Consider the following 44,476-nt stretch of genomic DNA (forward strand, 5'->3'; position numbering starts at 1 on the left):
CGTTCGAAGGCCGGCCGGGAGGCCGGATCGGCCATCAGCGCACCGGCCTGCGGGTTCCAGGCGAGCAGGTCGAAGCGGGGGCCGGTGACGAAGGCGGGCGTCCGGTCCAGGGTCGCGAGCAGCGCCCGGGTCGCCGCGCCCACACCGTCGGGGCCGGTGAGCGGTTGCGACGGTCGCTGCCGGTGGGCGAGCCGGTGGAGGTAGGCCCGCTCGGACTCCGCGAGCAGCAGGGCGCGGGCGATCCCGTCCAGCACCGGGACGGTCGGCAGCCGCTGGCGCCCTTGCTCCAGCCGGGCGTAGTAGTCGGCCGAGATGCCCGCGCGGACGGCCACCTCCTCCCGGCGCAGGCCCGGCGTGCGGCGGCGCGGACCGGCGGGCAGCCCCACCTCGGCGGGGGCCAGGCTCCGGCGGCGGGCGCGCAGGAACGCGCTCAGCGGGGTGTCGGGCATGCGCCCACGCTGGCACAGTCCGCGCCGCGGATCCAGGACCTGGCAGACCCAGGCTCCCGGACCGGGGACGATCCGGCCCCTGGTATCCGCCGCCCGGCCGGTGGACGCTCGGCGTATGGGACTCCTCGACGACAAGGTCACGATCATCACCGGCGCGGGCCGGGGCATCGGCGCGGCGGCCGCCGAACTGTTCGCGGCGGAGGGCGCGTTGCTCGTGCTGGCCGCCCGCACCGGGCACCAGGTGGAGGCGGTGGCGGCCGGCGTGCGGGCGCGCGGCGGCCGGGCGGTGGCCGTCGCCGCGGACATCGCCACCGCGGAGGGCGCCGACCGGGTGGTGCGGACCGCGCTGGACACCTACGGGCGGCTGGACGCGGCCTTCGACAACGCGGGCTCGGGCCCCCTGCCGCTCCCGCTCGCCGAGCGGACCGAGGCCGACTGGGACGCCGTGCACGCCGTGAACCTCCGCGGCACCTGGCTCTGCCTGCGGGCCCAGCTCCGGGCGATGCTCACCGGCGGCCGCGGCGGCGCGATCGTGCTGTGCAGCAGCGTCGGCGGACTGGTCGGGGGCTTCGGTGACGGCACCCAGCAGGCGGCCAAGCACGGACTCGCCGGTCTGGTGAAGGCGGCCACCGCCGACTACGCCCGCCACGGCATCCGGACCAACGCGATCGCCCCCGGGGTCGTCCGGACGCCGTCCGTCGAGCCGCTCTTCGCGGCCGGGCCCGCCTTCGCGGCGGCCGTCGCCCGCTTCACCCCGCTCGGCCGCCCCGCGGGCGCCGTCGAGATCGCGCAGGCGGCGGCCTGGCTGCTCAGCGACCGGTCCTCCTACATCACCGGGGTGACGTTGCCGGTGGACGGCGGCATCACGGCGACCCGCTCCTTCGGCTGACCCGCTACGACGGCCCGCGGGCTCCCGGCTCCCGGCTCCTTCGCCTCACCCGCGCTTCTCGCGCTTCTCGCGCTTCTCGCGAACTACGTCAACCACGAGAAGGTGGCCGGCCTCGTCTACCTCGCGGCGTTCGCCCCCGACAGGGGGGAGTCGGTGAGCACCCTCATCGCCGACCCCCCGCCCGGTGCGCCGGTGCCGCCCATCCTCCCGCCCCGGGACGGCTTCCTGTTCCTGGACCGCGACAGGTTCGCGGCTTCGTTCGCCGCGGACGTCCCCGCGGGCCAGGCGGCGTTCGTGGCCGACTCCCAGGTCCCCTGGGGCTTCGACACCCTCAACGGCGCCGTGTCCCGGCCGGCTTGGCGCACCAAGCCGGCCTGGCACCTGGTCGCGGCCGACGACCGGATGATCCCCCGCCCGCGCAGCGGGCCATGGCCGGGCGGATCGGCGCCCGGACCGTCGAGGTGCCCGGCAGCCACTCCGTCCACGTCTCCCGGCCCGAGGCGGTGGCCGACCTCGTCAAGCAGGCCGTCGGCCGCTGACCGCAGGGCGGCGGGCCCGGGTGCCGGCCCGCCCCGCGCGTCCCCGCGGGGGCGCCGGGTGCCGGGCCCGGCACGTGTCCTGGGTCTCATCGGAGGCCGAGGCCAGTTCGTTCGCGTCCCAATGTGGTGAGATGTGCCGTCACCAGGTGATGGCCACGACGGGGGTGCGTGTTGAGGAGTAGTGGACGGCTGTTCGGGCTCGGGTCGGACGCGGATGCGGCGGATCTCGCCGCCGTGGGTCTGATCAGGCTGGCGGCGGGAGAGCGTCTGGGCGAGGCGGCCGGGGACCCGCCGTGGCTGTGGCAGGTGCGGGCGGCCTCGTTCGCGGACACCTGGCTGGCCTTCGCCGACCCGGCGGCGACCGGGCTCCGGGTGCCGGCGGAAGCGGTCCTGCGGGCGGCCGTGCACCGGGCGGCGGAGCTGGCCCTGCGGGTCTGCGACGGGGACGGCCCGGCCGCGCTGGACCGGCTGGGCCGGCAGTCGGCCGAGGCCCATGAGCGGTCGCGGCGGGCCGACACGGCCCACCCGGCCGAACCCGTCGCGCTCGCCCTGGTCTGGCACGGGGTGCAGGCGGCCACCGCCGGCGGCGAGCAGGCTGCCGAGACGGAGCGGGAGTCCCACGGCAGCCGCATCGCCGACCGGTGCGAGGCGTACGTCCGCCACCACCACCGTCGCCAGGACCTGCTCGCCCTGACGCTCTCCTGCGCCCGGTCCGCCGCCACCGCGCTGGTGGAACTCGGCGGCGGCGACCCGGGCCGGGCGGCCGCCTGCCTGGAGGAGTACGCGACGAGGTCCATGCCGCACGCCGGTCCGGTGCCGCTCTGGGTACCGGGCCGGCCCGGCCAGCTCACCTCCTGAGCCGTCGGCCGGGCGGTGGCCTGCCGCCCGGCCGACGGTGAGGACGGGGCCGCCGACCGACCGGACGCCGGTCCGTATGCTGGCCCGATGCCTTTGCGAAGCCTGCACGACCGAGCCGTCCTCGAAGCCCGCTTCCGCCGGGACCCGGCGCTGCACCTGATGGAACTCGGCGACCTCGACGACCTGTTGTGGCCGCACACCTCATGGTTCGGCCTCGCCCCGGACGGCCCGGTCGCGCTGCTGTACGCGGTCGGCGACATCCCGACCGTGCTGGCCTTCGGCGGGGCCGCCGAGGCGTCGGCGGTGGAGGAGCTCGTGCGGGAGATGCTGCCGGTCCTGCCGCGCCGCTTCTTCGGCCACCTCACCGGGGACGCGGCCAAGGCACTGGAGGAGGCGTACGAGGTGCGCCGCCACGGCACGCTGCTGCGGATGGTGCTGACCGACCCCGGGCGCGCGGCGGCCCACCCCGTCGGTCCGTGGGCGCCCGCCCCGCTGGGCCGTGCGGACCTGCCCGAGTTGCTGGCGCTGTTCGCCGCGGCCTACCCGGGCAACTGGTTCGACGACCGGATGCTCGACACCGGCCAGTACCTCGGTGCCCGGCGTGACGGCCGGCTGGTCGCGGTCGCGGGCGTGCACGCCTGGTCGGCCACCCAGCGGGTGGGCGTCATCGGCAACGTCACGACGCACCCCGAGGTGCGCCGGCAGGGCGCCGCCGGGGCCTGCGTGGCCGCGCTCTGCCGGCAGCTCGCGGAGAGCACCGACCACATCGGGCTGAACGTCCGCGCGGACAACACGGCCGCCGTGGACCTGTACCGGCGGCTGGGCTTCAGCGAGGTCACCACGTTCACCGAGGCGACGTTCACCGCACTCCCGGTGGGCCGCGCCGGCTGACCGGCCGGTGACCTCGGGCCGTCGCGGCGCGCCGTGCGGGGGCGGCGGCCGGCAGGCTGGTGGGGCCTTCGGGCGCGGCATAGCCTGACGGGATGGTGCGCAGCGAGGCGAAGGACGTGGCCGGTTACCTGGCCGAGGCGCCCGAGGACCGCCGGGAGGCCCTGACCGGGCTGCGCCGGCTGTGCCGCGCGGAGCTGGACGGCTTCGAGGAGGTCATGGCGTACGGGATGCCCGCCTACGAGCGGGACGGGACCGCCGAGATCGCCTTCGCCGGCCAGAAGCGGTACATCTCCTTCTACGTCATGCGCGGCGACGTCCGCGCGGCGTTCGAGGAGCGGTTGGCCGGCCAGGACATGGGCAAGGGCTGTCTGCGCTTCCGCCGGCCGGCGGACATCGACTTCGAGCTGGTGCGGGAGCTGCTCCGGGCCACGGCGGCGCGACCGGGCACGGTCTGCTGACGGCCGGGGCGCCGGGGGCTCAGCGGGATGCTGCGCGGTCGTTCGTGACCGTGACCGTGGCCGGGGCCGGGGGCGCCGGGCAGGCTCAGCCGGACGCTGCCGCGTTCCCGCGGGCCCGGGCCCGCTCCCACGACCACGCACCCGCACCCACCAGCAGGGCCGCCCCCAGGGCGTACACCGGCAGCCAGCGCGTCGTCGTCGCCGCCAGGCAGTCGTCGACGGCCTGGCGGCTCTGCTCCCGCTGCGCGTACGCCAGCGCGTCACCGGCGCCACCGGCCAGGCCCCCCAGCGCGGCCCGCGTCTGCAGGCCCTGGTAGCGGCCCGACTCCACGCAACCGTGCCGGGCGCCCGGCACGGGGAACAGCCAGTCCCAGCGCTGCAGCGCCGGAGCCAGCGTCAGCGCCACGCACAGGCCCACGACCAGCGCGTACGCCGCCAGGCTCCAGCCGTAGGCAGCGCGCCGGCCCGGTGTGCGCACCGGCACGCGGCCGAAGGACAGGACCACCGCGAGCAGCGTCACACCGAGGTAGGTGGAGAACTACTGCCAGGAACCCTGCGCGAGCGAGAACGCCAGCACCACGGCGAGCGCCGTCCCCAGCACGCCGGGATCACCGGCCACCCGCGCCCCGTCAGCGGCCGTGCCGCTACCGGTACCCCGACGGCTGCGCTCGCTCACGCGCTCTCTCCTGCCTGCCTGGCTGCCTGCCCCGGAGCGCCAGCCTCCCGCCCCCACCCGCGATCACCCCCGGGTACCACACCGGTACCCCGCCGACCCCACCCGCTCGGCCCAGTCAGCCGACGCCGGTTCCGGTCGTGGGGCGGCCGGCGGCGTCAGCCGAGCGCGGCCGCCTTGCGCAGCAGCACGGACCGCTCGCGGGTGTTGCGGCACAGCCGCGCGGCGAGCTCCAGCTCCGCCCGCGCCTCGGCGGTACGGCCGAGCCGGGCGAGCAGTTCGCCGCGCACGCCCGGCAGCAGGTGGGAGCCCGCCAGGCGGCCGTCGGCGGCCAGCCCGTCGACGAGGGACAGCGCGTCCTGCGGCCCGGTCGCCATGGCGACGGCGACCGCCCGGTTGAGCTCGACGACGGGGGAGGGCGCGATGCGGCCGAGCGCCTCGTAGAGCAGCACGATCCGCTCCCAGTCGGTCTCCGGGACGGACGGCGCCGTGGCGTGGCAGGCGGCGATCGCCGCTTGCAGGCCGTACGGCCCGAGCCCGCGCCCGGCGGCCGCGGCCCGGTCGATCGCGGCCAGGCCGCGTCGGACGGCGGAGCGGTCCCACAGCCGGCGGTCCTGGTCCTCCAGCAGGACGGCCTCGCCGTCGGGCCCGGTGCGCGCGGGGAAGCGGGCGGCGGTGAGTTCGAACAGCGCGAGCTGTCCGAACGCCTCCGGCTCGTCGGGCAGCAGGGCGGTCAGCGTCCGGGCCAGCCGGATCGCCTCGTAGGCGAGGTCGGGGCGGAGCAACTGGTCACCGGCGGTGGCCGTGGAGCCCTCGGTGAAGATCACGTACAGCACGCTCAGGACGCCGCCGAGCCGCTCGCGCCACTCGGCCGCCGGCGGCGGTTCGAAGGGCACCCCGGCCGCCGCGATCGTCTTCTTCGCCCGGGTGATCCGGGCCTGGACGGTCGGCACCGGCACCAGGAACGCCCGGGCGATCTCCTCGCTGGACAGGCCGGCGACCACGCGCAGGGTCAGAGCCGTGCGGGCCTCGGGCGAGAGCACGGGGTGGCAGGCCACGAAGACCAGCGCGAGGACGTCGTCCTCGATCCGGTCCGGGTCCCAGGGCAGGTCGTCCGCCCGCTCCGGCGGCGGCTCGGCACCGGAGCTCGCCCCGCCCTCGGCGAGCCGGCCGGCCAGTGCGGCGTAGCGGTCGTCGAGGGCGGAGCGGCGGCGGAAGTGGTCGATGGCGCGCCGCCGGGCGGTGGCCAGCAGCCACCCCACCGGGCTGGCCGGCTCGCCGTCGCGCGCCCAGACCACGAGCGCCTGCGCGAGGGCCTCCTGCGCGACGTCCTCGGCGAGGTCGAAGTCCCCCGTGTACCGGGTGAGGGCGCCGACGATCCGCGCCGACTCGATCCGCCAGAGCGCCTCGACGGCCCGCCGGGCTGCTGCGCCGCCCGGCGGGTCGTCCGTCGTGACTGGGGTCAGAGCTGGCCGGTCCGGTCGCGCCATGCCCGTTCCTTGATGATCCACTCGTTGTCCTGCGGGAACTCGTCGATCCCCGGCACGCGCCGGATCTCGATCTTGGTGCCGGGGAAGGCCGGCAGTCGCTTGGCCCATTCGACCGCCTCCTGCTTCGACGCCACGTCGAGGAGGTAGAAGCCGCCGAACAGTTCCTTGGTCTCACCGTACGGGCCGTCGGTGACAACCGGGGCGGGCCCGCTGATGTCGACGACCACGCCCTGCGAGGCGTCGTCCAGTCCCTCGGCCGCGACGAGCACGCCGGCCCGGATCAGCTCCTCGTTGTAGCGGCCCATCTTCTCGAGCATCTCGTCGAACGGTGTCTCCGTCATCTTCGCGACCGACTCGTCGTTGCCCCGCATGATCAACATGTACTTCGCCATGGCTGTGCTCCTTCGTCCGGGGACCGATCTGCGGTCCTCTCTATCCCAGGTCGAACGGGACGGCCGCGGATCGACACGGCGGGGAAGGAATGTCGGAACCGATTGCCGGGCGGTCCCGGGCCGCGGACGGTCGGGCGGCCCGCGCGGGCGGTCCCGGGGCGCCGGCCGGCACCCCGGGACCGCCCGCCGGCCTATCCGGCGGTGCGGCCGGCCGTCGCCGTCCGGCGGGCGGGCGGCGCCGGGGCGTCCCGGCCGTCGGCGTCGAGGGCGCGCAGGATGTCCTCCACGCTCTGCTTGGCGTCGCCGAAGAGCATGGCGCTGTTCTCGCGGAAGAACAGCGGGTTCTGCACCCCCGCGTAGCCGGAGGCCATGGACCGCTTGAACACGATCACCTGCTCCGCCTCCCACACCCGCAGCACCGGCATGCCGGCGATGGGGCTCGACGGGTCGTCCATGGCGGCGGGATTGACGGTGTCGTTGGCGCCGATGACGAGGACGACGGAGGTGTCGGCGAAGTCGTCGTTGATCTCGTCCATCTCCAGGACGATGTCGTAGGGCACCTTCGCCTCGGCCAGCAGCACGTTCATATGACCGGGCAGGCGTCCGGCGACGGGGTGCACGCCGAAGCGGACCTCGACGCCGCGCTCGCGCAGCCGGCGGGTGAGCTCCGCGACCGGGTGCTGCGCCTGCGCCACCGCCATGCCGTAACCGGGGGTGATGACGACCGTCCGGGCCTGTGCGAGCTGCGCCGCCGCCTCCTCGGCGCGCACCTCGCGGTGCTCACCCTGCTCCTCCGCCCCGCCGGAGGGGGCTTCGATGCCGAAGCCGCCCGCGATGACGGAGAGGAAGGAACGGTTCATCGCCTTGCACATGATGTACGACAGGTAGGCGCCCGAGGAGCCGACCAGTGCGCCGGTGACGATGAGCAGGTTGTTGTCGAGCAGGAACCCGGCGGCCGCCGCCGCCCAGCCGGAGTAGCTGTTGAGCATGGAGACGACGACGGGCATGTCGCCGCCGCCGATCGAGGCGACCAGGTGCCAGCCCAGCGCGAGGGCGAGCACGGTCACCGCGATCACCAGGCCGAGGCCCGGGCCCGCGGTGAACCAGACCGTCAGCGCGACGAACGCGGCGAGCGCGCCGAGGTTCAGCGCGTTCTTGCCGGGCAGCATCAGCGGCCGTGAGGCGATCCGGCCGGACAGCTTGAGGAAGGCGACGACGGAGCCGGTGAAGGTGACCGCTCCGATGAAGATGCCGATGACGACCTCGGCGTGGTGGATCCGCAGCAGGTCGGCGGCGACGGCGGTCTGGGCCGCGCCCCGCGACTCGACCTCCAGGTAGCTGTTCCAGCCGACCAGCACCGCGGCGAGACCGACGAAACTGTGCAGGACGGCGATCAGTTCCGGCATCTGCGTCATCTCGACCTGCCGGGCCCGCCACAGGCCGATCACGCCGCCCAGCGCCATCGCGACGAGGATCAGGGCGACCGCGCCGGCGCTGATGCTGCGGGCCGCCAGCACCACGGTGGCGACCAGGGCGAGGGCCATGCCGGCGATGCCGTAGACGACGCCGGCACGGGAGGTCCGGTGCTGGGACAGCCCGGCCAGACTGAGGATGAACAGCAGGGCGGCGACCAGGTCCGCGGCGTGGGCGGCCGTCGTGGATGTCATCGGGGCTCAGCCTTTCGAGAACATGGACAGCATGCGGCGGGTGACGGCGAAGCCGCCGAAGATGTTCACGCTCGTCAGCAGGACGGCCACGAAGGCCAGCACGGTGACGAGTACGCCCCCGTGCCCGATCTGCAGCAGGGCGCCGACCACGACGATCCCGGAGATCGCGTTGGTCACCGACATCAGCGGGGTGTGCAGGGCGTGGTGGACCTTCCCGATGACGTAGTAGCCGATGACCACGGCCAGCGCGAACACCGTGAAGTTCTCCGCGAGCTGGGCCGGGGCGACGGCGACCAGCAGGAACATCGCCAGCATGCCGAGGCCGATCAGGCCGAAGCGGGCCGCCGGGGTGAGCCGGGGCGGCTTCGGTTCCAGGGCCGCCGGGGCGGCCGCGGGCTGCGCGGCGGGCGCGGCCGAGACGGCCACGGGCGGCGGCGGCCAGGTGATCTCGCCCGCCCGGACCACGGTAACCGCGCGCTGCACCACGTCGTCGAAGTCGACGACCAGGCGCCCGTCCTTGCCCGGCGTCAGCAGGGTGAGCAGGTTGACCAGGTTGGTCCCGAACAGCTGCGACGCCTGGGCGGGCAGCCGGGACGCGAGGTCGGTGTAGCCGATCAGGGTGACGCCGTTGGCGGTGACCACCGTGCGGCCCGCCACCGTCCCCTCGACGTTGCCGCCCTGGGCGGCGGCCATGTCGACGACGACGCTCCCGGGCTTCATCGCCGCCACGTCCTCGGCGGTGAGCAGCCGCGGGGCGGGCCGCCCGGGGATCAGCGCGGTGGTGATGACGATGTCCACGTCCTCGGCCTGCTCGTGGTAGAGCTCGGCCGCGGCCCGGTCGTAGTCGGCGGAGGTGGCCTTGGCGTAGCCGTCGGTGCCGGCCTCCTGGGCGACCTGCACAGCGAGGTACTCGCCGCCCAACGACTTCACCTGGTCGGCGACTTCCGGCCGCGGGTCGGTCGCGCGGACGATCGCCCCCAGGCTGGAGGCGGCACCGATCGCGGCGAGCCCGGCCACCCCGGCACCGGCCACCAGGACCTTCGCCGGCGGGACCTTGCCCGCGGCCGTCACCTGGCCGGTGAAGAAGCGGCCGAACACGTGGGCGGCCTCGATCACGGCCCGGTACCCGGCGATGTTCGCCATCGAGCTGAGCACGTCCATCGACTGCGCGCGGGAGATCCGCGGCACCGCGTCCAGCGCGAGCGCGGTGACCGGGCGCGAGGACAGCGCCTCCAGCAGTTCGGGCCGCTGGGCCGGAGCGAGCAGACCGACCAGGGTCGCGCCGTCACTCAGCCGGGCGATCTCCGCGGTCGACGGCGCGTTGACCTTCAGGACGATCTCGGCCGTCCACGCCTCCCCGAGGTGTGCGCCGGCCTCGGTGTAGGCCTCGTCGGTGAACCCGGAGGCCGCGCCGGCCCCGGATTCGACGGCGACCTCGTAGCCGAGGGCGAGCAGTCCGCGCACCGTCGCCGGTGTCGCGGCGACGCGGGTCTCCCCGGCGGTGGACTCGGCCACCACACCGATGCGCAGCGGGGGGTGGTGCGTGGCGTCCTGTGCAGACATCACTCGTGCCTCTCTCGTCGGAGGAACTCTTGACGGCGGGCCATGCGTCCAAGGGGGAGTCTCCTCCCCTTGGACGCAGGAACCTACCCGCCCGGGCCCCGCCGGGGGACGGGGCGGAGCCGTGACATGCTTCACCCGTTCGCGGCCTGTCGGGCGGGTCGGGGAGCGTGCTCGCCGGTGCCGCCCCGCATCATCCCCCGCGACCTGCGCTCCTACCGTGCGTCGCCCCCGTCGGCGGGTCGCCGGCCCCCGGTGCTTCCGGACGCCCGCGCCGCCGGCGGTGGAGCGCCTCGATGGCCGGTTGGGTCGGGTTCGGCCGGTTCGGCCGGTTGCCGGCCCCGCGACCGGTCGACTGCCGCTCCCCGCGCGTCGGCACGCCTCCGCCTCCGCCTCCGTCGACGGGGGCGGGTCGGCCGGGCTGCCCGGATGCTGATGGAAACAAAGGTTGTCGTACGTTCCACCGGGAACTATGGTTGTCGCATGACTTCGACCGAGATCACCCTCGAAGAGCAGGCCGAGCTGGACAAGGCGCTCCTCGAAGCCCTCGACCCGCTCGCCTCGGCCATTCGCTCCCGCACGTCGGGGCTGTCCGACGGGCGGATGTGGGAGGCGGACCCGGTCGAGGTGGCCCTGTCCGTCCTCGCCGCCTGGAAGGTGGTGGACGCGGAGGTCAAGCGGCTGACGGCGATCGCGGCCGGTACCGCCGGTTCCTACGGCGCGAGCTACGAGCAACTGGGCGCCGTCTGGGGCATCACCCGGCAGGGCGCGCGCAAGAAGTGGCCCGATGCCGTCACCCGCCCCGCGGCGGCGCGGCCGGGTGCGGCGCTGAAGCTGTTCGGCGGGGCGGCCGAACTGGTGCAGGGCCCGGAGTCCGGCGGCTGGAGCTGGACGGGCGAAGGCGCGGACGGCACGCGCGGCGCCGCCGGGGGCGACACCTGGTACCCGACCAGGGAGGAGGCCGCCGCTCACGCCGGCGCCTTCCTGGCGGAGCACGCCGCGGCCCGGTCCTAGCCCCTGGCCGGGCCCGGTCCGGCCGTCCGACGCGGGCCGGCCCGTGGCGAGCGCTCGGCGCCCGCCACGGGCCGGTGGCGTCGGAGGGGTCGTCGGCGGGTCAGGCCGAAGCGGCCACCACCTCGGCGGACTTGATGACGATCTGCTCCCGGGGCACGTCCTGCGCCCCGGTCGGGACCTGCGCGATCAGGTCCACCACGCCGTGCCCCTCCACGACCTCGCCGAAGACCGCGTAGCCCCAGCCGTCCTGGCCCGGGTAGTCGAGGAAGCCGTTGTCGGCCGTGTTGATGAAGAACTGCGCGCTGGCCGAGTGCGGGGCGGACGTCCGGGCCATGGCCACGCTGTACCTGACGTTCTTCAGCCCGTTGCGCGCCTCGTTCTCCACCGTGCGCGGAGCGGGCTTGATGCGCATGTCGGTGTCGACGCCGCCGCACTGGATCATGAAGCCGCTGATCACCCGGTGGAACACCGTCCCCGCGTAGTGCCCCTCGTCGAGGTAGGTCAGGAAGTTCGCGACCGACTTCGGCGCCTTGGCCTCGTCAAGGGAAAGGACGATGTCGCCCATCGTCGTCGAAAGGCGGACGTTGGTCATGACTTCTCCACTCGGCGTGCGGATCGATTCCGTTCGGCAGCGGGGTACGGAAGGCGTCCCGGCGCCGGACACCGTGCGCGGGCCACGCGTTCGGGACGGAAATCCGGCCCCGCTGAGTGACGCCAGTCTCTCACAGCGTCACGGTCACCATCCGGCCAAAGGCCTACTTGGCGGCGCCGCACGGCAGTTGACCCGGCCGCCGATCCGGGTGGTGACGGTCCGTCAAGCTGTCGCCGCCGCCGGCTGCCGGCGCCGGCCGGGTCGGGCGGCTCACCTCGGTGTACTGACGGTGCCCGGCCGGCGGGGTCGGGGCCTGGCCCGGGCGACGGGCTCGGCGGTGGTGGCGCACGCGCTCGCCGCCGGGCTGCTGCCGCACTGGCGGGCCAGGGTGCCGGCATCCCGGCGGGTTGTGGCCGCCCTGGGCTTCCGGGAGTTGGGGGAGCAGTTCGGTGTCGAGCTCGCACCGCCGGGCGAGGGCCACCCTGACGTCCGGTCGTGAGCCCGCCCGGTCCGGGGGCGCGGCTCTTGCCCGGCGGCCGCGCGGCTGTTGCCCGCCGGTGGCGTGAGCCGGGCGAGGCGGTGGTCCCGGGCGTTCGCGCGATCCGGGTGGTGAACGGGCGAACGGGGTACGGACGGCCGGGTTCTGCGACATGATCGGCACGTGCCGACCGAGAACCCGCCGCCCCGCGCGGCCGCCTCCACCGTCTACTGGGCGGGGCGCTGCGACGCCCACGCCCGTTCCCTCGAACTGGAGTTGGCCTCCTGGGGGCACTGCTTCCCCGACGGTCCGCCGGACGCCGAGGACGCGCTGATCCTCCTCCGCCGCACGGTGGGCGAGGTCAGGGCCGCCGGCCCCGGCCCCCACGCCCGCACCGCCGCCCTCCTCGAACGCGCCGTCGCGCCGCTGGAGGCGGCGAGACTGCTCACGGCGCGCACGCTCACCCCGGCCGTCCTGCCGCTGGTCTCCCATCACCTGCGCACCGCGGCTTCCGCCCTGGCCGCGGCCCGCGCCCACCTGGCCGCCACCGGGGCGGCGCCGACGGCGTCGGCGGGGGTCGCTCCGACGGTGTGACGGGGGCCTGAGCGCCCCTTTCCGATGACCGTGCGCCATGCCGTGCGGTCCGCCCGGCATTCAAGTGGGGAGTGTCCCCCGTTTTCTGGTACGGTCTGACCAAGAAACGGGGACCACTGCCCGTTTATCCGCTGGGAGGGAACTGCCGTGAGCGCTCCAACACTTCAGGACCTGGCACCCGAGGGCCTCGACGTCACCGTCGACCCCTACCCGGTCTACGCGGCGCTGCGCGCCAAGGGGCCGGTGCACCGCATCCTCGTCCCCGAATCCGGCGAGGCGTGGCTGGTCGTGGCCCGCGACGAGGCCCGCGCCGCCCTGACCGACCCCCGGCTGCGCAACGACATCCGCTTCTCCTCCTCCTGGACCGACGACGGCGGCCACGCCATCGGCCTCAACATGCTCCAGACCGACGCGCCCCAGCACACCCGCCTGCGGCGGCTCGTCGCCCGCGAGTTCACCTCCGGCCGGATCGCGGCGCTGGGCCCCCGGATCGAGAAGCTCGCCGACGGCCTGCTCGACGGCCTGCTCGACACGGTGGCCCGCGCGGGATCCGCCGATCTGGTGAGCTCGTTCGCGCTGCCGCTGCCCCTGACCGTCATCTGCGAGCTGCTCGGAGTGCCGTCGGCCGACCACGGCGACTTCCACGAATGGTCCGGCGAGATCGTGGCACCCACCTCGGCGGAGGCGGCCGGCGCCGCGGTCGCCGGCATGACCGCCTACTTCGCCGCTCTCATCGAGGACAAGCGGGCCAGCCCCGGCAACGACCTGCTCAGCGCCCTCGTCGCCGCCTCGGCACCCGGTGGCGGGGCGGCCGACGAGGGGTCGGTGCCGCTGTCGCCCGAGGAACTCCTCGGCATGGCCTTCCTGTTGCTTGTCGCGGGCCACGAAACAACGGTCAACCTCATCTCGGGCGGTGTGCTCGCGCTGCTCACCCACCCCGACCAGCTCGCCGCCCTGCGTGCCGACCCGGCCCTCGTCGACGGCGCGATCGAGGAGATGCTCCGCTACGACGGCCCGGTCGGCGCCGCCGCCTTCCGCTTCGCGGCCGAGCCCGTGGAGCTCGGCGGCACCCGTATCGCGGCCGGCGACTCCGTGCTCGTCTCGCTGGCCGCCGCGTCCCGGGACCCACGCCACTTCCCCGACCCCGACCGGTTCGACATCCGGCGCAGGCCGGCCGGCCAGCTCGGCTTCGGCCACGGCATTCACCACTGCCTCGGTGCCCCGCTGGCCCGCACCGAGGCCGCGATCGCCCTGCGCGCCCTCCTCGCACGCTGCCCCGGTCTTGCCCTGGCCGCCGACCCGGCCGCCCTCGAACGCCGGCCGAGCGTCATGCTCCGGGGGGTGCGCAGCCTGCCGGTGCGAGTCGCCGGGTGAAAGGTCGCCGGCAGGTTCAGGGAGCCGCTGTCCGACCCGGCGGGCCGCGCGGTTCCGGTGCCTGACAATCCGTCATAATCCCTTCCTTGCAGGGCCTGTGTCCGCTCTGGTCGTCCGGGTGTGGCGTACCGGTGCCCCGGGTGGGGGAGGCTCGGGGTATGCGCGGGGCGGGGGAGTGGGGAGCGGTTCGGGCGGTCGTCCGCTGGGCGGGGCATCCGGGGACGTTGGGCGCGGTGGCGGTGCTGCTGTTCAACGACCATGTGGGCAAGCGGCTCTGGCCGGGCGCGGTCACCGGGAAGGTCAGCGATCTGGCGTGGATGCTGGTCTCGCCGGTGGTCCTGGCCCTGGTGCTGACCCCGCTGCTGCGGCTGCGCGGCGACCGGCCGGCGATCGTGGGACTGGCGGGTACGGCGGTGATGTTCGCCGTGGCGAAGTCCGGCCCCTCGGGCGGCGAACTCGCCTCCAAGATCTGGTCGTTGACCGGAGTGCCGAGCCGGATCCAGGGGGACCGGAGCGACCTGGTGGCGCTGCCCGCGCTCGGGATCGCCTGGTGGCTGTGGACGCGGGCGCGCGTGACGCGGCGACCGTGGCAGTGGGCGGCACTCGTGGGGGTGCCGCTGGCCGTGGTCGCGATGGTGGCCACGTCGTCGCTCGACCAGCCGGGTCACCTGCTGTGGAGCGAGGGGGCGAAGCCGCTCCTGGACACCCCGGCCGGTCGGTGGACGACGCGGGACGGCGGCGCGACCTGGATTCCGGTGGGGCGGAGCCGCGGTGACGGGCCCACCCCGCAGGGCGGCCGGCCGCAGGACGGGCACTGTACGGCGGCCGACGCCCGGCGCTGCTTCCGGCTGCTCGACTCCTCCGCGCCGATCGAGGTCAGCGAGGACGGCGGCCTGACCTGGCGGACCGCCTTCGACCCCGGCCGGCCGTGGCGCCGACTGCGGCCCCCGCCGCCGACCCCGACCCCGCCGCCTCCGGACGTGGACGACCCGGTGCTCGATCCGGGCGTGCTCGGCGCGGAGCCGGCCGCGCCACCCCTGCCCGGCCCGCCGTCGCCGGCCGCGTCGCCGGCCGCGACCACGACCGCGCCTCCGGCCGCGACCGCGAACGACTACCCCGCCGAACTGCTCGTCGTCACCGCCCCGGAAGGGTGGGCCGTGCTGGCCCACTACCCCGCGCACGGGCTGGTGCGCGGCACCCCCGACGGCGCGTGGTCGTTCCAGGCCTACCCCGTCGACCGGACGGTCGTCGTCCCCGAGAAGCCCCGCTCCTGGGTGCTCGGCCTGCCGGTGGCGGTGACCGCCGGTTTCGCGGGTGTGCTGGCGGCAGCGGCCGCCCGGTTGCTGCGCGCTGCCGGACCGGCCGGACGCCCACGGCAGCTCCTGCTCCTGGTGGTCCGTCAGGGGCTGTGCCTGCTGTGGGTGCGGCTCGCGGCCTGGCTCTGCGGCGGCGAGCTGCTCTGGAAGGTGCCCGGGGTGCTGCCCGCGAGCGTGCTGACGCTGGGGTTGCTGCCGATGCTGTGGCTCCTGCGGCGCGGCCCGCGCCCGGCCGGACGCGCGACGCTCGTGCCGGCCGCCCTCGGGGCCGGGGTCGCCGCAGTGGCGCTGGTGCCCTACCTCCAGTGGGCGGCCGGTCGGACGGCGGCCTGGTCGCAGGCCTCGGACCAGGCCTTCCTCTGGGCCCTGGCCGCCACGGCCGTCGGCGCGGCCCTGGGCGCCGCCGGGTGGCGACGGCCCGGCCGCCCGGCGGAGCCGCCGCCGGCTCCGGACCCGGCCGGAGCGGTGGAACGAGCGGGGACATGACCTGATCGGCGGCACGGGGCGGCGTCCACGGCCGCGTCCGGGGGCCGCGCGGCGGGGTCGGTGGGGACGGCGATCGCCAGGAGGCCGGCGGCCACGGCGACGCCGTACGTCCATCGCACCGGTCGGCCCGCGAACACCTCCAGGATCACCCCGACCTGCCCGGCAGGGCCGAAGCGCCGACCGTCCCGCCCGGAACCGTGCTCCACCTCTCGGTCTCCCCGGCCACCCGGGCCGTCAGGTCGGTCGCCCCCGTCACGGCCCGATCGGACGAGGCGGACGTCGTGCTAGCCTCCTCCGGATTCGTCCGGGGGAGGGGTGGGGACTTGGCCGGGCAGCGTTGGATTCGGCTCGGCGCGGTCTGTGTCGTGGTGGTCCTGGTGGCGGGGGGTGCGGTGGCGGCGGCCTTCGGCCGGCCGTTCGGCGGACGCCCCGACCTGCCCGACCCGGCCGGGCGCTGGGCGAGCGGTGTCGTGAGCGTGGAGCTGTTGCCGGGCGGCAGCCTCGGGCCCGCGACGGTGCCGCTGCCCGCCTGCACCAGTGCGACGTCGGACGAGTCCGCCACCGTCGCCCTGCGGGGCGGCACGTGGACGACGATGTGGGAGCCCGACGCGGGGGACCTGGTCGTCGTCAAGGCGGTCCGCTCCGACAACGGCGCCTCCTGCTCGATCTGGCTCGGCCGCTCCACCGACTCCCTCTGGATGCCGACGAGTCCGGGATTCCCCCTGACGAGGTCGTGAACCGGGGCCCCACCGGCGTGTGCGGCACCGGCCGCTCGACGGCCGGCGGTACCGCGGTCCGCGCCGGTGGCGGTGGGCCGTGGCCTCGACCGTCGCGGGCCGGGATCGCCGGCCGAGCTGGATCGCCGGGCGACGGGTAGCACACGCGGGGCGGCCGCGCCGGATCGCCGGGCGACGGGTAGCACACGCGGGGCGGCCGCGCCGGGAAACCCCGCTTCTTCCCGCGAAGCCCGGCGGGGCCCGCGCCGCGCACTTATAGTCACCAGCCTGTCGCCACGCGTGGTGGCGCAGTGGTTCGGCACAGGGGAGGCCCGTTCATGGCCAACGAGTTCCAGCGGCGCAAGCTGCGCGACGTCTTCGCCGCGTTCGACACGGACGGGGACGGCTGCCTGCGGCAGGACGACTTCGCGGCCCTGACGGAGCGTTGGAGCCGTCTGCCGGCCGTTCAGCGGGACGCGGGGCTGAGGGCCAGGGTCGAGGCGCTCATGATGGGCTGGTGGGACCACCTGCTCACGGTCGCCGACACCGACCACGACGGCAAGGTCGACATGGACGAGTTCCTGGCCCTCGTCGACCGGCTGCCCGCCCTGCGCGAGGTGGTCACGGCGACCGCCGACACGGTCTTCGACGCCGTGGACGAGAACGGGGACGGCCGCATCTCGCGCGCCGAGCACGGCCACCTGGTCGACGTCTGGCACGGGCGGAGCGTGGCGACCGGCGATGTCTTCGACCTGCTCGACCTGGACGGCGACGGCTATCTCAGCCGGCCCGAATTCGCCCTCCTCTGGGAGCAGTTCTGGATCAGCGGTGACCCGTCCGAGCCCGGCAACCTGATGTGCGGCCGCATCCCGGAGCGGTGACCCCGCCCCCGGAGTGCGACGGCACCGTCCGTTGACGAGGGTGGGCGGCCGGAGGTTCGACGACTGTGGGTACTCGCGAGTGTCGCCGTCGCCCGGCTCGGGGCTCGGGGCTCACGGCTCACGGCGAGGAGCCTCACCTGACCGGTTCCGGCGGCGACGCGGCGCCGCCGGAACCGCCGCCGGAACCGGTCAGGGCCCCTACCGCTCCTGCAGGATCTGGATGAGATTGCCGCAGGTGTCGTCCAGCACCGCCGTGGTGACCGGGCCCATCTCCTGCGGCTCCTGGGTGAAACGCACGCCGAGCCCGCGCAGCCGGGCGAACTCCGCGTGCACGTCGTCCACCGCGAAGGAGGCGGCCGGGATGCCGTCCTCGACCAGCGCTGCCTTGTACGGCCCCACCGCACGATGGCCGTCGGGCTCCAGCAGCAGCTCGGTCCCGTCGCGGTCGTCCGGCGAGACCACGGTCAGCCAGCGGTCCTTGCCCAGCGGGATTTCGGTCTTCTTCACGAAGCCCAGTACGTCGGTGTAGAAGCGCAGGGCCTTCTCCTGGTCGTCGACGAAAACGCTGGACAGGTGAATCCTCATGACGTGCTCTCCGGTGCGTCGGGCCCGAGCGACCGGGGCGCGGTGCGCTCAAGGGGTTCGGTGGTCGGGCGGTGGGACTCGCGGCGGCCCCGGGGTGCTCGGAAGGGCCGGTTCCGAGTATTCCGGAACGCGCAGGAACCGGCAGGCCGCCCCGGCACGACGGTCACGGCCGTGTTTGCCCGGTCGGATCAGGGTGAGAAGAGGACCGGGTGGGCAGAGCGTGGTCCGGGCGGCGGGTACCCCCACTCCCCGCCGTCCGGGCCCGGCCCGCCACTGCTCAGAGCCCGGCCACCGTGACGTCCCTACCGGCGGCCGGGCGGCCCGGGGGACCCGCCCCGGCGATGCGCGGGCGCGGCCGGCGCGGGCCGCCCAGGGGCACCCCACCCCCTTCCCGCGGCGGACGACGGCCATTCGGCGCAGCCCGGTCCGCGCGTCACGGACCCGTCGCGAGCGGGCGCCTACCGTGGGCGGATGACCGATCGTCGGAACGCGCGGCCCGCCGAAGGCCGACTGGGCTACCTCGGGGCCGCCGCCGCCTTCGCCGTCTGCATGGCGGGCACCACCCTGCCCACCCCGCTCTACGGGCTGTACCAGGAGGAGATCGGCTTCTCCGAACTGATGGTGACGGTCGTGTTCGCCATCTACGCCTTCGGGGTGATCGGCGTCCTGCTGCTCGTCGGCAACGTCTCCGACTCCGTCGGCCGCCGGCCCGTGCTGCTCTGCGGACTGGCGCTCGCCGCCTGCAGCGCCGTCGCCTTCCTGGCCGAGGGCGGCCTGCCGCTGCTCTGCCTGGGCCGCCTGCTGTCCGGCCTGTCGGCGGGCCTGTTCACCGGCACCGCCACCGCGTACGTGCTGGAACTCGCCCCGCCCGGGCGCCGGGCCCGTGCGGGCTTCGTGGCGACCGCGGCCAACATGGGGGGCCTGGGCTGCGGACCGCTGCTGTCGGGCGTGCTCGCCGAGTACGCGCCCGACCCCCTGGTGCTCCCGTTCGTCGTGCACCTGGTGCTGCTCGCCGCGTCGTTCACGGTCACCTGGTTCCTGCCGGAGACGGTCGCCGGGGCGCGCCGGCTGCGCACCGCGCGGCCGCGCCGGCCGTCCCTGCCACCGGAGGTGCGCGGAGTGTTCGTCCCGGCGGGGATCGCCGCGTTCGCCGGCTTCTCCCTGCTGGGCCTCTTCACCTCGGTCAGCCCGGCCTTCCTCGCCGAGAGCCTGGACGTCCACAACTCCGCGGTCGTCGGCCTCATCGTCTTCACGGCCTTCTTCGCCTCCACCCTCGGCCAACTGCTGGTGCCCCGGCTGGGCACCGCACGGGCGATCCCGCTCGGCTGCCTGGTGCTCATCGCCGGGCTGGCCCTGCTGGCCGCCTCGCTCGCGTGGACCACCCTCCCGCCCCTGGTGCTCAGTGCCGTGGTGGGCGGCGTGGGCCAGGGCATGGGTCTGCGCGGCGCGGTGGGCGAGATCGCGGCCGCCGCGTCCGCGGAGCACCGCGGCGGCGCCCTCTCGGCGCTCTTCGTGGTCGCCTACTTCGGCATCTCGATCCCGGTCATCGGGGTCGGCCTGCTCGCCGAACCGCTCGGCCTGGCCGACGCCGGTCTGGTCTTCGCCGCCTGCATGGCCCTCCTCGCCGCCGCCTCCGCGGTCTACCTGCTGCGTCGCGCCGGTGCCGACCGGTGACCGGCCGCGCGCCGGCCGGCGCCTCGTGCCGGCCACGGAGCCGCGCCCCGCGCCCCGCCCGGCCGGTGCATCGGGGCCCGCGATGACCGGCGACGTCCGCTGCTGCCCGGTCGCGGCGTCCGGCCCCGGCCGGCGACCGTCGGCGCGGGAACTGCCGGTGCGGCGTTCCACCCGCTATCCAGGATCCATGTCGCCTTCGCACCCCGGCACCGCCCGGCCCCACGGCCTGCCCCCGGACCCGGGCGGCCGCGCACCCTCGGGCGGCGCCGGGCGCGGCGGACCGGTCCCCGTGCCGGGGGCCGCGGCACCGAACGCGGCGGGCGGCGGTGCGGCATGCCGGTGAGGCGGCCGAGGCCCGGGCCCAGGCGTTCGGGGGTCCGGACGGACGGCGGTGGCGCGGGCCCGGGACTGCGCCGCCTCTCCGACTACGCATGGCGGCTGCTCGTCGTCGGCGTGGTCGCGTACCTGGTGCTGACGGTGCTGGGGCAGTTCCACCTGATCACGCTGGCCGCCTTCCTCGCCCTGGTGATCACCTCGGTGGTCCGGCCCGTGGTCGATCTGGCCGCCCGCGCCGTCCCCCGTCCGCTCGCCGTCCTGATCGGCCTCGCCCTGGCTCTCCTGCTGCCGGCCGGGCTGCTCGCGCTGATCGGCGAGAACGTGGCGGACGACGTGTCACGCCTGGCCAGGGAGTTCCAGGGCGGCCTGGACCGGCTGGAGAAGCTGCTGGAGGGCGCACCCTTCCACCTCGAACCGACGACCTTCGCCGACCTTGAGCACAAGATCTCCGACTTCGCCGCCGAGCACCGCTCGACGCTGATCAGCACGGCCGTCAACGGCGCCCACCGGGCGGTCGAGCTGGCGACCGGCGCCGCGCTCGCGCTCTTCATGTCGGTGTTCTTCCTGCACTCCGGGGAGCGGATGTGGCAATGGACCGCCACCCAGTTGCCGCCCGCTGCCGCCGACCACCTCGACCGGGGCGGCCGGGCGGCCTGGCGGACCTTCGCGGGCTACACGCGGGGCATCTTCATCGTGGCCGCGAGCAACGCGATCATGGTCGGTATCGCCCTGTTCCTGCTCGATGTGCCGCTCGCCCTGCCGCTGACCGTGCTGGAGTTCCTCGCCTCCTTCGTCCCGCTGGTCGGCTCACCGATCGCGATGCTGGTCGCCTCCTTCGTGGCACTGGCCGCCCGCGGCCCGGTGACCGCGATCGTGGTGCTGCTGCTGATCGTGGTGATCGGGCAGATCGAGGGCCATCTGCTCCACCCGCTGGTGATGAGCCGGGCGGTCAGCCTGCACCCGGTGGTGGTCGCGATCTCGGTCCTCGCGGGCAGCATCGCGGCCGGGGTGATCGGCGCCGTGGTTGCCGTCCCGGCGGTCTCGGTGGCGTGGTCCGTCTACGCCGAGCTGCGCCGCCCGGGGGGCCGGGCCGGGGCCCGGACCGGCACCGGGTAGGCGGCCGGGGTCGACAGCCGGACGGCCCTGGCCCCCGACGTCCTGACGGCCCCGCAGGCCGAGGAGCATCGTCCTCGGCCTGCGGGGGACGCCGGTCGCCGGTCGCCGGTCGCCGGTCGGTGGGCGGTCGTGGGCGGGGCGGTCGTCGGTCGCCGGTCGGTCGTCGGCGGGGCGGTCGGGTCGCCCGGGCGCCCGCGAGCCGACTTTGCAAAGTGCTCCTCTTTGCAAAGTCGATCCCGGGCCCCGGCCCGCAGTCGTGGGGCCCGCGACCACAACGGGCCCAAGGAGATCGGCCTTCGCCGATCGGTGCGGCGCCGCCATGGTCGAGCTCTTTGCAAAGTAGCCCGCATGGCGGTACACCCCCGGGCGGGCCGATGCTGGAAAGCGGGGGTCCCGGACCGGGAGGAGCCCCGTGAACACCGCCACCGACACCCGCGCCCGGCACGGCGCCGCCGGATTGCTCGACAGCCCGATCCTCGGGATGGCCCCCTGGATCGTCTTCTCGGTCCTGGTCGGCCCCGGCCGGTTCGAGATCGCGGTCGGCGTGGCCCTCGCGCTGACCGTCGCCCTGGTCGTCGCCGGCCGGATCCGCGCACCGGGCAGTTCCTGGAAGATCCTGGAGGTCTGCGATGTGGTCTTCTTCGCCGCCTTGGCGGTGATCGGCGCGCTCGCCTCCGCCGGGACGCTCACCTGGCTGGAGACCTATGCGGGGGAGGTCTCCAACCTGGCCCTGGTGGCGATCGCCTTCGGCTCGATCGCGGCACGGCTGCCCTTCACCCTCCAGTACGCCCGGGAACGCGTGCCGCGCGCCCTCTGGCACTCGCCGCAGTTCGTCCGCACCAACTACCTCCTCACCGGCGTGTGGGGCCTGGCCTTCCTCGTCGCGGCCCTCGCCGGCCTCTACGGCGACCTGGTGCTGCACAACCCGAACAACCTGTGGACCGGCTGGATCATCCAGATCGGCGCGATCATCCTCGCGCTGCGCTTCACCGACTGGTACCCGCAGGTGGTCCGGGCGCGTGCCGCCCGGGCCGGCGGCGAACCCGCCGAGGTGCCCACGGTCGGCGCGCTGTTCGTCCCCCTGACCGGCTACCTCCTGCCGGTCGGGATCGTCGTCCTGGCCGCCGATGCCGGGCCCGCCTGGCTCGGCATCGCCCTCATCGCCGCCGGAGTGCTGCTCACCCGCACCCTGCGCCGCCCCGACACGCAGACGTGACGGCGCCCGGCCGCGCCCTCGCGCCACGGCCGGGCGCGCGGCTCCCGCCACCCCGGCGGCACCCCGGAACCCCGGCACCCCAGCGTCCTGCACCACCGGAGGAGCCCGACCGGGGCCTGCGCCTCCCGTCCGCCCACCCCCAGGAGACCCGTCATGACCACAGTCACCGCCTACGCCACGCCCGCCGCCAAGGCCCCGCTGGAGCGGACGACCATCGAGCGCCGCCCGGTGGGGGAGCGCGACGTACTGATCGACATCGCGTTCGTCGGGATCTGCCACTCCGACATCCACCAGGCCCGGGACGGCTGGGGCCGGGCGATCTTCCCGATGGTGCCCGGCCACGAGATCGCGGGCGTCGTCGCCCGGACAGGCCCCGGCGTGACGAGGTTCGAGGTCGGCGACCGGGTGGGCGTCGGCTGCATGGTCGACACCTGCCGCGTGTGCGACAACTGCCGGGCGGGCCTGGAGCAGTACTGCGTCGAGGGCCCGATCTGGACCTACAACGCCGTGGGCAAGGACGGGCGGCCCACCTACGGCGGCTACTCGCAGCAGGTCGTCGTCGACGAGAACTACGTGGTGCGCATCCCGGACGCCCTGTCGCTGGACGTGGCCGCCCCGCTGCTGTGCGCCGGCATCACCACCTACTCACCGTTGCGGCACTGGCAGGCCGGCCCCGGCAGGAGGGTCGCGGTGGTCGGTCTCGGCGGCCTCGGCCATGTGGCCGTGAAGCTCGCGCACGCGCTGGGAGCCGAGGTCACCGTCCTGTCCCAGTCCCTGCGCAAGCGGGACGACGGCCTGCGGCTGGGCGCCGACCACTACTACGCCACCGGGGACCCGCAGACCTTCGAGGCGGCGGCGGGCAGGTACGACCTCGTCCTCAACACCGTCTCGGCCCCGCTCGACTTCGCCGCCTACCTGTCGTTGCTGCGCACGGACGGCACCATGGTGAACCTCGGTCTCCCGGAGGAGCCGGTGCAGTTGACGCTCCAGTCGCTGTCGGGCAACCGCCGCAGCCTGAGCAGCTCGGGCATCGGCGGCATCGCCGAGACCCAGGAGATGCTGGACTTCTGCGCGGTGCACGGCGTGGGCGCCGAGATCGAGCTGATCCGCGCGGACGAGATCAACGAGGCCTACGAGCGGGTCCTCAGGAGCGACGTCCGCTACCGCTTCGTCATCGACAACGCCACGCTGTGAGGCCGTCCGGGACGACGGGCGGGCTGTGCTCCGGCCAGCCGCCCCGGCGACGGTCCGACCCCCGCACCACGCCCTACGGGTACATCGGTGTTCCGGGCGGCGCGGCGCTGTGATCATGGGACGGACACCGACGCCGAATCCACGAGGAGTCGCCCGCCATGCCCGTGCCCGCCGACCCGACCGTGCTCCACCCGATGCCCGAGCAGCCCCGGGTGGTGCTGCTCAGACCGCTGGTGAAGTCCCCGCTGATCGAGGTCGGGGAGTACTCCTACTACGACGACCCGGACGATCCGACCGCGTTCGAGACGCGCAACGTGCTCTACCACTACGGGCCGGAGAAGCTGATCATCGGCAGGTTCTGCGCGCTGGGCACGGGGGTGCGGTTCCTCATGAACGGCGCCAACCACCGGATGGACGGCCCCTCGACCTTCCCCTTCCCCACCATGGGCGGCTCCTGGTCCGAGCACTTCGACCTGCTCACCGGCCTGCCGAACCGGGGCGACACCGTCGTCGGCCACGACGTCTGGTTCGGCCACGGCGCGACGGTGCTGCCGGGGGTACGGATCGGCCACGGGGCGATCATCGGGTCCGGCGCCGTGGTCGCCTCGGACGTGCCCGACTACGGGATCGTCGCCGGCAATCCGGCCCGGCTCGTCCGCACCCGCTACGGCGACCAGGACGTCGCCCGGCTGCTGGCGGTGGCCTGGTGGGACTGGCCCGCGGAGCACATCACCGCGCACGTGCGGACGATCATGTCGGGCAGCATCGCCGAGCTGGAGGCCGCCGCCCCGGACGCCCGCGGCGAGTGACCAGGGCACGGCAGGCCCCGCCCCCGGCGTCCCCGGGGCGTCAGCGGTGCGGTGTGCCGCCGACGAAGTCCTTGAGGGCGTCGAGGCGGGTCCGGCGGTCGGGCGGGTAGCGGCGCAGGGCGCGCTCGGCCTTGCGCGAGCCCGGCCGGTAGCGCCAACGCGCCCAGGGCGAGCCCGGTTTGGCCAGTCGCAGGACGCCGACCAGCCCGACCACGACGGGGACCAGCAGGCCGATCACACCGAGCGCCGTCTTGCCCTTGAGGATCGTGCCGACGCACAGGGTCAGGTTGACGACCATCAGCGCGGCGAAGACGAGACGGTTGGCCGTGCCCTGGCCGATGTCGGAGAACGGGTTGAACCCGGCCACCAGCAGCAGGCCGACCGCCACCGCGAGGAACGCCGCGTCGACGGACTTGCGCCCCTCCTGCGCCCAGTAGACGTCCTCCAGGTGCAGCCAGAGCGCGAACTCGTCCACGGTCAGGGCGGCGCCCGCGCCGAACAGCACGGCCAGGATCTGCGCCCCGGGGGTGCCCGGCCGGTACGAGAACTCGATCGCGCCCGCCACCAGCATCGCGAGGATGCCGTACACCTGGTGGTGCACGTGGGTGCCGCCGACCTCGACGTTGCGGAACGGTCCACGGCCCGCCCTGATCAGCCGGGTGACCGCCCGGGTGCCCCCGAAGGTCAGCACGAACGCGCCGAGCATCCACAGACCGATGCCCTGGTTGGGAACGGTGACGACCACCTCGACCTCGACTGTCGCGAGCTGCACGGAGGTCCCGTCCCCTCAGTCGTGGTGCGCGGGGACCCGGAGCAGGTCGCGCACCGTGGCGGAGGGCATGTAGCAGCGCAGCAGGGACAGGCCGATCCGCGGCAGGTCGGCCTCGTCGCGGTAGAGCAGGAACATCGGCTCGTAGCGCGGCTGGAACTTCGCCTTGAACGAGTGCAGCGAGCGGAAGCCGTAGTACGGCTCCATGGCGGCCCCCAGCTGGTCGAGGATCCGGTCCAGCACGGTGGGCGCCCGGGCGGGGCCGGTGCGTGCCAGCGGCGCACCGGAGAGCGAGAGGTAGCCCGCGCCGTCCTCCCGCAGGGCGAGGCAGCTGGAGGCGATCATGAACTCGACCACCGGCCGGAAGCCGTCGCGGCGGCGGCGCATCATGTCCAGGGTCCAGCCCTGCGGCACACCGTCCGCGCCGTACACCGGCATCCACGACGTCACGCCGTGGAGGTGGTCCTCGCCCCCGACGGCCAGGCCGACCCGCATCCGCGGATCCATCGCCTCCTCCACGCCGCCGAGCGTGAATCCCATCTCCGGCAGGCCCATGTCGCCGACCCACTCCTCGGAGATGCTCCGGACCTGGGACAGGACCGGGCGGGGCTGCTCGGCGAGGGCGACCAGCCGGTACTCGACGCCGTCCTTCTTGGCCCGGTTGAGGGCGGTGCGCACGTCCTGCCAGGCCTTGCCGCGGAACTCCAGGTCCGGCAGGTCGATCACGGTGTCCTCGGCGACCTGGACGGACCGCCAGCCCAGCGCGTCGGTGGTCTCGGCGGCCCGGGCGGTGGCCGAGAACAGGCAGGGGACCAGCCCCGTGCGGTCGCACATCTCCGCGAAGCGGGTGATCGTCCGGGCCCGGTCGGCCGGCGCGCCCACCGGGTCGCCCAGCGCGACCGCGACGCCGGCGTGCGCCCGGTAGGCGACGTAGCTCCCGCCGTCGTCCTCGGGGAAGAAGTAGGAGTTGTCCGGCCAGGTGGTCATCCAGGAGAGGTTCTCCCCGCCCCGGTGCACGAGCAGCTCGGCGGCCCGGGTGCGGGGGTCCCCGTCGGCCGAGGGCGTGGCCGACGGTGTCGCCGGCCGTGAACCGGGCACGGCGGGCCGACCGCGCGTGCGGCGCGTCCGGAACGCGTCCCGGCCGGCGATCAGCACCACCAGTTCGGCGGTCCAGACCACCGACGTGGGGACGAACACCGCCGCGCCCGTGACGGTGACCTGCTCGTCGAGGGCCTTGCCGATCACGTACACGACCGCCACGAACAGGCCCAGCAGCGCGTTCAGCGCGCAGAGCAGCACCGTCCAGCGCCAGGCGGTGCGGCGGCCCCGGCGCAGCCCGTTGACCAGCAGCCCGATGAGCACCACCGAGAGCAGGACCTGCCAGCCCGGTCCGCCCAGCCCCCTGGTCTCCCCGACCGGGCCGCTGCCCGGCACCAGCCAGACGACCAGCAGGATCGCCGCGATCAGCACCAGACCGGCCACCGCGAGCAGCCGCCACTCCCGGCGGCTGAGCCGGCCGGAGGTGCGGGCGGCACCCGGCACCCGCAGCCAGTGGGTCGCCGCCAGCCCGCCGGCCACCGCCAGGGCGTTCTCCAGGTCGTCGAGCCCCCCGACGTACAGCAGGGACACACCGGCGTAGGCGATCAGGGCCAGCCGCAGCCGCTGCCGCCACGGCGAGGCCAGGGCCGCCGAGGCCACCGCGCCGGCACACAGCACGCCCGCCGAGATGCCGACGTCGACGGTGCCGGCCAGGTCCTTCGCCCAGGACCACGCGGTGTGCCGCAGGGCGAACAGCAGCAGGGCGGCCAGCAGGACGGCGCCGAGCTGGCCGGCCACCGTCACCGCGGCGGTCCAGCGGGTCCCCAGCCGCGCCTCGGCGAGACCGCAGAGCAGGACGACCCCGACGAGCACCGGGAGGTAGTCGATCGGGGTCGAGCAGAACAGCGGCCCGGTGACGAGGGTCCACCAGCGCCCCTTCTCGAACGCCGGCAGGCCGTACGCGACGTTGGGGTACCACGAGCGGTCGGACACCGCGTCCCACAGCCCGCCCACGGCCAGCCCCAGCAGCAGGATCACCACGGCGGTGGCGAGCGTGAAGGGGAAGCGTCGTAGCGCGGCGGTGACCGCGGGCAGGGCGTCGCGCCGCCACCGCGGCTCTGATTCTCCCGGCACCTCGCACCTCCGCACGGCGTGGCCGACTTCACCCCCACCTCGGGCCCGGAGCCTCCTTGCTCAGCGTATCCGGATTCGGTGACCGGGGCCGGGCGAGGAGGACGGGCCCCGCGGCCGCCCCGCGGAGGCCGGGGCCCGGCGGGGTGCCACCGGCCGGGGCGACGGGACGCCGGCCCCTCGCTAGGCTGGTCGGTGCCCGCAGCGCAGGTCACGGCCGGCGGCGGACGGCAGGGCGCCAGGTTGCCACGGCGGCACGACGGGAGGACGCGCGATGTCCACTGACCCGGTCACGCCGGGCCCGGCCGCCGCCGACAGCGGGCACGGGGGCGACAGCGGGTTCGGAGCCGACGGCGGGTTCGGAGCCGACAGCGGCTACGGCGAGTCCCTCTTCGAGCCGTGGCAGCCCGGCGAGGGCGAGCGCATCGATCTCGGCTCCCTCGCCTACGACCACATCACCCGGGCCCGCCTGCGGGCCCTCGGGGTCGGCCCCGGGGTCCGCTGCTGCGAGGTGGGCGCCGGTACCGGCACCGTCGCGCGCTGGCTGGCCACCACCGCCGGGGCCGCCGAGGTCCTCGCCGTCGACCGGGACACGCGCTTCGTCGAGCCGTTCGCGGGCGGGGCGCTGCGCACGCTCACGGCCGACGTCTCCTCACCCGGCTTCGACCCCGGCCGGTTCGACCTGGTGCACGCGCGCTTCGTGCTGATGCACCTGCCGCAGTGGCACCGGGTCATGGCCCGCCTGCGGGACCTCCTCGCACCCGGCGGGTACCTGGTCCTCGGGGACGCCGTCGACCTCACCACGGCCTCGCCGCCCGACACCCCGTACCGGCTCGCGATGCGGGCGATGTGGCAGGCGTTGCGGACGTCCATCGGCACCGACGTCAGCTGGACCCCCGACTGTCCGCGGCTGCTGCGCGAGCTCGGGCTGTCCGAGGTCGGCGCCGAGGTGTTCGTGCCCGCCCTGCTCGCGGGCGCCCCGATCACCGCGTTCTGGCTGGACACCTGGGAGCGCAGCCGCGAGGCCATGCTCGCCACCGGGCTCGTCGACGCCGAGCTGCTCGACGAGGCCCGCGCGTCGCTGGCCTCGGGCGCGGTCGCCGACCTCTCGCCCGGCCTGATCACCACCTGGGGGCGCCTGCCCTGAGCACCCGGCGGGGGCCGGCGCCCCGGCCGGATCACGCCCGGGAGGGCCTCACGGAGCGGTGAACAGCAGGGGGAACCCCAGCGCGAGCCAGGGCCGGCGGCCCCAGGCGAGGACCTTGCCGCGGGCCAGCACGGCGAACGGGTTGCACCGGCCGAGGGCGAGCAGCAGGAAGGTCACCGGCTCGGTGAGGATCGTGCAGTCGGCCCGGGCCGCCGGACCGGTGGAGACCTCGGCGACGCCGTCGCGGAAGGTCACCGTGAAGCGGGCGCCGCCGCGCACCCGCAGGTCGTAGCAGGCGGTGTGGCCGGCGGCGGTGCGGCCGTCGACCACCCGGGGCATGGCCGTCATCAGGAACGGCAGGGTCAGCGCCACCCGGTGGCGGTCCACCATGTGCGGCCGCCGCAGCGCGACGGCCAGGTCGTACCCGTGGCCGAGCATGTGGGTGAGCAGGTACGAGGCCAGCGTGGCGAGGTCCATCGGCCCGAGCGGGGTGAGCACCGGGGTCGACGCCGGCCGGTCGGCACAGGCCTCGGCGAAGGCGCGGGCGTGCCGGACGATCTGCTCGGCGAGGACGGCCGCGTCCCGCTCGGGGTAGGCGGCCAGGGACGCCGCGTTGGCCGCGGCCAGACCGTCCGGCGTCCCGTCCCCGTAGGAACGCCGCTCCCCCTCGGCCAGCGCGGCCATCAGCTCGTTGGCCAGGGCGAGATGGGCCGCCGCCTCGCCCACGGTCCACTGCGCGCCGGGGATCGGCCGACCGGTGTCGGGGCGGTCGCGGAGCAGCGCCGCGGTGTCCTCGGCCACGCCGATGACGGCGTCGAGGAGGGCGGTGTGCACGGTGTCCGGGGGGACGGGGGCAGGGGTCATGGAGGTGAATCGTGGACCAGGCCCGCCCGGCTGTCCAGAGCCCCGGCGCAGGAGATTACCGCCGAGTACGTCCGGGGGCGCCGGTCATGGCCGCGCCGCCCCGACCGGTCATGGCCGCGCCGCTCCGGCCGGTTACGGCAGCCCGGTCGTCCGGCGGACGGTCTCCAGCCCGACCACCTCGATGCGGGGCGTGTCGTCCACGTCGCGGGTCAGCCGGACGGTGTTCCCCACCAGCAGGCCGCCGGTCATCACGTAGTCGCCGTCCGGCAGGACGCCGAGCGGCATGGTCCGGGGGCCGAGGCGGAGGGTGAGGTCGGGGCCGTCCTGGGTGAGCCGGTAACCGCCCTCGTAGTGGCCCAGGTACGGCGCGGCGGCCGCCGGGTCGGCCGGACGGGTCCGCTCGCCCAGGTCGCGGAGCGCCTGCAGGGCTGTCAGGTAGTCGGCGTGGACCTTGGCCGGGACGCCCCGGTTGAGCCCGAACCGTTCGTCGAGCAGCAGGTTGAGGACGTACAGGTAGAAGTACAGCCCGGTCGGCGACGGGTTCATCGCGTTGAGCACGACCAGGCCGAGGTCGCGCTCCGGCAGGAACCCGATGAACGAGGCGAAGCCGTCGATGCCGCCGTTGTGCCAGACGAGCGACGTCCCGTCGCAGAACCGGTTGTGGATCCAGCCCATCGCGTACCCGGACTCGGTGACGTCGGGGTCGAGTTCGGGCGAGACCGGGACGGCGATGTGCGGCTTCCAGCACTCGGCGAGGTTCTCGGCCGACACCACCCGGCGGCCGCTGACGGAGACGCCGCGCCGCAGCTCCATGCGGACGTAGGCGGCCATGTCGTCGAGCGAGGCCAGCGTGCCGCCGGCCGGGGCGTAGCTGCCGACCGGGCCGTAGGGGAGCGGGGTGTTCGCGCCACCGAGGTCGGGCCCGTACCCGCGCATGAAGTCGCCGACCAGCCCGCGGGGGTCGTCCGCGATCCGGGCGCCGTTCATGCCGGCCGGCTCGTAGACCCGGGCCCGCATCTCGTCGGCGAACAGGCCGGTCAGCGCGTCGCCGGTCACCCCGGAGCGGAGCAGCGGCAGGTAGCCGCCCGCGCTGTACACGGTGTTGTTGTAGCGGAAGGCGGTGTTCGGCGGGCCCGCCACCGGGAGGTTGACGAGGGACCGGAGCAGCTGGGGCGCCGTCGGGTCCCCTTCGTGGAGCCCGGAGAGCGCCGGCGGCTCGTCGATCCCGGTGGCCATGCCCAGCAGGTCCCGGACGGTGAGGGTCCGCGTCAGCTCGTCGCTCGGTGCACGGAAACCCGGCCAGGCGTCGATGACCCGCTGGTCCCACGCCAGCCGTCCCCGGTCGACGTCGGTGGCGACGAGCAACGACGTCATCGACTTGGTCGTCGAGGCGACCAGGAACCGTGTCGAGGGCGCGACCGGCACCCCCGTGGCGAGGTCGCGGACACCCAGCGGCAGGGTGAGCAGCACCCGTTCGCCGCTGACCACGGCCACCGCCGCGCCGACCAGGCCCATGGCGGTGAACTCCGCACGGACCTCGGCCGCGAACGCCTCCCACTCGCCGGCCTCGCCCGCCGCCCGCGCCGCCGACGCGGACCGGGCGCCGAGCCCGACCGCCAGGCCGCCCGCCGCCAGCCCGCGCAGGACGGCCCTGCGCGTCGCACCGTTCGAGGTGGCGGCTTCGGCGCCGAGCTCCATGAGTGCCCCTGTCTGCGAAAGGGTGGGAGGCGCCGGGGCCGGGGCACCGTCACCGGACCGCCGGCCGTGCCCCGAACCGGAGGGGGCCTTCGCGGTCCGCTCCACAAGCTACTCACGCCCCCGCGAGGACACCGGCGGACACCGCTCCGGGGCACGAAGGTCACCCGATCAGGGGCGCCGGTCCGCGTGGTGCACCCGGTGCGGCTCCGTCATGAGACCGCTGCGAAGGGCCGGTTCCGATGCGGGGGAGGGGTGGCGGCCGGGGCCCTGTGAGCAGGCGGCCTGCCCGGCCGGGCTCCCGGGGCCGGCACGGCGACCGAATGACGACGGCCCCGGCGCATTGAGCGCCGGGGCCGTGGCAGTAGCGGGGACAGGATTTGAACCTGCGACCTCTGGGTTATGAGCCCAGCGAGCTACCGAGCTGCTCCACCCCGCGTCGGTGAACACGACTCTACGGCATCGGCGGCGGCACGCCGACCAGTTTTCCGCCGGACCGGGGTTCCGGACCGTCCCGGCGTCCTCGGCGGCACCTCCCCGGCCGCCCGTCGAGCGTCCCCGGCCGCCCTGGCGGGCACCGGAACCGCTCGTTCGGGCCTCCCCACGAGCCGCAGGAGCCCCCCACTATCGCCATATACCGGACAAATAGGATGAATTGGAATGTTCGGGTGAGAAGGGTCACCCGTTCCTCCCGGTGGCCCCCGGCGGAGCGGACGAGCCCCGGCACAGCAGGCCGAGGCGCTCGTCGCACGGGTCGCACGGCCCGTCCGCTTCAGGACCAAGGACCCGAACCCGGTGGACCTTCGTCCTCGTCGGGACCGGCCCGGAGCGGGCAACCGTGGACGGTCGCCCGGTAAGCCCCGGGTGACGGGACCGCCCGCCCGGGCGGCCCCGACTTCTGCCGTCTACCAGGCGCACGGTGTGCGGGAGCACCCCGTCCGCCCCGGAGGACCCGAATTCCATGTCCCGAACCATCGACAACGCCCCGTATACCGGCTTCCACCGGAGACTGGCCCTGGCCTGTTCCGGTGGGCCCCTGCTGGACGGTTACATCCTGAGCATCGTCGGCGTGGCCCTGATCGGGATGCGTCCCGACCTCGGCCTCTCGACCGCCGAGGTCAGCCTGATCGGCGCCGCCGCCCTGGTCGGCATGTTCGTCGGTGGCGCGCTCTTCGGCGTGCTGACCGACAAGATCGGCCGGGAGGTGATGTACACCGCGGACCTGTTGGTGATGGTCGTCTGCTCCGTGCTGTCCTTCTGGGTCGACACGGTGTGGGCGATCGCGGTGCTGCGCTTCGTGCTCGGCCTGGCGGTGGCCGCCGACTACCCGATCGCGACCTCGCTGCTCGCCGAGTGGCTGCCGGCCCGCCAGCGCGGCCGGCTGCTCGGTCAGCAGATCATCGCCTGGTACGCCGGTTCCGTCCTCGCCTACCTGACGGGCTATCTGTTCCTGCGGTTCGGCGGGCAGGGCAGCTGGCGCTGGATGCTGGCCAGCTCCACCGTCCTGTGCGTGGTGTTCCTGGTGATCCGGCGCGGCTCGCCCGAGTCGCCGCGCTGGCTCGCCGCCCACGGGCGGGTCGGTGACGCGGTGCGCGTGGTCGAGAAGCACCTCGGTGTCCGGGTGGACGGCCGGGAGCTGATGCCCGATCCGGCCGAGGCCGGCCGCCCCGGCGGGCTGCGCCTGCTGATGACCCAGCCCTACCGGCGACGCACGCTGTTCTGCGGCCTGTTCTTCCTCTGCCAGGTCGGCCCGCTCTTCGCGATGCTGACCTTCGGCCCGCAGATCCTCGCCTCCTTCGGCATGCCGGGCGGCACCGTGCTGGACACGCTCGGCACCGCGCTGGTGAGCCTGGTCTTCCTCCTGGGCTGCTTCCCGGCCCTGCGGCTGATCGACTCCTGGGGCCGTCGCCCGGTGATCATCTGGTCGTTCGCCCTGATGATCGTTCCGCTCGCGCTGCTGGGCGTCTGGCCCGCCGCCCCCGCCGCCGTCGCCGTCATCGCGCTGTGCGCCTACGCGTTCCTGTGCGGTGGGCCCAACGTGCTCGACTGGACCTACCCGAACGAGCTCTTCCCGACCGAGATCCGCGCGACGGCGGTCGGTGTCGCGACCTCGGTGAGCCGGATCGGCGCGGCGGTCGGCACCTACCTGCTGCCCCTGTCGCTCAGCGGGCTCGGGACCGGGCCGACCATGCTGATCGCGGCCGGCACCACGGCCGTCGGCCTGCTGGTGTGCGTGCTGTGGGCCGAGGAGACGCGCGGAACCGCGCTGGGCGCGGCGAAGTCCTCCGGCTCCCCGTCGGCCGCGGCGAACCACCGCTCGCCGGCGCCGGTCGGCTGACGCCGGGCGCTCCCCGAAGTCCGTGCGGCCGCGGGCCTCGGGGGAGCGCGAGGTGACGGCGGAGTGGGAAGTCGACCCGGTCGACCTCCCACTCCGCCGTCACGCCGGACGGACCGTCTGCCGCGTCCCCCGAAGGGCCGCCAGGTAGCCGAGGACGTCCTCGCGGCCGACCGCCGGGGCGGTGAGGGCGATGTGCTGGTCCGGCCGGACGAGGACGAGGGCGTCGCCGGTGATCCCGTAGGCCCGGCGGGTCTCGCCGTCGGGGTCGTCGAGCACGACCGGCCGGACGTGGTCGGGCAGTTCGGTGAGTCCGGTGAGTCCGGTGAGCGCGGGCCGGGCGCCCGGCCCGAGACCGAGTAGCGTGAAGTGGTCGCCCGCGAAGCGGTCGGAGAGCCGGCCCGGCTCGCCGCCGGGGCCGGGGCACACGCCGTCCGGTGCCCGGTCGCCGGCCCGAAGCGGGCCGTCGAGGCGGTCGGTCGCCAGCCGGCTCCACCGGTAGCCGAGCGAGAGGCCGGTGAGGTCGCCCACCCGGCCGGCCTCGACGCCGATGCCGGGGGTGGCGATGCCCTCGGTGACGGCGGTCATGCCGGCGCTGGTGACGTCCAGCGTCCAGGCGGCGATCGGCAGGCGTTCCTCCTGGTAGGTGTCCAGCAGGGCCGGCGCGGCGAGACCGCGCAGCACGTACCCGAGCTTCCAGGCGAGGTTCCAGGCGTCCTGGATGCCGGTGTTCATGCCGAGCCCGCCCGCGGTGGGGTGGACGTGCGCGCAGTCGCCGGCCAGGAAGACCCGCCCCTTGCGGTACTGCTCGGCCATCCGGACGTTGACCCGCCAGGTGGAGAGCCAGGTGGCACGGGTGAGCCGGAGTTCCGGGCGGCCGGTGTGCAGTGCGGCCAGCCGCTGGAAGCTCTCCAGGGACGGGGCGACCGCCCGGCCGTCGGCGTCCGTCTCCGGGCTCGCCTGCAGCTGCCAGCGGCGGCTGCCCTCGAACGGGCAGAGCATGAACACGCCCCGCGGCCCGAACCACTGGTGCCAGGCGCCCGGTTCCAGCCCTTCGACCTCGACGTCGCCGCAGACCATCACCGGCTCCGGGTCGCCGTCCCCGACGAACGGTATGTCCAGCAGCTTGCGCACCGTGGAGCGGCCGCCGTCACAGGCGACCAGGTACTCGGCCGAGATCCGCCCGCCTCCGGCGAGGCGCACCTCCACGCCGGCGTCGCTCTGCGTGAAGTCCACGAGCTCGGTGGCGAGTTCGACCGTCACGCCGAACTCGGCGAGCCGCTCGCGCAACAGCCGCTCCACCCGTGTCTGCGGCAGCCACAGGCTCGCCGGGTAGGGGACGGCGGCGCTGGCCCGGGCGCCGGCGAACGGTTCGGTCTCGTTGACGAACTCGCCGGCGAAGTACTTGCGGAACGGCAGGTGGGTGCGGCCCGCGGCCGCCAGCCGTTCGCCGAGGCCCAGGTCGGAAAGCACCTCCAGGCTGCGCGGGTTGAGCGTCTTGCCACGCGAGCCGCGGTGGAACGCGCTCGCCTTCTCGATGACACGGACCGCGACGCCCTGCCGCGCCAGCCCGCACGCCAGGGTCAGTCCGGTCGGCCCCGCCCCCACGATCACCACGGTCGTCATGTGTGTCCGCCCTTCCGGCTTGTCGGTACGCACCATGGAACGGCAACCGAGTAAGAAATGCAACCCGGTAACAAATAAACCTGAGGCACAAATGTCTCCGGGTTATGATCAAGGCATGAGCCCGAGCGAGCCAGACACGGGTCTGCGGACCCTCAAGAAGCAGCGCACCCGGCAGGCCATCGCGGACGCGGCCATCGCCCTGTTCCTCGACCGGGGGTTCGACCAGGTCTCGGTGGCCGAGATCGCCGCCGCCGCCGAGGTGTCCAAGCCCACCCTCTTCCGGTACTTCGGGAGCAAGGAGGAGCTGGTCCTGCACCGCTTCGCCGACCACCTCGGCGAGGCCGGGCGGGTCGTCCGCGACCGCGCGGCCGGGGTCACCGCGCTGGACGCCCTGGAACGCCACCACCTGGACCGGCTGGCGGCCCGCGACCCCAACACCGGGCTGACCGACGACCCCGAGGTGCTGGCCTTCCTCCGGCTGATCTACGACACCCCCAGCCTCTCGGCCCACCTCCTCGACTACGTCGACGCCGACACCCGCGCGCTCGCCGATGCGCTGGATCCGGCGGGGAGCGTGGCCGCCCGGCTGGTCGCCGCCCAGTACGCGGCGGTGCGCCAGGTCCTCGCCCACGCCACCTGGAGCCGGCTCGCCGACGGGCTGGACATCGGCGACGTCGCGCGGCAGGCCGCCGCCGAGGCGGCCGAGGCGTTCGCCCTGCTGCGCCACGGCGCCGCCGCGCGCGGATTCTGAGCCCGGGGCGCGGGTGCTCCGCCGCCCGGCGGCGGTCACGCGATCGCACACAAGGCAACAGGTGTCGACGCGGGCCTGAGGGCCTGGCCCTGCCAGCGGCCGCCCGAGTGCCCGAAATCCTGACGCAGGGCAAGGAGAGTGGCACTCACCGTGCGGAACCGGGCCCCCGGCGAGGTCCGGTTCCGGTGGATCTGTCGGAACCCTTGACACGATCGAACAGCGCTCCGAGACTCTGCATCACCCCGATTGTTTGCGCGAACACCGGCAATGGACGTGCCGGCGACGCCGACGATCGGGCAGCCCCCCCCGGCCGACGGTCCCCAGCAGCGGACCGCGGTCGGGGGCGGACCGGGGCGTGCCCCGGCGGTGCGAGCCGGGCCGACCGCCCGGTGCGCCGCCCGCGCGCCCGCGCCACCACCCACCCCCACCCACGATGCGTGCCGGCCCGCCCGGCCTCCGCCCCGCCGTGCACCCCGGCGGCGGCCGACCCGCGGCCGTCCCGTGCCCGCCCCGCCCCCGGCGGTCGGCCGGGCGCCGCCCGGAAGCGGGCTCCGGCCGCATCGCCGAACGAAGGTACGAGCCGAATGCCGCGTTTCAGAACAGCCGCCGCAGGAGCCGTCGTCGCCCTGTGCGTGTCCCTGCTCCAAGGTGTCGGGCAGGCCGAGGCCGCGACCGTGACGATCACCAACGGCACCCAGTTCGCGGACACCGCGGGCAATCCGCTGCACGCCCACGGCGGCGGTGTCATCAAGGTCGGCCAGTACTACTACTGGTTCGGCGAGAACCGCAACGCCGACAACAGCTTCCGCTACGTCTCCGCCTACCGCTCCCGGGACCTCAAGACCTGGGAGTTCCGGAACAACGTGCTGACCCAGGCGACCGACCCGGAGCTGGCCGGCGCGAACATCGAGCGGCCCAAGGTCATGTACAACGCCACCACCCGTCAGTTCGTCATGTGGATGCACAAGGAGGGCAGCGCCACCGACTACAGCCAGGCCCGCGCGGCCGTCGCCGTCTCCAGCACGGTCGACGGCGACTACTCCTGGCGCGGCAGCTTCCGCCCGCTGGGCGAGATGTCCCGGGACATCACCACCTTCGTCGACGACGACGGCACCGGGTACATGATCTCCGCCGCCAACGAGAACCGCGATCTGCACGTCTACCGGCTGACGCCCGACTACACCGGGATCGACGCGCAGGTGCAGAGCCTGTGGAACGGCTGGTCCCGTGAGGCCCCGGCGATGTTCAAGCGCAACGGCGTGTACTTCCTGCTGACCTCCGGCGCCACCGGATGGACCCCCAACCAGCAGATGTACGGCACGGCCACCAGCATCACCGGCGCCTGGAGCGACGTCCGGAACGTCGGCGACGGGTCCACCTACGCCAGCCAGACCAGCTTCGTGCTGCCGGTCCAGGGCACCGGAGGGACCGACTACCTCTACCTGGGCGACCGCTGGGGCAACGCCACGGGCGGCACGGTCAACGACTCGCAGTACGTGTGGCTCCCGCTGGAGTTCCCCACCGACACCACGATGACCATGGGTTACTCACCGCAGGTCAAGGTGAACGCGGCCGCGGGTTCGGTGGCGCCCATGAACGCCACCTGGCAGCAACTGGTCGGCCGGCAGAGCGGGAAGTGCGCCGACGTCGCCGACTACTCGTTCGCGTCGCCCGCCCAGCTGATCCAGTGGTCGTGCGGCAATGGCGCCAACCAGAACTTCTGGTTCAAGGGACTCGGTGACGGCTACGTCCAGATCATGGCCCGGCACAGCGGCAAGTGCCTCGACGTCGACGGCTCCTCGACGGCCGACGGTGCGCTCGTGGTGCAGAACACCTGCAACGGCGGCGCCTCCCAGCAGTGGCAGGTCCAGAAGGTCAAGGACGGCAGCGGCTACGTCCGTCTGACGGCCCGCCACAGTGGCAAGTGCCTCGACGTCATCAACCAGTCCACCTGGGACGGCACGGCGCTGGAGCAGTGGACCTGCGGCACCGGGGCCAACCAGCAGTTCGGCCGCCGGACCGTCACGGTCTGACCCGCACGACCGGTACCGGCCCACCCTTCGGTGCGCCCCTCGAACGGTACGAGGGGCGCACCGCCCGGCCCGGTGGCGCTCAGCCCCGGGCCGTCGCCGGCGGTGCGGCCGTACTGGCCCGGACCACCAGCTGCGGCAGGACCGAGACGGCCGTGACGGCGGACTCCCCGCTCCGCGGCGGATCGATCTGGTCGAGGAGCAGGGCCACGCACTGGCGGCCGACCTGCTCGAAGTCCTGCCGCACGGTGGTCAGCGGGGGGAGGAAGTAGGCCGCTTCGGGGATGTCGTCGAAACCGACCACGCTCACGTCCTCCGGCACCCGGCGGCCGGCCTCGTGCAGCGCGCGGACGAGGCCGAGGGCGAGCTGGTCGTTGGCGGCGAACACGGCGGTGACGTCCGGAGTCGAGGCGATCCGCTTCCCGAGCTCGTAGCCGGAGGCGGCCGTCCAGTCACCGAACCGGACCGGCGGGACGGGCGCCCCGGCGGCCTTGAGGGCGTCGTGCCAGGCGGCGGCGCGGCGGCGCGCCGCGTGGGAGTTCTGCGGTCCGCCGAGGTGCCAGACCGTGCGGTGCCCGAGGTCGAGGAGGTGCCGGACGGCCGCCGTGACCCCCGCGGCCTGGTCGGTGTCGATCGAGGAGTGCCGCCGCGCCGGGTCCCCGTCCACCACGACCACCGGCACTCCGGACGACGCGTCGAAGCCCGGCCGGTCGAGGATCTGGGCCTCGATGACGGCGAGTCCGTCGACGGCCTGGTCGGTGAGCTGGCGGACCGCCTGCTGGACGGCGTCCTCCGTCTCGTTCTCGACGCAGACCACGCTGATCGAGTAGCCGGACGACTGGGCGGCGCGCGAGATGGCGGCCAGGGTGCGGGCGTTGCCCTGGGCGGTGATGTCGAAGGTCACCACGCCGAGGGCGTGGAAGCGGCCGAGGGTGAGGGCCCGGGCGGCGCTGTTGCGCTGGTAGCCGAGCATGCGCATCGCGGAGAGCACGCGTTCGCGCGTCTCCGGCTCCACGTTGGAGCGGTTGTTGGCGACCCGGGAGACGGTCTGCGCGGAGACTCCCGCCAGGGCCGCCACGTCCGCCTGCGAGGCCGGTCGCCGTGCGACGCGCGTGGTCGCCGTGGGATTGTCCGCGGAGTCCATACCGCCACCCCTTTCCTATGTCTGCGTGAACATCGTAACGGTCGTGACGAGCGGCCCGGGCACGTCGTCCCGGTGCTCGGCCGGCGGTCCGCACCGTCGGCGGGAGCGGTACGGCCGCCGGGGACCGGGCCGCCGCCGGCCGCCCCGGCGTACGGAGGTGGCTGCCCGAGCCTGTCGATCTCTGTTGTTTCACGTCCGGTTCGAGCGGCTCATCTGTTCGACTTCGGGCGGAAACTTTCGGAGGCGACCGCCGTGCGGGCCGGCCCGACGGTGCGCGGCTCGACGGTGCCGAAGTCGATGAACGGGCTGTGACCTGCGGATTTCCAGGGATCGGCGGCTCTGCGTGCCCCGCCGGACGGGGTGCCGGCAGGCACTTTCGGATGCGATTGATGCCGGTCACGAAGTCGCATCGCAATGTTTCGGTGTCTTGACGCCCGTGAGCCGGCGGTCAACACTCAACATCATCGTCATGTTGGCGCAAACATTCGCCACGAAGGGCCCTACCCGTGACCACGTCACCCCTCTCCACCACCACCCTGCCGAACCCGGCACGCCCACCCGAGCCGACGCCCCGGCCACGACGGGCTCGCCGCACCGGGCGGCCCGGGCACGGGGCCTTCGGCTACGTGTTCCTCGCACCCTTCCTCGTCGTGTTCCTGATCGGCATCGTCGCTCCGCTGGGATACGCCGCCTACCTCAGCTTCTTCCAGGACCGCCTGGTCGGCGGCACGGTCTTCGTCGGTCTGGACAACTACCGGCGGGCCCTCACCGACGACCTGTTCAGGGCGGGCCTGGGCCGGGTCGCCCTGTTCCTGGTCGTCCAGGTCCCGGTGATGCTGCTCCTCGCGCTCGCGGCGGCGCTGGCCCTGGACAGCGGCCGGCTGCGCTGGCCCGGCCTGTTCCGGATCGGGATCTTCGTCCCCTACGCCGTCCCCGCCGTCGTCGCGTCACTGATGTGGGGATACCTGTACGGCGACCGCTTCGGGCTGATCGGCCAGGTGGGGGAGGTGCTCCGCACCGACGTGCCCGACCTGCTCGGCTCGTCCTGGATGCTCGCCTCCATCGGCAACGTCGTGACCTGGGAGTACGTGGGCTACAACATGCTGATCCTCTACGCGGCGCTGCGGACCGTGCCGCACGAGCTCTACGAGGCGGCGGAGGTGGACGGCGCCGGGGAGTTCCGCAAGGCGTGGAGCATCAAGCTCCCGGCGCTGCGGCCGGCACTCCTCCTGGCCACCGTGTTCTCCGTCATCGGCACGTTCCAGCTGTTCAACGAGCCGAACGTCATGCAGTCGCTCGCACCGGGCGTCATCTCCACCAGCTACACGCCCAACATGTACGCCTACAACCTGGCCTTCAACGGCCAGCAGTTCAACTACTCGGCCGCTGTCGCCGTGGTCCTGGGCGCCGTCACCGCGGTGGCCGCCTACGCCGTGCAGTTCCGGTCGACGCGAAAGGGGCAGGGCAAGTGAGTGTCAGGACCTCCTCCCGCCGGCGCCGGACCGGCCGCCGCCCCAGCACCGCGCTCACCCTGGCCATGGCCGGACTGCTCGCGTACGCCCTGGTCCCGCTGCTCTGGCTGCTGATGGCCAGTACCAAGGACGCCGGATCGCTGCTGGACAGCTTCGGCCTCTGGTTCGGCCGCAGCTTCCAGCTGTTCGACAACGTCGGCGACGTCCTCACCCACGACGACGGCATCTACCTGCGCTGGTTGGCCAACACGCTGCTCTACGCCGTCGTGGGCGCGGGCGGCGCGGCCTTCATCTCCACCGCCGCCGGGTACGGCCTCGCGAAGTACCGGTTCCGCGGCAGGGGCGCCGTCGCCGCCCTGATCCTCGGCGCCGTCGCCATCCCCGGGACGGCCCTGGCCGTCCCGACCTACCTCCTGTTCAGCGAGGCCGGCCTGGTCGACACCCCCTGGGCCGTTCTCCTGCCCTCCCTGGTCAGCCCGTTCGGGGTCTACCTGATGCGGGTCTACGCCGCCGAGGCGGTGCCCGACTCCCTGCTGGAGGCGGCCCGGATCGACGGCTCGGGAGAGCTGCGGACCTTCTTCACCGTCTCCCTGCGCATGCTCGGTCCCGGCTTCGTCACCGTCCTCCTCTTCGCCCTGGTGGCGACCTGGAACAACTACTTCCTGCCGCTGATCGTGCTCAGCGACCCGCAGTGGTTCCCGCTCACGGTCGGCCTCAACCAGTGGAACGCGATGGCGACCGGCGCCGCCGGCAGCGGCGCCACCACCGACAACTTCTACCCCCTCGTGGTCACCGGGAGCGTGCTCGCCATCGTGCCGCTCGTCGTCGCCTTCCTCTTCCTCCAGCGCTTCTGGCAGTCCGGACTGGCCGCCGGCAGCGTCAAGGAATGACCACGCCGCACCGCCTCCTCCCGCACCCCTCCCACAGCAAGGAACCCCGATGACGCCCCCTCGCACCCCGGCCCGCCGCAGACTCCTGGCGCTGGCGCCCGCCGCCGCGCTCGTCCTCGCCCTGGCCGCCTGCGGCTCGGACGGCGGCGCCTCGTCCGAGGACGCCACCGACCCGGCCCGGGCCCTCGACACGCCCACCACGCTCACCTTCTGGACCTGGGCCCCGAACATCGACAAGACCGTCGCCCTGTTCCAGCAGAAGTACCCCAAGATCAAGGTCGACATCGTCAACGCGGGACAGTCGGCGGCCGAGTACACGAAGCTCCAGACCGCGATCAAGGCCGGCAGCGGTGGACCGGACGTGGCGCAGATCGAGTACTTCGCACTGCCCGAACTGGCCCTGTCCAAGCGGCTCGTGGACCTCAAGGAGTACGGCGCCGCCGGGCTGGAGGCCAAGTTCACCCCCTCGGCGTGGTCACAGGTCGCCCTCAACGGCGGCGTCTACGCCGTCCCCCAGGACACCGGGCCGATGGCGATGTTCTACAACAAGAAGCTCCTCGACGAGCTGCACATCGAACCGCCCAGGACCTGGGCCGAGTTCGAGGCCGCCGCAGTGAAGATCAAGGAGTCCGGCCAGGACCGGTTCATCACCTCGATCGACCCCGGTGACGCCGGCGGCCTCGACAGCCTGATGTGGCAGGCCGGCAGCCGGCCCTTCCAGCAGAAGGGCGACACCGCGGTCGGCGTCGACCTCCAGGACCCCGGCGCCAAGAAGGTGGCGGACCTCTGGACGTCCCTGGTCGACCGCAAGCTCGTCGACACGAGCCCCGGCTGGACCAACGAGTGGTGGCAGTCGATGAACAGCGGCCGGTACGCCATGTGGATCATCGGCGCCTGGGCGCCGGGCAACCTCGCCGCCACCATGCCCGACACCTCGAAGAACTGGCGGGCCGCGCCGGTGCCGCAGTGGAACGCGGGCGACAACGTCACCTCCGAGAACGGCGGTTCGGCCGTCGCGGTCCCCGCCACCAGCAAGCACAAGGCCGCCGCCGCCGCCTTCGCGACGTGGCTCAACTCCGACCCGCAGGCCGTCCGCTCGCTCAACGAGAACGGCCTCTTCCCCGCCACGACCGAACTCCTCAAGGACCAGGCGTTCCTGGACCGGCCGCTCGACTCCCTCGGCGGCCAGCAGGCCAACCAGGTGTTCGCCGCCTCCTCCGCCGCGGTGGGCAAGGGCTGGCAGTACCTCCCCTTCCAGGTGTACGCCAACTCGGTGTTCAAGGACACCGTCGGCCCGAGCTTCGGCAGCGGCATCAACCAGGGCCTGACGGCGTGGCAGAAGCGCATCACCGACTACGGCAACCAGCAGGGTTTCAAGATCACGACACCGTGACCGCCCCGGCGCCCGCCCCCGCCGCCGGCCGAGCGCGGCGGGGGCCGGCGCCGGTTCCCGGCCACCGCCCGACCCCACCAGGAGTTAGCAGCACCATGCCAGTCCTCCAGATCGATGGAAACGACTTCACCCTCGACGGCGCACCCTTCCGCATCATCTCCGGCGGACTGCACTACTTCCGGATCCACCCGGACCAGTGGGCCGACCGGCTGCGCAAGGCCAGGCTCATGGGCCTCAACACCGTCGAGACCTACGTCGCCTGGAACCTCCACCAGCCGACCGCCGACACCTTCCGGATGGACGGCGGTCTCGACCTCCCGGCCTTCCTCGACCTGGCGGCCGCCGAAGGGCTCCACGTCCTGCTCCGCCCCGGCCCCTACATCTGCGCCGAATGGGAGGGCGGCGGCCTGCCGTCCTGGCTGCTCGACCGCCCCGGCATCAAGCTGCGCAGCCAGCACCCCGACTACCTCGCGGCGGTGGAGGACTTCTTCGACCGCCTGCTCCCCCCGGTCGTGGAACGCCTGGCGACCAGGGGCGGCCCGGTGGTGGCCGTGCAGGTCGAGAACGAGTTCGGGGCCTACGACGACGACACCTCCCACCTCGAACACCTCGCGGCCCTGCTGCGCCGGCACGGTGTCGACGTCCCGCTGTTCACCTGCGACCAGCCGGTCGACCTGGCCCGCGGCTCCCTGCCCGGCACCCTCGCCACGGCCAACTTCGGCAGCCGCTCCCGCGAGGGGCTCGCCGCCCTGCGCGCCCACCGGCCCACCGGACCGCTGATGTGCACGGAGTTCTGGATCGGCTGGTTCGACCGCTGGGGCGGGCACCACGTCGTCCGCCCGGCCGAACAGGCCGCACAGGAGCTGGACGACCTGCTGTCCACCGGCGCCTCGGTCAACCTCTACATGTTCCACGGCGGCACCAGCTTCGGATTCACCAACGGCGCCAACGACAAGCACACCTACCGTCCCACCGTCACCTCCTACGACTACGACGCCCCGCTGGACGAGGCCGGTGACCCCACGGAGAAGTACCGCGCCTTCCGTGACGTCATCGCGAAGTACGCCCCGGTCCCCGACGCCCCCGTACCCGCGCCGGGGCCGAAGCTCGCCGCCCGCACCGTGCCGCTGCCCGACACCGCCCCGCTGTTCGAGAACCGCCCGGCGCTCGGCAGCCCCGTGCACTCGGACCGGCCGCTCACGATGGAGCAGTTGGGGCAGGACTTCGGGTTCGTCCTCTACGAGACCGTGCTGCCGCGGTCCGGCCCGGCGGTGCTGGAGCTGGCCGACGTCCGCGACCGCGCACAGGTCTTCGTCGACGGCCAGCCGGTCGGCGTCCTGGAGCGTGAGCGCCACGAGCACGCCATCGCCTTCACGGTGCCCTGGTCCGACAGCGTGCTGACCCTGCTGGTGGAGAACCAGGGCAGGGTCAACTACGGCCAGGGGCTGCACGATCCGAAGGGCCTGGCCGGCCCGGTCCGGCTCGACGGCGAGGACCTGGGCGGGTGGACCAACCTGCCGCTGCCGCTGACCTCCCTCGACGGACTCGCCTTCACCACCGGCACGCCGGTCGTCGGCCCCGCCTTCCACCGCGGGACCGTCCACGTGGACGAGCCCGCCGACACCTTCCTGCACCTGCCCGGCTGGACCAAGGGCAACGTCTGGGTCAACGGCTTCCACCTCGGCCGGTACTGGTCCCGGGGCCCGCAGCGCTCGCTCTACGTGCCCGGTCCCGTCCTGCGCCCGGGAGCGAACGAGATCACCGTGCTGGAGCTGCACGCGGCGCCCGCCGGCCGTGCCGTCCGGTTCGAGGAGGCTCCCGACCTCGGGCCCACCGAGGAGTGAGGACGGCGCCGACACGGCAGCAGGGCGCCTGCGGGGTGATCACCCCCCCCGCCCCCTACACCTTGTCGGCACGTTTGTGGCGGGGGGGCGCGCGGCCCGG

39 protein-coding genes and 1 tRNA gene (1 of these 40 running past the window's edge) are annotated in these 44,476 nt (G+C 74.2%); 24 read left to right on the top strand and 16 right to left on the bottom strand.

The window, feature by feature from the left end; genetic code table 11:
- Positions 1 to 449: the 5' portion of a helix-turn-helix domain-containing protein gene (locus ACWDRR_RS26985; RefSeq protein WP_449774828.1), read on the bottom strand. It extends 403 nt beyond the left edge of the window; only the first 449 of its 852 coding nucleotides appear in the window; the start codon lies at positions 447 to 449; the stop codon falls past the left edge of the window.
- A 115-nt stretch (positions 450 to 564) separates the two neighbouring features.
- Between ACWDRR_RS26985 and ACWDRR_RS26990 the strand changes: the two genes are divergently transcribed.
- The 4 genes from ACWDRR_RS26990 (at position 565) to ACWDRR_RS27005 (ending at position 4,084) form a co-directional block, all read left to right on the top strand.
- Positions 565 to 1,338: an SDR family NAD(P)-dependent oxidoreductase gene (locus ACWDRR_RS26990; RefSeq protein ID WP_449774829.1), complete on the top strand. Its 774-nt coding sequence runs from the start codon at positions 565 to 567 to the stop codon at positions 1,336 to 1,338.
- 773 nt (positions 1,339 to 2,111) lie between these two features.
- The gene (locus ACWDRR_RS26995; protein WP_449774830.1) at positions 2,112 to 2,735 is read left to right on the top strand and encodes a hypothetical protein; all 624 of its coding nucleotides are present in this window, start codon (positions 2,112 to 2,114) and stop codon (positions 2,733 to 2,735) included.
- Positions 2,736 to 2,822: 87 nt separating this feature from the next.
- Positions 2,823 to 3,626: a GNAT family N-acetyltransferase gene (locus tag ACWDRR_RS27000; RefSeq protein WP_449774831.1), complete on the top strand. Its 804-nt coding sequence runs from the start codon at positions 2,823 to 2,825 to the stop codon at positions 3,624 to 3,626.
- A gap of 92 nt (positions 3,627 to 3,718) precedes the next feature.
- Positions 3,719 to 4,084 carry an iron chaperone gene (locus ACWDRR_RS27005; protein ID WP_449774832.1) on the top strand — a complete coding sequence of 122 codons (366 nt, stop codon included), beginning with the start codon at positions 3,719 to 3,721 and terminating at the stop codon, positions 4,082 to 4,084.
- Between the two features lie 85 nt (positions 4,085 to 4,169).
- On the opposite strand, the gene ACWDRR_RS27010 is transcribed toward ACWDRR_RS27005, so the two are convergent.
- The 6 genes from ACWDRR_RS27010 to ACWDRR_RS27035 all read right to left on the bottom strand — a co-directional run bounded on the left by ACWDRR_RS27010 (position 4,170) and on the right by ACWDRR_RS27035 (position 9,869).
- Positions 4,170 to 4,604, bottom strand: coding sequence for a hypothetical protein (locus ACWDRR_RS27010; RefSeq protein WP_449774833.1), 435 nt, complete (start codon positions 4,602 to 4,604; stop codon positions 4,170 to 4,172).
- Positions 4,605 to 4,622: 18 nt separating this feature from the next.
- Entirely contained in the window at positions 4,623 to 4,760 is a 138-nt protein-coding gene (locus ACWDRR_RS27015) for a hypothetical protein (protein ID WP_449774834.1), read from the bottom strand.
- A 155-nt stretch (positions 4,761 to 4,915) separates the two neighbouring features.
- Positions 4,916 to 6,247, bottom strand: coding sequence for an RNA polymerase sigma factor (locus ACWDRR_RS27020; RefSeq protein ID WP_449774835.1), 1,332 nt, complete (start codon positions 6,245 to 6,247; stop codon positions 4,916 to 4,918).
- Positions 6,220 to 6,639 carry a YciI family protein gene (locus ACWDRR_RS27025; protein WP_449774836.1) on the bottom strand — a complete coding sequence of 140 codons (420 nt, stop codon included), beginning with the start codon at positions 6,637 to 6,639 and terminating at the stop codon, positions 6,220 to 6,222. Before ACWDRR_RS27025 ends, ACWDRR_RS27020 begins: the two co-directional genes overlap by 28 nt.
- Before the next feature lie 191 nt (positions 6,640 to 6,830).
- On the bottom strand, positions 6,831 to 8,306 hold the full coding sequence (gene pntB, locus ACWDRR_RS27030; protein ID WP_449774837.1) for a Re/Si-specific NAD(P)(+) transhydrogenase subunit beta: 1,476 nt from the start codon (positions 8,304 to 8,306) through the stop codon (positions 6,831 to 6,833).
- 6 nt (positions 8,307 to 8,312) lie between these two features.
- Positions 8,313 to 9,869, bottom strand: coding sequence for a Re/Si-specific NAD(P)(+) transhydrogenase subunit alpha (locus ACWDRR_RS27035; protein ID WP_449774838.1), 1,557 nt, complete (start codon positions 9,867 to 9,869; stop codon positions 8,313 to 8,315).
- Positions 9,870 to 10,349: 480 nt separating this feature from the next.
- On the opposite strand from ACWDRR_RS27035, the gene ACWDRR_RS27040 reads away from it, so the two are divergent.
- Complete coding sequence (locus tag ACWDRR_RS27040) at positions 10,350 to 10,880, top strand: hypothetical protein (RefSeq protein ID WP_449774839.1); 531 nt, start codon at positions 10,350 to 10,352, stop codon at positions 10,878 to 10,880.
- 100 nt (positions 10,881 to 10,980) lie between these two features.
- On the opposite strand, the gene ACWDRR_RS27045 is transcribed toward ACWDRR_RS27040, so the two are convergent.
- Positions 10,981 to 11,472 carry a peptidylprolyl isomerase gene (locus ACWDRR_RS27045; protein WP_449774840.1) on the bottom strand — a complete coding sequence of 164 codons (492 nt, stop codon included), beginning with the start codon at positions 11,470 to 11,472 and terminating at the stop codon, positions 10,981 to 10,983.
- Here ACWDRR_RS27045 and ACWDRR_RS27050 point away from each other — a divergent pair.
- The 6 genes from ACWDRR_RS27050 to ACWDRR_RS27075 all read left to right on the top strand — a co-directional run bounded on the left by ACWDRR_RS27050 (position 11,471) and on the right by ACWDRR_RS27075 (position 17,317).
- Positions 11,471 to 11,971 (top strand): GNAT family N-acetyltransferase, encoded by a 501-nt coding sequence (locus ACWDRR_RS27050; RefSeq protein ID WP_449774867.1) that lies wholly within the window; start codon positions 11,471 to 11,473, stop codon positions 11,969 to 11,971. The two genes, ACWDRR_RS27045 and ACWDRR_RS27050, sit on opposite strands and share 2 nt — an antisense overlap.
- Before the next feature lie 162 nt (positions 11,972 to 12,133).
- Positions 12,134 to 12,544 (top strand): hypothetical protein, encoded by a 411-nt coding sequence (locus ACWDRR_RS27055; RefSeq protein WP_449774841.1) that lies wholly within the window; start codon positions 12,134 to 12,136, stop codon positions 12,542 to 12,544.
- 147 nt (positions 12,545 to 12,691) lie between these two features.
- Complete coding sequence (locus tag ACWDRR_RS27060) at positions 12,692 to 13,918, top strand: cytochrome P450 family protein (protein WP_449774842.1); 1,227 nt, start codon at positions 12,692 to 12,694, stop codon at positions 13,916 to 13,918.
- Positions 13,919 to 14,076: 158 nt separating this feature from the next.
- Complete coding sequence (locus ACWDRR_RS27065) at positions 14,077 to 15,720, top strand: hypothetical protein (RefSeq protein ID WP_449774843.1); 1,644 nt, start codon at positions 14,077 to 14,079, stop codon at positions 15,718 to 15,720.
- A 323-nt stretch (positions 15,721 to 16,043) separates the two neighbouring features.
- Positions 16,044 to 16,457 (top strand): hypothetical protein, encoded by a 414-nt coding sequence (locus tag ACWDRR_RS27070; protein ID WP_449774844.1) that lies wholly within the window; start codon positions 16,044 to 16,046, stop codon positions 16,455 to 16,457.
- Between the two features lie 317 nt (positions 16,458 to 16,774).
- On the top strand, positions 16,775 to 17,317 hold the full coding sequence (locus tag ACWDRR_RS27075; RefSeq protein WP_449774845.1) for an EF-hand domain-containing protein: 543 nt from the start codon (positions 16,775 to 16,777) through the stop codon (positions 17,315 to 17,317).
- A gap of 198 nt (positions 17,318 to 17,515) precedes the next feature.
- Here ACWDRR_RS27075 and ACWDRR_RS27080 read toward each other — a convergent pair whose 3' ends face one another.
- A complete protein-coding gene (locus ACWDRR_RS27080; RefSeq protein ID WP_449774846.1) occupies positions 17,516 to 17,902 on the bottom strand; it encodes a VOC family protein in 387 nt (128 codons plus the stop codon).
- A 471-nt stretch (positions 17,903 to 18,373) separates the two neighbouring features.
- Here ACWDRR_RS27080 and ACWDRR_RS27085 point away from each other — a divergent pair, with 471 nt between their 5' ends.
- The 5 genes from ACWDRR_RS27085 to ACWDRR_RS27105 all read left to right on the top strand — a co-directional run bounded on the left by ACWDRR_RS27085 (position 18,374) and on the right by ACWDRR_RS27105 (position 24,247).
- A complete protein-coding gene (locus tag ACWDRR_RS27085; protein ID WP_449774847.1) occupies positions 18,374 to 19,576 on the top strand; it encodes an MFS transporter in 1,203 nt (400 codons plus the stop codon).
- A gap of 333 nt (positions 19,577 to 19,909) precedes the next feature.
- Complete coding sequence (locus ACWDRR_RS27090; RefSeq protein WP_449774848.1) at positions 19,910 to 21,028, top strand: AI-2E family transporter; 1,119 nt, start codon at positions 19,910 to 19,912, stop codon at positions 21,026 to 21,028.
- A gap of 412 nt (positions 21,029 to 21,440) precedes the next feature.
- Positions 21,441 to 22,244: a hypothetical protein gene (locus ACWDRR_RS27095; protein ID WP_449774849.1), complete on the top strand. Its 804-nt coding sequence runs from the start codon at positions 21,441 to 21,443 to the stop codon at positions 22,242 to 22,244.
- A 153-nt stretch (positions 22,245 to 22,397) separates the two neighbouring features.
- Complete coding sequence (locus tag ACWDRR_RS27100; protein ID WP_449774850.1) at positions 22,398 to 23,438, top strand: NAD(P)-dependent alcohol dehydrogenase; 1,041 nt, start codon at positions 22,398 to 22,400, stop codon at positions 23,436 to 23,438.
- 158 nt (positions 23,439 to 23,596) lie between these two features.
- Positions 23,597 to 24,247 carry a CatB-related O-acetyltransferase gene (locus ACWDRR_RS27105; protein ID WP_449774851.1) on the top strand — a complete coding sequence of 217 codons (651 nt, stop codon included), beginning with the start codon at positions 23,597 to 23,599 and terminating at the stop codon, positions 24,245 to 24,247.
- 40 nt (positions 24,248 to 24,287) lie between these two features.
- On the opposite strand, the gene ACWDRR_RS27110 is transcribed toward ACWDRR_RS27105, so the two are convergent.
- A complete protein-coding gene (locus tag ACWDRR_RS27110; RefSeq protein ID WP_449774852.1) occupies positions 24,288 to 25,019 on the bottom strand; it encodes a hypothetical protein in 732 nt (243 codons plus the stop codon).
- Positions 25,020 to 25,034: 15 nt separating this feature from the next.
- Positions 25,035 to 27,188: a bifunctional lysylphosphatidylglycerol flippase/synthetase MprF gene (locus ACWDRR_RS27115; protein ID WP_449774853.1), complete on the bottom strand. Its 2,154-nt coding sequence runs from the start codon at positions 27,186 to 27,188 to the stop codon at positions 25,035 to 25,037.
- A 271-nt stretch (positions 27,189 to 27,459) separates the two neighbouring features.
- Here ACWDRR_RS27115 and ACWDRR_RS27120 point away from each other — a divergent pair, with 271 nt between their 5' ends.
- On the top strand, positions 27,460 to 28,332 hold the full coding sequence (locus ACWDRR_RS27120) for a class I SAM-dependent methyltransferase (protein WP_449774854.1): 873 nt from the start codon (positions 27,460 to 27,462) through the stop codon (positions 28,330 to 28,332).
- A gap of 48 nt (positions 28,333 to 28,380) precedes the next feature.
- Here the strand turns inward: ACWDRR_RS27120 and ACWDRR_RS27125 are convergent, their stop codons facing one another.
- The 3 genes from ACWDRR_RS27125 to ACWDRR_RS27135 all read right to left on the bottom strand — a co-directional run bounded on the left by ACWDRR_RS27125 (position 28,381) and on the right by ACWDRR_RS27135 (position 31,330).
- Positions 28,381 to 29,196 (bottom strand): maleylpyruvate isomerase family mycothiol-dependent enzyme, encoded by an 816-nt coding sequence (locus ACWDRR_RS27125; RefSeq protein WP_449774855.1) that lies wholly within the window; start codon positions 29,194 to 29,196, stop codon positions 28,381 to 28,383.
- A gap of 132 nt (positions 29,197 to 29,328) precedes the next feature.
- Positions 29,329 to 30,894 (bottom strand): serine hydrolase domain-containing protein, encoded by a 1,566-nt coding sequence (locus tag ACWDRR_RS27130; protein ID WP_449774856.1) that lies wholly within the window; start codon positions 30,892 to 30,894, stop codon positions 29,329 to 29,331.
- Positions 30,895 to 31,256: 362 nt separating this feature from the next.
- Positions 31,257 to 31,330: transfer RNA gene (locus tag ACWDRR_RS27135), tRNA-Met, on the bottom strand.
- A gap of 522 nt (positions 31,331 to 31,852) precedes the next feature.
- Here ACWDRR_RS27135 and ACWDRR_RS27140 point away from each other — a divergent pair.
- Positions 31,853 to 33,229: an MFS transporter gene (locus ACWDRR_RS27140; protein ID WP_449774857.1), complete on the top strand. Its 1,377-nt coding sequence runs from the start codon at positions 31,853 to 31,855 to the stop codon at positions 33,227 to 33,229.
- Positions 33,230 to 33,328: 99 nt separating this feature from the next.
- Here the strand turns inward: ACWDRR_RS27140 and ACWDRR_RS27145 are convergent, their stop codons facing one another.
- On the bottom strand, positions 33,329 to 34,852 hold the full coding sequence (locus ACWDRR_RS27145; RefSeq protein WP_449774858.1) for an FAD-dependent monooxygenase: 1,524 nt from the start codon (positions 34,850 to 34,852) through the stop codon (positions 33,329 to 33,331).
- A 115-nt stretch (positions 34,853 to 34,967) separates the two neighbouring features.
- On the opposite strand from ACWDRR_RS27145, the gene ACWDRR_RS27150 reads away from it, so the two are divergent.
- A complete protein-coding gene (locus ACWDRR_RS27150) occupies positions 34,968 to 35,603 on the top strand; it encodes a TetR family transcriptional regulator (protein ID WP_449774859.1) in 636 nt (211 codons plus the stop codon).
- Positions 35,604 to 36,187: 584 nt separating this feature from the next.
- Positions 36,188 to 37,636 (top strand): RICIN domain-containing protein, encoded by a 1,449-nt coding sequence (locus ACWDRR_RS27155; protein WP_449774860.1) that lies wholly within the window; start codon positions 36,188 to 36,190, stop codon positions 37,634 to 37,636.
- Between the two features lie 79 nt (positions 37,637 to 37,715).
- Here ACWDRR_RS27155 and ACWDRR_RS27160 read toward each other — a convergent pair whose 3' ends face one another.
- Entirely contained in the window at positions 37,716 to 38,777 is a 1,062-nt protein-coding gene (locus tag ACWDRR_RS27160) for a LacI family DNA-binding transcriptional regulator (protein ID WP_449774861.1), read from the bottom strand.
- A gap of 506 nt (positions 38,778 to 39,283) precedes the next feature.
- Between ACWDRR_RS27160 and ACWDRR_RS27165 the strand changes: the two genes are divergently transcribed.
- The 4 genes from ACWDRR_RS27165 to ACWDRR_RS27180 all read left to right on the top strand — a co-directional run bounded on the left by ACWDRR_RS27165 (position 39,284) and on the right by ACWDRR_RS27180 (position 44,376).
- Positions 39,284 to 40,249: a carbohydrate ABC transporter permease gene (locus ACWDRR_RS27165; RefSeq protein WP_449774862.1), complete on the top strand. Its 966-nt coding sequence runs from the start codon at positions 39,284 to 39,286 to the stop codon at positions 40,247 to 40,249.
- Entirely contained in the window at positions 40,246 to 41,139 is an 894-nt protein-coding gene (locus ACWDRR_RS27170) for a carbohydrate ABC transporter permease (protein ID WP_449774863.1), read from the top strand. The genes ACWDRR_RS27165 and ACWDRR_RS27170 overlap by 4 nt, the downstream gene beginning before the upstream one ends.
- A gap of 49 nt (positions 41,140 to 41,188) precedes the next feature.
- Positions 41,189 to 42,532, top strand: coding sequence for an ABC transporter substrate-binding protein (locus ACWDRR_RS27175; RefSeq protein ID WP_449774864.1), 1,344 nt, complete (start codon positions 41,189 to 41,191; stop codon positions 42,530 to 42,532).
- A 95-nt stretch (positions 42,533 to 42,627) separates the two neighbouring features.
- The gene (locus ACWDRR_RS27180) at positions 42,628 to 44,376 is read left to right on the top strand and encodes a glycoside hydrolase family 35 protein (protein WP_449774865.1); all 1,749 of its coding nucleotides are present in this window, start codon (positions 42,628 to 42,630) and stop codon (positions 44,374 to 44,376) included.
- Positions 44,377 to 44,476 lie beyond the last annotated feature (100 nt).

It is taken from the genome of Kitasatospora sp. NPDC003701 (assembly GCF_053587085.1).

What these genes read in the sequence shown, in the direction of transcription:
- ACWDRR_RS26990 (WP_449774829.1), top strand. Translation starts at nt 565, where the DNA reads ATGGGACTCCTCGACGACAAGGTCACGATCATCACCGGCGCGGGCCGG.
- ACWDRR_RS27000 (WP_449774831.1), top strand. Translation starts at nt 2,823, where the DNA reads ATGCCTTTGCGAAGCCTGCACGACCGAGCCGTCCTCGAAGCCCGCTTC.
- ACWDRR_RS27005 (WP_449774832.1), top strand. Translation starts at nt 3,719, where the DNA reads ATGGTGCGCAGCGAGGCGAAGGACGTGGCCGGTTACCTGGCCGAGGCG.
- ACWDRR_RS27020 (WP_449774835.1), bottom strand. Translation starts at nt 6,247, where the DNA reads ATGGCGCGACCGGACCGGCCAGCTCTGACCCCAGTCACGACGGACGAC.
- ACWDRR_RS27025 (WP_449774836.1), bottom strand. Translation starts at nt 6,639, where the DNA reads ATGGCGAAGTACATGTTGATCATGCGGGGCAACGACGAGTCGGTCGCG.
- pntB (WP_449774837.1), bottom strand. Translation starts at nt 8,306, where the DNA reads ATGACATCCACGACGGCCGCCCACGCCGCGGACCTGGTCGCCGCCCTG.
- ACWDRR_RS27035 (WP_449774838.1), bottom strand. Translation starts at nt 9,869, where the DNA reads ATGTCTGCACAGGACGCCACGCACCACCCCCCGCTGCGCATCGGTGTG.
- ACWDRR_RS27040 (WP_449774839.1), top strand. Translation starts at nt 10,350, where the DNA reads ATGACTTCGACCGAGATCACCCTCGAAGAGCAGGCCGAGCTGGACAAG.
- ACWDRR_RS27050 (WP_449774867.1), top strand. Translation starts at nt 11,471, where the DNA reads ATGACTTCTCCACTCGGCGTGCGGATCGATTCCGTTCGGCAGCGGGGT.
- ACWDRR_RS27045 (WP_449774840.1), bottom strand. Translation starts at nt 11,472, where the DNA reads ATGACCAACGTCCGCCTTTCGACGACGATGGGCGACATCGTCCTTTCC.
- ACWDRR_RS27065 (WP_449774843.1), top strand. Translation starts at nt 14,077, where the DNA reads ATGCGCGGGGCGGGGGAGTGGGGAGCGGTTCGGGCGGTCGTCCGCTGG.
- ACWDRR_RS27075 (WP_449774845.1), top strand. Translation starts at nt 16,775, where the DNA reads ATGGCCAACGAGTTCCAGCGGCGCAAGCTGCGCGACGTCTTCGCCGCG.
- ACWDRR_RS27080 (WP_449774846.1), bottom strand. Translation starts at nt 17,902, where the DNA reads ATGAGGATTCACCTGTCCAGCGTTTTCGTCGACGACCAGGAGAAGGCC.
- ACWDRR_RS27085 (WP_449774847.1), top strand. Translation starts at nt 18,374, where the DNA reads ATGACCGATCGTCGGAACGCGCGGCCCGCCGAAGGCCGACTGGGCTAC.
- ACWDRR_RS27090 (WP_449774848.1), top strand. Translation starts at nt 19,910, where the DNA reads ATGCCGGTGAGGCGGCCGAGGCCCGGGCCCAGGCGTTCGGGGGTCCGG.
- ACWDRR_RS27100 (WP_449774850.1), top strand. Translation starts at nt 22,398, where the DNA reads ATGACCACAGTCACCGCCTACGCCACGCCCGCCGCCAAGGCCCCGCTG.
- ACWDRR_RS27105 (WP_449774851.1), top strand. Translation starts at nt 23,597, where the DNA reads ATGCCCGTGCCCGCCGACCCGACCGTGCTCCACCCGATGCCCGAGCAG.
- ACWDRR_RS27120 (WP_449774854.1), top strand. Translation starts at nt 27,460, where the DNA reads ATGTCCACTGACCCGGTCACGCCGGGCCCGGCCGCCGCCGACAGCGGG.
- ACWDRR_RS27125 (WP_449774855.1), bottom strand. Translation starts at nt 29,196, where the DNA reads ATGACCCCTGCCCCCGTCCCCCCGGACACCGTGCACACCGCCCTCCTC.
- ACWDRR_RS27130 (WP_449774856.1), bottom strand. Translation starts at nt 30,894, where the DNA reads ATGGAGCTCGGCGCCGAAGCCGCCACCTCGAACGGTGCGACGCGCAGG.
- ACWDRR_RS27140 (WP_449774857.1), top strand. Translation starts at nt 31,853, where the DNA reads ATGTCCCGAACCATCGACAACGCCCCGTATACCGGCTTCCACCGGAGA.
- ACWDRR_RS27145 (WP_449774858.1), bottom strand. Translation starts at nt 34,852, where the DNA reads ATGACGACCGTGGTGATCGTGGGGGCGGGGCCGACCGGACTGACCCTG.
- ACWDRR_RS27150 (WP_449774859.1), top strand. Translation starts at nt 34,968, where the DNA reads ATGAGCCCGAGCGAGCCAGACACGGGTCTGCGGACCCTCAAGAAGCAG.
- ACWDRR_RS27155 (WP_449774860.1), top strand. Translation starts at nt 36,188, where the DNA reads ATGCCGCGTTTCAGAACAGCCGCCGCAGGAGCCGTCGTCGCCCTGTGC.
- ACWDRR_RS27160 (WP_449774861.1), bottom strand. Translation starts at nt 38,777, where the DNA reads ATGGACTCCGCGGACAATCCCACGGCGACCACGCGCGTCGCACGGCGA.
- ACWDRR_RS27175 (WP_449774864.1), top strand. Translation starts at nt 41,189, where the DNA reads ATGACGCCCCCTCGCACCCCGGCCCGCCGCAGACTCCTGGCGCTGGCG.
- ACWDRR_RS27180 (WP_449774865.1), top strand. Translation starts at nt 42,628, where the DNA reads ATGCCAGTCCTCCAGATCGATGGAAACGACTTCACCCTCGACGGCGCA.